Origin of the sequence: Anabaena sp. 54 (assembly GCF_017355725.1) — a bacterium.
GTDB classification, from domain to species: domain Bacteria; phylum Cyanobacteriota; class Cyanobacteriia; order Cyanobacteriales; family Nostocaceae; genus Dolichospermum; species Dolichospermum heterosporum.
This window is the reverse complement of record NZ_JAAVWA010000008.1, coordinates 56,335-114,005: the sequence shown is the minus strand read 5'-3', so window position 1 is coordinate 114,005 and position 57,671 is coordinate 56,335. Positions and strand designations below refer to the sequence as shown.

The following is a 57,671-nucleotide window of genomic DNA, read 5'->3' as shown; positions in this document are numbered from 1 at the left end:
TCCTTTGATGCAAAAAATATTAAAAATAAACTGATGAATTTGGATTCCCCTTGTTATATTCTGAATAAAGAAGGACAAATTGGTATTAGCAATGAAGGCAGTCTATCATATAGTGCTAACGGTAAAACTCAAAAGCTAGAAATGCTTTTAACTGTTCCTCCAATCGGATTTCATCAATTAGGTGATCCAGCTTTTCTAGAGTTCTACAGCGTCAAATATGCCTATATGACTGGAGCAATGGCTCAAGGTATTGCATCCGAAGAAATGGTAATTACCTTGGGAAAAGCCAACATTTTAAGCTCCTTTGGTGCAGGAGGTTTATCTCCTACCCGGATAGAAGCAGCAATTCACAAAATTCAACAAGCTTTGCATAACAAATCTTATGCTTTTAACTTACTTCATAGTCCTAGTGAACCTGCTATCGAAAGGCGTTTAATTGATTTGTATTTACAGCATCAAGTCAGAATAATTGAAGCCTCTGCATTCTTAGATTTAAGTGATAATATCGTCTACTATCGGGCGGCTGGACTGAGTTTAAATTCAGCCAATGAAATCGAAATCAAAAACAAAATTATTGCTAAAGTTTCTCGTCGGGAAGTTGCTACTAAATTCCTCCAACCTGCACCTACAAAAATTTTAACTCAATTAGTTGAACAAGGGTTAATTACTGAATTGCAAGCTAATCTTGCCGCAAAAATTCCTATGGCTGATGATATTACCGTAGAAGCAGATTCAGGAGGACATACAGATAATCGTCCACTGGTTTGTTTATTACCTTCTATTTTAGAATTAAGGGACGAAATTCAAGGTAAATATGATTATGAAAAACCTGTAAGAATTGGTGTAGCTGGGGGAATTTCTACACCGCAATCAGCCCTAGCAGCTTTAATGATGGGTGCGGCTTATATTGCTACTGGTTCTATTAATCAATCTTGCGTTGAAGCTGGGACTTCAGAATATACAAAAAAGCTCCTAGCTGAAGCAGAAATGACTGATGTAATGATGGCACCTGCGGCTGATATGTTTGAAATGGGAGTCAAATTACAAGTTCTTAAACGGGGAACTCTCTTCCCCCTTCGCGCTCAAAAATTATGGGAATTATACAGAAACTATAATTCATTTGCAGAAATTCCCCCAGATGAAATAGAAAAGTTAGAAAAACAAATTCTGCGAAAAACAATTTCTGAAATTTGGCAAGAAACATCTACTTATTTATCTCAACGTAACCCAGAAAAATTAAGTAAAGCTGCCAATAATCCTAAACTAAAAATGGCGTTAATATTTCGCTGGTATTTAGGATTATCTTCCCGGTGGTCTAATACTGGAGAAAAGGGTCGAGAAATTGATTATCAAATTTGGTGTGGACCAGCAATGGGAAGTTTTAATAATTGGGTACGTGGTTCTTATTTAGCTGATATAAATAATCGCCGAGTAGTTAATGTGGCAGATGAAATCATGACAGGTGCAGCGTATTTGTATCGGATTCAAAACTTGAAAATTCAAGGCTTACAAATGCCAGAAGAGTACAGCCAATATCATCCACAAAGTAGGTTGAGTTGAGGGACAGTGTTCGCGTAGCGTGCCGAAGGCATAACCCAACATTAGCGGTAGGATAGCAAGGGGTGTTGGGTTTCGTCCATTGGTGTCAACTTAAGCTCAAATCCCTACCACATCTCGTTCCTAGTCTCTGACTAGGAATGCAGTTGATGAGGCTCTGCCTCTAATATTATTGAAGGCAGAGCCTTCTAGAATTCATTCCCAGTCAGAGACTGGGAATGAGATGACTTGAGTTCTTTGCGGGATAGAGGTTTTACGTGAACGTACCTCAACCAAACCTAAGTAGGTGAACACAATAAAACCAAACTGTGTAAAGAAATGTAAAATCGCCCAAACCCTCTTCACTCTTGCCTCTTGCCTCTTGCCTTTTGCCTTGCCATAACGACAATTTTCAACGCTCACCTACTTACATTTTACCAAAGGTTGTGATAAATATGGCTATAAATAGAAAGTTAGGACAGCTAGAAGAAACAATGGAAATCCTGAATCAACGGGCTAAAACATGGAATGTAGTTACTATTAGCCGGATTCGAGGAAATATTCAAGAAACAGTTCTCAGACAGTCTTTAAATATTATTCAATATCGTCATCCTGCGCTTAATTCTCATATTATTAACTCTCGAAATTCTTACTATTATCAGTCTAAAGGTACAGGAAAACTTCCTTTGCAAGTTGTTAATATTAGAGAAAGTCAGGAATGGGAAGCGATCGTTAATGCAGAAATGAATCAGGTAATTGATAGTAGTAAATACCTGCTGCGAGTCGTACTTGTCAAGATATTAAATCAGCAAAATATTAATTATCTGATTACAACCACACATCATGCTATTACCGACGGTTTATCAAGTGTCCAACTTCACTCAGAAATTTTAACCTACTGTCAAAAGATTACCGAAGGTAAATCTCTTCCCATAGTTACTACTTTAGAACCACTTCCACCCATTGAAAAACTATTACCCACTTGGACAAATAGTTTCAAAAGCAAACTAGGTAGAGTTGCTTTATTATTAAATATCGCACTTCAAAAATATTGGAATCAACCAAAAGCATTAAGAGTAGAAAAATATGTTCCTATTTCTCAACGTCGTTGCGAAATCATTCATAGACAACTTAGTGAAGAATCAACACGGCAGTTTATTCAGCAATGCAGACAAGAAAATACTACAGTACAAAGTGCTTTATGTGCGGCACTAATGTTAACAGTCTCCAAACAACTGACTAAAAACCATGAAGATAATATTCCAGTTAGTTGTTTATCATATCTTGATTTAAGAAGACGGTTACAACCAGAAATTAGTACAGAGAATATGACGGTTTTAGCAGCGTCTTTGATGAAATTTTATAGAATTACCAATAATACATCTTTTTGGGAATTAGCGCGAAAAGTCAAACATAATCTCAATGAAAAAATTCACCAAGGAGAAATTTTTCAAATGATATATCTAGCTAAATATTTGATAAATTTTTCTTTACTATTCCCTAATCAAGTATCTCCTACAGTCTCAGTTTCCAATCTTGGTAAAGTCAATATTCCCCATAATTATGGAGAATTAGAACTAGAGGAAATCAGTTTTGTTGGTTCTCATGCTTTATATGCAGGAATGTTTATTGTTCACGCTGCTACTTTTCAGGAAAAAATGACCCTAAATTTTGTCTTTTCTCAACCTTCACTTAATCAGCAAACTATGGAAAGACTTGTTGATCATTGCATTGATTCTATCATGAAAGTCTCATCGCGTTACTTAATACCAGTAGGTACATAAATGAATAACAATATCTCTAATTCTCTCTCAGAAAACCAAGATAACGCTACTAAAATACAAGCTTGGTTAGTTTCGGAAATTTCCTCTTTACTGGGAGTTAATCCAGAAGAAATAAATATTCGTGAACCTTTAGATAGTTACGGTTTAGACTCAGCACAAACCATAGTTATCGCTAGTAAAGCCGAAAAGTTTTTGGGATTCAAATTATCACTTATCCACCTTTGGTATTATCCCACCATTGAAGAACTTTCTCTCAGATTATCTGAAGAATTAGAAAATTCTCAGTCAGAAATTATCCAGATATAACCTCTACAAATTCTGTTTAATTACTGACAAACCAGTTTTTCCTCCTTGATTATTGGGACACTTCGCTAGATTAGGGTAGCCTAATTGAGCCAGGTGTCCTCTTTTCTAAATTCCTATTTTTAAACACGGGAGATTTTGTGATGAACGCAGCGGAAATTTTAGCAAAACTCACTCAACAAGGTGTATTATTTTGGTCAGAAAATAGCAAACTGAATATTCGTTCTCCCAAGGGTGTAATTACTCCAGAAATACAAATAGAAATAGCTAAATATAAAGAAGATATTTTAGCATTAATTCAGGAAATGAATGTTACTAATGACTATGTTCATGAACCTTTAATGCAAGGTATTAGTTTACAAACTATTGGTAAATTAATTGGTGGGTTTTCTGGAGAGTCACCCACAGGATATCAAATTCCAGTTATTAATCCTCAGTTTATGGCTGAGAACTTAAAAGTGACTTTTAGACCTTTACCGGATTATTATGATAATCAAGTTATTGTCAGATTTCGCCAACAATTAATATTTTATCTCCAAAAGCATGGGGTGAAGGTAATTCCTTGGAAAGAAGCAACAACGGAATTGAAACATACCATTAAAATTCCCGTTATTAACTGGCATAAATCTTTGAAAATGCAGAGTGTTAGAGCGGATATTGATGCTGTAATAGATGTAGAAAGACCAAATTCATGGTTAAGAAAATTAGGAATATTTGTCGCTGAAACTTGGTATAAGTTATCTTATACATGGCTGAAAGAAAAACAAAAAATGTCTGTTGTGCAAATTGCTAAGTTAAGTAGTTGGGCTGAAGATCATGCTGCCAAATATGTTGAAGATCCAACAAATACACAAGTAATAATTTTAACCGATATAGATGATGAATTTGTTAATCCACTTACACCCTATCCAGAAAAAATTCGCATTGGCATAAATACATTGGTGAAAACTTTTTCAGAAATTGTGATTGGTGTATCTCATGAAAAGTTTTCAATTCTGAATATGAATCTTTCTGATTCTAATTTTGCCCCCAATGAAGTCGAGAACTTTGCCTTAAAATCACTGATTCCCAAAGTATTTGTGCCGATTACTCCATTATTAATTAGTCGTTTTGAACTAGGGGAATATAATCCTCATTTATCAACCTATGCTGGAAAATTAATTAAATTAGGGCAAGATTTAGCATCTACAGGGTTATTTCCGGCTGGGTTTAAATTAGATGAAGTTGTTAAAAGAAAATCCCATAGAGATATTGTGAATGTCATTGTGAATGGTAGAACAGGAGTATCTTATGGTTTTGTGGCTTATGCTGAACCTCCTCATTATGTAGGGAAGCCAGAAATCACTATTGATGAATGGGATAATTTATTACCTGTAGCGGGATTTAGTAGTTATGAACTTCGCCAAAATGAACAAGGTAGACGTTATATTAAACTAAATATCAACGCCGAAAATAGATTTAAGCAAATACCTGATATTTGGCTAGTTAGTTCTCGTTCTGGTGCGAATAAAACAGATTTAAGCATTGATACTGATATTCTACGGATTGGTTTACAAGATAAATTACATCTGCAATTACCATTAGGAAGTAATGCACAAAAAGCAGATATTAAACCATCCTATGATATCTATGTGATGTTAGCCATTAGTTTAGCTGCGGCTTTATATACACCAGAATTAATTGCTAATGGTGCGCCAATTGTTCACTTTCATGGTTATCCTGATGTTGATTGGTTTCAAGAAAAGGAATATTGTGTGGGGATGAATAATCCTTCTGTACCTTGTGGAACTTATGAATCAGGGGTTTTCAACTTTTTAGGAATTGCTGATTTAGGTGATCAAATAATCAATGATGTCAATTTAATTAGCTTAGTAGAACCAGATCATGGGACAAATTTTATTGCTAATGATTTGGAGTATTTAGTAAATAGGTTAAAAGCTGGGTGTGTGACTGGACAAATTGAATTAGGTGGGAAAAATTTCCCTTCTCTGAAAAATCGCTAACAAGATCCCCGTAACAAGATCCCCGACTTCTTTAAGAAGTCGGGGATCTGATTTAGCTACGGTGTACACACAAGTTATCGAATCACCATTATTCCTCAAATTACCCCTCCCTAACCCTCCCCTTGTAAAGGGGAGGGAACTGGATTTTTATTGTTTCCCCCCAAAGCATCGGCTAGGGTGTACACACAAGTTATCGAATCACCATTATTCCTCAAATTACCCCACCCTAACCCTCCCCTTGTAAAGGGGAGGGAACTGGATTTTTATTGTTTCCCCCCAAAGCATCGGCTAGGGTGTACACACAAGTTATCGAATCACCATTATTCCTCAAATTACCCCTCCCTAACCCTCCCCTTGTAAAGGGGAGGGAACTGGATTTTTATTGTTTCCCCCCAAAGCATCGGCTAGGGTGTACACACAAGTTATCGAATCACCATTATTCCTCAAATTACCCCACCCTAACCCTCCCCTTGTAAAGGGGAGGGAACTGGATTTTTATTGTTTCCCCCCAAAGCATCGGGGGGATTAAGGGGGGTAATTTAACTTGTGTGTACACGATAGCCTTTTAGGAGAGGGCTAGGGAGAGGTAGGGAAGGGGGGTTAGGTTTCTGGAGATTATCGGTTTCATCTAATACTTTTCAAACAACCTCTTAGATGTAACAAGATCCCCGACTTCTTAAAGAAGTCGGGGATCTGATTTAGATGATAGTAGAACCGGGAAGTTCTGTAACTGGTGGTTCTCCCCAAGTTTCAATTTGGTTGAATGTATGTTTACTTAATGGATAAAACCTGATACTATCTTCAGAAGATTTTATTTGTTTGCGGAGTCTTTTTTGCAATTCACTATATTTGGTTTGATTAAGAATACATTCAAAGACTGAATATTGAACTCTTTGACCATATCCTTCTAATAAATCAGAGACTTTTTTACGTCTTTTATCACAAGTAATGTCGTATACTATTACATACAATAACATTACCGGATTTGATAAGGTTTATATAGTTTACTTGGCTGGTAAACAAAATCTTTGAAAGCCTTGATTTGCTGTGTCATTAAATCCCAACGTGGTTGTTTCTCTCCTTCAGAATTTTGGACTTCTTCTTCTAGTCGTTGCAAGAAATACTTAATATATTTAGGTCTTCCCGAATTATTTAAGTAACAACCGCTATCATGATATTCAAAATCATTGTCAATGTTCATTATTTTGGTATTGACTAACCACAGTACCAAAGAATCAATAATTGGGGCGCGAAACTCTTCAATTAAATCAGAAGTTAATGCTGCATGGCGTTCTGTTCCTTGATGTAAACAAGCATAATAGGGGTCTAATCCTTGGAGTTCAATTAGTGTTAGTAGATGATTCCATAAAATTTGATAACCAAAACTAAGCATGGCATTTACTGGGTTTCCTGGGGGACGACGACTGCGAGCTAAAAAGACAAAATCAGGATTATTTAAACATTCCCCAAAAGCGTTAAAATATTGTGCAGCACCAGCGCCTTCTAAACCCATTAAACGCTCGATAGTTTCTGCTTCCCCGGCTTTTTGGGCTAACACTTCTAAACTTTTAATAGTAATTTCAGCGGTTTGAGAGGGATTACGGCGTTGCTGACGTTGTAAAAAGGTGCGACTATTTTTTAATTTGGCTTGAATAATTGTTCTAGCTGCTATCAATTTATCAATTGCTGTTAACTCTTGTTGATAACGAGATAGGCGACGATAACCACGCTCAATTGGCATTAATCTTCCATAACAGTATCCCATCCGAGATAAATAGGCAATGGGTATATCTCGCCAAAGACAGGTACGAATGGCTTGGGTGGTAATTTGTGATTTACCAAAGATTAATATTTGTTCTAGTAGTGGTAATTGAACTTCACCATGTACTATTTCTCCTTGTTTAATTATTAAGGTTTCACCTTTGAGGCTAATATAACAACCTTGGCGAGAAACATAAAGTGTTCGCATATATATAAACTAAAGATTATGTTATTCTGAGATTTATGATTAATCTTTTGTGATTTGTGACTGTTGGGACATGATTTCTGCTATCATGGTTTTGATTTGGGATGGTTGTAAAAAACGTACAACTCTATCTCCGGCTGTGGCATTTGCAAAGGTGGCGATGGTAACTAAGATAGTATTGATAATTACTGCTGCTAGTCCTAAAGGTGCTATTAGCAAAATAATCAGTGTAATTGTCCCATTAAGAAATGCAACGGCTAAGTTCCGCACTAAGGCAGCACGATTAGAAATATACATGGTTTAGTTGGAATTCGGTATTAATTGTACTTTTTTAAGTTAAATCACACAGAAAATTTATACAAGTGATTTTATGCGAATGACGAATTTATTTATTTGCGATGATTTGTTAGCGGCGGGGTCAGGTCAATGGCGGAAATGCTGATGTTTCCGTTAACCCCGTCGATGTCTTTCTGTATAAAGGTTTCAGGGTTTTTTATTGCCTGGTTATTTTCGGAAAGTAGCCGCCAATTGATACCCCGTCGCAAATGGCATCTAGACATTAGGCACTGTATGGGTTTAGAATGATGGGTATCGCTTCTTTTATAGGAAGTGGAATTAATGGAAACAAATTGGAGGGCGTAATGTCGAATATCGAATGGACTAGAGAATCGCTTCTTTTATAGGAAGTGGAATTAATGGAAACGAGTAATACCAATCTTCCCACTGCCTGCTGCTGCATTAATCGCTTCTTTTATAGGAAGTGGAATTAATGGAAACTCTTCCTTTTCCTGAGTCTCGCTAGACCACTCGCTGCATCGCTTCTTTTATAGGAAGTGGAATTAATGGAAACGTGGAATTGACGCACTAGGAGAATTAACTTTAAATAGATCGCTTCTTTTATAGGAAGTGGAATTAATGGAAACCCAGAACCTCAAGAGAACTAACAGAAGTCAGGCTATAAGATCGCTTCTTTTATAGGAAGTGGAATTAATGGAAACTCTAGCTACAGACTCAGGCATATTTGCATAGTTTGTAAATCGCTTCTTTTATAGGAAGTGGAATTAATGGAAACTTGACAAAGTGCCACTATCTGTGCTTTGGTTCTTCTTTATCGCTTCTTTTATAGGAAGTGGAATTAATGGAAACTTTACACCCAATCCCTTAATGTTAGCTAAACCTAAATCGCTTCTTTTATAGGAAGTGGAATTAATGGAAACAGAACTCTTTTAGCTAATGCGTGCTTACCAATACATCGCTTCTTTTATAGGAAGTGGAATTAATGGAAACCTAATTGAAGGGTACAAGGCTAACGCCTAAATAGATCGCTTCTTTTATAGGAAGTGGAATTAATGGAAACATATTGATGTTTGACCCAACATTTCCGTACTCTGCAATCGCTTCTTTTATAGGAAGTGGAATTAATGGAAACTTTTCTACATTGGTCAAGAGGCGTTCGATTTCTTCGGGAATCGCTTCTTTTATAGGAAGTGGAATTAATGGAAACTGTTGTCTAACCCAAATGACTTCTTAAACTCAAACTGCTCAAACTGTTCTATCGCTTATTTACTTAATTATTCCGGCTTTTTTTACTTTTGGTGTAGCAACCCCAGCATTAGCAAGTAAAGGAAAAGCTTTTGGTAAATGTATGTCAACAGCAACAAAAGCATCTATCAGACAAGACCAAAAAGACGGTAAATGTGGTAATGAGCCAGAGATTTATTATGGTTTATGTTGTTTGGGTATAATTGGTTTAGGTGTCGCAAATGAAGGCAAATAGAATATTAAAATTAATCATTTAATTAGATCCTAGATCCCAGATCCCCGACTTCTTTAAGAAGTCGGGGATCTTTTCTTTTCAATCATCGAGTAGTAGTTTTTTGAAGTCAGTAGAATTAGGTAAGTTATGATCTAGCAAAAATTGTTGATAAATTGATTCTGACTCGATTTGTATTTTGATATATTCTATGTTAGGAAGTGTTCCTGGTCGTAATCCTGCATATTCTAAATAGCTAGAAAATTCCCATTCTCCAGGATGGTTTACTATTCCGGCTTTTACTGGATTGAGGTGAATATAGCGAGAAAGATTGACAAGATATTCAGTTTCTTGGATGTGAATACTTTGAAACCGTCCCTGAAATAATACCCCCGAACGGTTAAACCTTTTATTAATTGCCTTTGTGTAAGCAAGAGAGAGAGATTTCATGGCATCAGATAGGGTTTCATCTCTCAGATATACCAATAAATGATAATGATTAGGCATTAAACAGTAAGCAACAATATCTACTACATTTTTAATAAGATGTTCCTTTAGTAACCGGAGAAAATAAATATAATTCTCGCGTTCAAAGAAAATATCTTGACGATTGTTACCACGATTATAAATATGATAAAAGTTACCACTTTGCCAGGGAGTTTTTCTTTGGGGCATAAATAAAAATATGGGATATTCAAATTTAATAAAATTTTACCAGATATCCGAGTTCCCAGATCCCTGAGTTCCCAGATCCCCGACTTCTTAAAGAAGTCGGGGATCTAATGTCGGGGATCTAATATCTATAAACATTCACAATGTCTTCACCGATTTGTTTTAATTTATTAACTAATGATTTTGGTTTTATTACCTTCACTCCTCCTTTAAAACCAAGAATCCAGCGCAAAAGTTCCACATCATCTAAAGACCATTGAGGTAATATGACTTGAAACCGATGAGGATAGTTTTTATTTTCTGTTTTATCAAGACAAAAAATAGATTTAGGCAAAGTTAATCTCTTACCTGTGATTGGTAGAGACATTTTCATCTGTTGTGGAGGAAACCGTTTAGTTCCTTCGGCAACAAATCTAAAAAGTTCATCATTAAACCATAGTTCAATAGTGATACACACTAGAGAACGTTCTTTTTTATTAACACTCAGAAATTGCTGTTGGTCTTGGGGATTGTAACCTAAAAAAATTCCTGCACTTCCTTGAGATAGTTTTTGTAATTTTTTTAAGGCACTTTCTTGTTCTTGTCGAGAACGCACCTTTGTTTGTATTTGACCAATGAATAATCTATCTAATCGTTCAAAACGAAACAAACCATTATATTTACCTGATACACATTCATAACCCAAATACCAAGCTGTGTTAGAAAAAACAATTTGTAATGGAAAACCTAAAAAGAATCCTTCCTCATCTAGGGTAAACTTGCCACCACCACTAAAACGATTTAATTCTAATAATTGTCCTTTAGCGATCGCTTCCTCAACTTGCTGTAAATTTCTGGCTAGAGATTCTGCTGGTAAATACTCTGGGTCAATCATACTGCGATTAGCGATCGCCCGTACTGGATAAATATCACTGACCCCTAAGCGACTTTGTGCCATGCGAGTAGCAAAGGTTTCATAAATTTCCAGTGCTATCGGGTCATTGAGACTTTGTGCTTGAGACTGGAGAACTTGAAACACCTGAGTTAATTCTAGTGCTGATAAAATTGCCGTTCCTGCAAAATAACCGTCTCGCATAGAAAAATTATGTAATATTTTATATGGTTTAAGGACTTTTTCAATATCTTTACGGACAGAATCTAAAGTATTACCCTCAATAATCTCATATTCTTGCAGTGCGGACAGTAAAGTTTTTAAACTTCCTTGTCCAGAATTGGATAAAAACGGATGATGTAAGATGAACCTAATAGTTTGCAATAATCTCTGAAACGCTGGTAAATCTGAGTAGGGATGAGTTACCACAGCAACGGAAACGGTCAGAGAAACAGCGCCAGGGGAGATAGGGAGATGGGAAGGTGAAGAGATAGAATTAACACCAATGAGGGAATTTTGCTGCAACCATAGTAAATTAGAGGCGATCGCACTTTGATCTCCATAGATATTGCCATACAATCGGCTGATACAAGCGGTGATTTCTGCCAAGGAACTTGTAAACTCAGGGACTTTACCCAAAATACTGGCTAATACCTGAGTTCGATGTAAGAAAACCAGCTAAAAATGAGTATTCAAAAGGGTTAGAGGCTTTTCTGGAAAGAGCCTATATTCTCAATAAGCCTTAATTATTGAGAATTAATAGGAAACCAGCCTAGATTTAAGTAAATTTTCATAACAAAATCTAAATTTATATTACGAATACTATTTGAATACAAACTCAAAGTACCTCAGATTAGGGACAATAGAAGAGGTTTAATTAAAGAAAATTAATGATTATAACTCATGGAATTAGAAACTATTTTCTGTGAAATTGATGATTTTTGTACCTATTTTGAGCCAATATTTCAAGCTCAACTTATCCCATCCCAAATAAAAAAAAGAATTAGACCCAGCCGATTATGTCTAAGTGAAATTATGACAATAATTGTGTATTTTCATCGCTCTAGTTACCGCAATTTTAAAGATTATTACCTGAAACATATCTTCAAATATTGCCAAGGTGAATTTCCCAATTTAGTGAGTTATCAAAGATTTGTTGAATTAATGCCAAATGCTTTAATTCCCTTGATGTATTATCTGAATACACGAAAAGGACTCAATACAGGTATAAGTTTTATTGATAGTACCTCTATTCCCATTTGTCATTCTAAAAGAGCCAAGACAAATAAGGTCTTTAAAGATTTAGCTGGCTGGGGGAAAAGTTCTATTTGTTGGTATTTTGGGTTTAAACTTCATTTGATTATTAATGATCAAGGAGAGTTACTTGCGTTTCAAATTACTCCTGGAAATACAGATGACCGAAAACCTGTTCCCACTTTGACTAAGAACTTATTTGGGAAAATATTTGGAGACAAAGGATATATTTCTCAAAAACTCTGGCTTGAACTTTGGTCTAATGGACTCAAATTAATCACTCCTTTCAAGAAAAATATGCGGAATAAGCTCTTGTCCCTGGAGGAGAAATTAATGCTCCGAAAACGCTCTTTAATTGAAACTGTTAATGACCAACTCAAAAATATTTCACAACTTGCTCATTCTCGACATCGAAGTGTTACTAATTTCATGGTTAATGTTGTTGCTGCAATAATAGCTTATACTTGGCAACCTAAAAAACCTTCTTTAAGATTTGATGAAAATGAAATTGAAACCTTACCAGTTTTATTAGCTTAATTACCAATTAAATATCAATATTACCTAATAGTAAATACATTTCAAAAAATTAATTTTTTGAGAACTTTTTGGCGTGGGCTTTAATTCTCAATAACCAATACTTATTGACAGAACTGTTGCTGTTACGTACTTTTAGACTTTTTATTTACATCGAACTCAGGTGGCTAATAAACTGGGGTGAGTTGCTTGCAGATTACCAATTCCCGGATAGTTAATGATCAAGGAAATTAGATACATTAATCGCTCAAAATCCAGCAATTTACTGTAAGCATGAAAAGTAATTTGACTATTACGGTTGTTACGGTTGATTAGAGTTCGAGAAAGCTGTTGAATTTGGGTAGAGATTTGGTGAAAGTTGAACTTTGGGGACGTGACATCAACTTCCTTAACTGCTGCAAACCCTTCAGCGGCCATTGGTGGAAAATCTTGCAGCCATTGGTGCATACTCTCAATTACCACATCTGGAACTTGACGGGTGCGTTGTTGATTCCATCCTTTACAAGTTACCAAAGGGGTTTTTAAGTACCACCCCATCCATAAAACCGGGGAAGCAACGACTAATTTTAACTTTTCTAATAAATCCAGTCGCCACGCACGTTTAGCATTGGTAGCATCATAAATTACAGCATTATTTTGAGCCAATGCTGCTGTGATTTGAGAAATTACTGCTGCTTCTATATCTATCCAATCACCCTGAATAGTGGTATCCCCATAGAGTTCTTGACGAATAACATCAGTAGAGACAATGCGATAATTCCCCAACTTGGCTAATTCAGTGGCGAAAGTGGACTTACCGCTACCAGGGACACCAATCAGGATGTGACAGATAGGAGGAGTAGACATTTTCTTCGATCCTCAATAAAACTTATTTTATATTGTCTGCATTTAACAAACCTCAAAGTCTAGTGTTTTCAAGCGAATCACGAATTTATTACCACATTGCCCCAGTAAATTTCGTCATTCGCATGAACAGTAGGTTACATCCAGTTTTTTGCTGCTAAGATAAAAACACAACGTAAATCTGCTCACCTTTACATAGTCACAAATATAGACAATTTTCTTAATATATTGTTGACTTTGTAAATAAATCAGCATTTCTGACTCTTTAATTTAGCGATTAACACGAAATCTACAGTTAGATAACAAGTAATTGTTACAAAGTATTTTCATGGTTAAAAAGTTAAATAAAAAGCGTGTATAGTTAAAATCAAGCGTATAAAGGAGATACAGCTACATGAATGAATACACGGCTGTTACTTTTGCCCCAGTTCAAGGGTTTATCGAGAAATCGCGTAAACTTAGAGACTTATATGGTGCATCTCTGATTCTCTCTTATCTGAGTCAGCAGCTAGTTTTTTATGTTAATAACAACGGATTAACAGTAATTTCTCCAGGAATACCTAAGTTACAAAAAGGAATGCCTAATCGTATTCTGATTAAAGGAGAAATAAGTAAAAAAGATGCAGAAACAGTTATTCTTTCTGCATGGAAGGATATTTTAAAAGTTTGTCGAGAATGGATAGAGAAGAAATTACCTGAATATCAATATCATTGGGAACGGGAATGGACGCTTTGGGGTGGTCATACTTGGGAAGTATTTCATGGAACTGGTTGCTGTATTGAAGCCGCAATGAATGATTTAGAAACTAATAAATTATCCCGTGATTGGAGTGCTGTTAATTGGATTGGTGAGAGTTCTAGTTTGACTGGTACTGATGGAATTGCGTTTCCGGGTTTGGGGGGAGAAAAGCGTAATCCTAAAAACATGAATTATGGTGATGAAAATAAAGAAATTGAAAAATTTTATGCAAGACTAGCAGCAGTAACACAAGAAGAATCAGAAACACCGGAAGGTAAATTTATAGCAGATAATGAAAAACTGAGTATTCCCGAATTAGTAAAGCGCCTAGTTACTCGACATGAAATAGCCACAGAATTAGGGATAGAAGAACTCGACAAAAGTTTTAAAGAAATTCAACGTAAACCACAACCAGCACAACCAGAAAATAATCAAGAAAGTATACCTGGACAATGGACAGGTTGGTTTATGGGAGATGGTGATAAAGTTGGAGATCATTTAAAAGAATTAGCTCAAAAAGAAAATGGTGATGGAGAAATAAAGAACTTTAGTGATGCAATGCGTAATTGGGGAAAACAATTTGATGATAGATTCAATTTACGCAAAAAATTAGGGAGAATTGTTTACGCTGGTGGTGATGATTTTTTAGGAATTATCTATAGTAAAAATCTTGCTGAACCAATTCCAGCATTTGAAGCATATCAATGGTTATTAACATTAAATGAGACATGGAAAGAACATAAACAACCTATTAATGTTAGTGTCGGTTTTGTATGGGTTGGTGGTAGTGTTCCCCAGCGAGATGTTTTACAACATTGTCGGGAAGCGGAGAAAGTAGCCAAATCTTTAGGGAGAGATAGGGTGACTATTCGCGTGGTTTTTAATAGTGGTCAATATGTCCAGTGGACTTGCCCTTGGTGTTATTTGGATATTTTGATGAAATATCGAGATAGGGATGGTAAAACATTTTATGAGTGGGAATGTAACGGAAGAGATGAAAAATATTTTCCTAATTGGAGTCATGTTTATAATGATTTAGCTACGTTAAAAGCTCGTCATGCTTTTGGGTTGTCGCCCAATAAACACTACACAGATGTTAATAAATTCAATACAGTATTGGTTAATCTTTCTAGTTTAATTGAGTTTATAGAAATGTATTTCCCATCTTATAAAGATGAATTAACGAAAAAAGAAAAGTATATTGTATGTGGTAACAAAGATCCTCAAAAAGTTGATAGAAAAAAAGAATCAGCACCATTAATGATTAATTGGATTGAAAATTTAATTAATATTGGCTGGTATTTATGCTCAAATCAAAATAATCAGGTGTGAATTATGTTTGAATATTTAATCATTATTAAACCATTAGGGTTTATGTATGGAAGTGCAGGAGCATTTCTATCACCTGAAAATTTAGTAGGTCGTTCTGGTGCTAAATTCCCACCTGATGCTGCTGCTTTATCAGGATTGTTTTTTAGTGCTAACTTTGGAAATGACAACATTAAAAAAGAACTGAAAGAAAATTTATATACTGCTGGACCATTTTGGGCAAAAGATACCGATGAACAAAATTTTTATGTCCCGATTCCTAAATCTAGAATAATTGGTAATGATGATACTAATGAGTGGATTATCAATGAAAAAGAATATTGGGATATTCAGAATAAACCCAAAGATAAATCAAGACCAAAAATGGAATCATCCTTTACATGGCAAACAATAAAATCTTGGGATTATTCTGATTTATCAATAATTCAAAAATATCATTCTGCTAATTCACCTTGGGAATATGTGAGTTTTCTACATCCTGAAATGGAAAAGGAAGAAAGGTGTTCACTACGTAAAGATGGATTATTTTTAGAAACTGCTGTACAAATACCAGATAATATCAGTTTAGTTTACTTATCTACTTATGAATTACCTGATGGCTGGTATCGTTTTGGTGGTGAAAATCATGTTGTAGAAATTGAATCAAAACCAATTAACGATGAAACTAAAAAACTCCTACAAGATTCAATAGAAGATGCTTGTGCTTTCATAACACCTGCTGTCTGGGGTTCAAGTCGTCTTTCCCATCGTTATCCAGAACATCCAAATTTTCCCAAACCAAAACACATATTAACAGAAAAACCAGTTCCTTACCGTTACCGATTATCTGGAAGACTTGGTAGAGGACGTTATGCTGTTCCTCCAGGAACTGTTTACATTTTTGATCAATCTCTAGGTAAATCTTGGTGGGAGTGGGGTGAGTGGGAAAATTTATTTCCTGTTGAGGGATTTAGTCTTCAACGAGTAGGTTGTGGATTATGTTTACCCATAAAAATTGACAATCAATCTTTGCAAAAAGGAGCAGCGTAATGTATAAGAAAGCCTATGGAATTATTGAGACATTAGCACCAGTTCATGTTGGCGCATCAGCCGGAGAAGAAGACGGAAACCTTAATCTTATTTTCCGTGACCAATTTACCCAAACTGGTGTTATTCCTGGTAGTTCAGTTCGCGGTCGTCTTCGTGCTGATATGCGAATGTATAAACGTCTCTTAGAAAAACAACAAGAAGAAGGTAAAATATCAGAAATATCACCAGATATTGATGAAGAAATTTGGTATGGTCAAAAATCAGACTCAGGAAGTGATAATCTAAAAAATGAGGCTTTAATTAAATTAGAATATGCTTCAATTGTTTGGCTACCTGTATTTTGTCCTGGTCAACCAATTGTTTGGGTTAGTTGTCCAAGTCTTTTAAATAGATATAAAAGAATTGTTGTTATTACAGATTCTCCCCCTAAAGAATACACGGCTTCTGAACAGTTAACTGCATTAGAATCTAAATCTCAAAATAGTAGACTCAAAGATAAAAAAGTTCTATTTTTTAATTTGGGATTTTTAACAATTGATGATATTCAAGACTTAAGTAAATGGTTTCCTTTAAATAAGAAGTATCCGGCTGTCATTGTGAATGATAACGATATGGCAATGATTCATGATATGGCTTTATATCGTCAAAGTCGTGTTGCCTTAGAAGATGATGTAAAAAAGGCTAAGAAAGGAGCTTTTTTCAATGTGGAAGCATTACCTGAAGGTACGATTTTAGCTTTTCCTATTGCCATGAAACCGAGTGATAAAATCTGGAAACCAATTAATGGTAATACCAGTGGTGAAATTTATTTAGGAGGACTAGAATCTATAGGTTTTGGTCATTGTTGTTTAACAATTAAGGAGATATAAAAATGGCTTGGTATTCTTATGAATTAGATAGAGTAGCACAAGAGCTTGTTATAAATTACAAGGATGAAGACGTATTAAATGAATCACATAAAATGCGTGTCACTGCTGCTTATGGTTTAGAACGATTTTGGGGTGAACACCTGCGTTTAATTAGCAAATCGAAAGATAAACAAAAAGGTGAATATTGGTGTCACACATGGTCAACGTTGGTAGAAGTAATGAAAAATGCTGGAATTGAAGTACTTCCTACTGAACAAGCACAAAAATCTACACTACCTCCTCCTGTGCTGAAAAAAAGAATATCTTCAACTGCACGTCCTACAAAAACAGCCATAACCACATCTACCCCAATAACTGAGTTAAATATCCCTAAGTTTGGGGATGGTATAGAAACAAAGGAATATACAATTAGATGGAGACTTGTTACTAATAGTGGACAGGATGAGGGAGTAATTCGCCCTATTATTGGTGCAAAAGGGTTTCCTTATTATTCAGGTGCAAGTATGAAAGGTGCTTTCTTGCGTGCTTGCAAACAAATGTCTCTTTCAACAGAAGAAATTAAAAATTATTGTGGTGCAAAACTAGATGATGGTAGTTATAAACCTGGAATATTGCGTTTTCATGGTGCTTATCCAGTAGATATGGATTGGACAAAGAATTTGGTAGATATTATCCACTGTCAAGATGAAAAACAAGTAATTAAAGATAATAAACCAAGTGCTAATACACAAATATCACTGTATCAAGTAAAACTAGAATTTGGTATTTCTACTCGTGAATCATTTAAATCTCCAGAATTAGTTTCAGAATGGAGTCGAATTTGGAAAATATGGGAATTTGCTCTTGCTAAAGGTATTGGTTCAAGAGTTAGTGCTGGTTATGGACGTTTTCAAGAGGTTAATAGTTATGATCAATTACTACAAATTGATCTGAAAGGACAAGGTGCTACATCTAAATTAGTTGATGGTACTAAAGAATTCCGCCCTAATATGTTTAAAGCTGCTTTACGGGGTCATACTCTTCGACTACTGGGAGGATTAACTGATATAACAACTGCAAAACAAAAAACTCGTGAACTTTGGGGTGGCTTTATTGATAGGGATAATAATAAGCAAACATTTGTTGGATTATTAGGTATAGACTTTAATTTTCATCAATCTGATATTAAATGTGAAAAAGAACAAGAATTTTATCAGCTAACCAAAGGTAAATTAAATATATTATGTATGGACCATGATTTGGCTAATGAAGAAAGGATTAAATTAATTAATTTATCAAACAGTTTGGTTCAATTTACACTTTTATTTAGTGGATTTGGTAAATCATGGCGACGAGTATGTCATCAAAAATTTTATTATGATTATTTTAAAAAACCTAATAAGCCAGTAATTGGCTGTCATTGGGAGTTTATGAATGATTCTCAATTACTTTATCTACCTGTCAACCAACTTTCAGATATTGCTGTTTTTATTGATAATGTACAAAATCTTATTAAGAACTGGATACCAAACAACAAACAACGTAAACAAGGAATAGAAAGTTGGCGTGAATCTTGGTACTCTCCAAAAGTTGAAGTATGGGGACGTTTAGCTGAAGATGGAAAAAGCAAAGCTATACATTGGTTTCATGGTGATTATAATAGTGGAAATTCAATCAAGAATCCTCATCCTTTAAGTGGCTCTATGGGTCATACAGGACATATTTGGCATAGAATGTACCCACGATATATCATCAATGCTAATAATCAGATAGTACCAGGAAAGGGTTATATAGAATTATTGATAATTTTTAAGAACGAATCATTAGATGAGAAATTTTTTAATTTCTTAGCAGATAAAAATCATAGTAGTTTTGAAAAAATTTGGTAATTAGGAGATTTAATCATGGCAATTTGGATTATTACTACAGGTAACAGTGACGTACAATTAAAAACTGATGATAATTGGTGTCAGTTTTATTATAAACAAGCCAAGAAACAAGAACCTCTGAAGTTCTGCAATGATGAAGATAATAAACTTTTAAACATTCAACAGGATAACTTAACACAATTCTATCCTGTACCTGCACGAGTTTTAGGTTTAGCATATAAAAATAAATTTCAAGACAATTTTGAAGACTTGGCTTTTCCACTTCTCGATACTTTTTTTGAATATTTTAATAAAGATGATATTCATGGGCAAATAGTCAAAATCCCAAATAAAATTATTGTTTTACTCACTGATCAATCTAGTATTTTTGATACTCAACAAAAATATTCATATCCAGAATCTCCCTATTGGCAAGATACAATAGAACTTGAACCAATTTTAAAAGAATATTTTGACAGAAACCTAAAAAAGATAAATATTCAATGTGAAAAATTCTTGTTTAAGACTTTAAAACCACAATCTGATAAAGAAGGTTTAGATAATTGGGAATATACTTTATCTTTGGTTGAAGAAACAATTCACAAAGCTGTGGAGGAAATAGATTATAACTCTACTCAAGAAGAAACTGTTTATATCAGTCATCAAGCAGGAACACCAGCAATATCTTCTGCTGTACAGTTTGTCAGTTTAGGTAAATTTAATAATGTTCAGTTTTTAGTTAGCAATCCTTCTTATCATGTAAGTAAACTAGAGTATAAGTCACAACCAATTGATAGTTCAAAATATGCAAGAGGTATTCAGATTCAAAAGGCTAAACAATTAATTGAAAGTGGTTTACCAGGTGCAGCTTTAAATATTTTGGATACGATTAACATTGATGAAAATGTGAAAGAAGAGTTAATAGAATTGGTGAGATTTTTCAATATCGAAACTGAACTAGTTAAAAGTGGAAAATTTGATCCAAAATCAGCTATAGAACGGGTAGTCAAGGCTTTAGAACTTGTTAGTTGTTACTTCCAAGAGCAAAGTTATATTCAAGGTATAACTTTATTAGCTGCTGCCCATGAAACTTTTCTTAAAGCAGCAATTATTAAAGAATTATCTAATCAATATTCTTACTTTTATTTATCTGTTAATGGAAATTCCAAGCGATTACAGGTAACAAAAGTAATTGAATGGACTAGAGGAGGTTTAGGTTTTGTGAAAGATCCTAAAGATACAGAGGTTTGGGATTTAGATAATCATTTAAAAAAATTACTGGGTATAACAAATATTGAAAATATTAAGTCCTATAAACTTGATATTTTAAAACAGTTATCTTTTCCAACTCATGATCATAACTTATCTAAAAAGTTTAATAAAAATAGAGGTAAAGATGATAAAAATGATCATGGCAATTTTAGTGTAATTGGCAGTAATACAGGTATGCTGGCATGGCTAAAACAATTATCATCAAACTCATCAAACTTTACATCTTGGGATCTAATGGAATTTATAGGTCAATATGATAGAGAATTTGAAGATGATAGACGTAACCAATTAATGCACAATTTAGTTGGAGCAAAGCCAAAAGAAGTAATTAAATATTTGCTAGGTAATCAAGATAATTCAAAATATACTGATTATCCAGGTGTAATTAATGCTTATGAAAAAGAAGTTAAAGCTCCATTTTTAGAGCAAATTAAGAAATTAGGATTACCTTATAAAGAAAGTGATTTACGGAAACAATTAGAAGAAATAGCTAGTAAACTACGTTGAATCAACAACAAGATCCCCGACTTCTTAAAGAAGTCGGGGATCTGACTCTAAACCGTATGTTTTTCTTGAATGATAATGATGTCATCTATTGTACTTGACTAAAAATTACCGTAAAAGTCATACAGTACAAGACTTTTACCCCTGAACTACTATATGCCGGCTAGATAAATGTCCATCTTTGCGCCGTTGGGGGAGAATTGTGGCAGGATGGAAAGAAGCCTGTGCAACATCACAGACTTGTAAGGGTGTTGTTTTGCAGAAGAACCCGTCAAGAAGATTGTTAGTTTCGCACTGTCAACGAAAAATTTGGCGGAAGGGATATACTATCCTCTGAATGTTAGTAAATTGCAGAACAAGCTATAGCGGTTGTCAGTTGCATGAAAACATCCAGTTATCATCACACTGATTTGCCTTCATGACTTTTGATGCCTGTTCCCCGTCCTCGGCTACATATACTCCCCACCTTGACTAGGAAATGAATCCAGAAAACTCAGAAACTTACATAAATCATCCAACTTGGGGTTTACTCTATAGGATCTGTATGGTTGATGAGAACCAGGATCTGTTTACCACACTCTACGCCCAACGTTTATTTTTTTTGGTAACAACTGAGCTTAAAGTCCTGAAATTTCAGCCAATTGGCCGGACTGAGGCTAGGATGATGCTGGAAAATCGCTTACGGACTTTGCGCCGCAGTGGTAATTCTCAAGAGTACGAGCAACTTCAAGGTGTATTTCAGCGCACATTCCAATGAGTAGTTTAATTAGCGATCGCTTCGCTCACATACACGCCTCACTCCCATCTACAGTGAGGTTGATTGCTGTTACGAAAAGAGTATCTACTGAATTAATGCGGGAAGCATACACCGCAGGAATTCGTGATTTTGCTGAAAGTCGCATCCAAGAAGCTGCCAGTAAACAAGCCGAATTGCAAGATCTAGCGGATATTACCTGGCACTTGATTGGACATCTCCAAACCAATAAGGCGAGAAAAGCCTTAGAACTATTTTCATGGATTCACTCCGTTGATAACTTGCCACTGGCACAACGCTTAAATATCCTAGCGGCAGAACTGGGAGTGAATCCAAAGGTATGCTTACAAGTCAAAATTCTCCCCGACGCAAATAAATCTGGTTGGATGGTTCCAGAATTATTGGCGGACTTAGCAGCGCTTAACCAATGTCAAAATCTACAAATTCAAGGTTTGATGACAATTCCGCCTCAAGGGTTGGCGGATGCAGAAATTTTAACAGTATTTAATACTACGTATGAATTAGCACAAACCATCCAATCACAAAATTGGCCAAATATTACCATGCAGCAATTATCAATGGGTATGTCTGGGGATTACCAGTTGGCAGTGCAAGCAGGAGCAACAATGGTACGATTAGGTACAATCTTGTTTGGTGAACGAGCTTAGACATAGCTGTAGTCATACTTCCAGACGGCATGATTAACAATCGTTTGCGAATTTACTACCAAGTATTGATAATTGTCAAAAAATATAATACTCTCATAAGTAATTCTTAATTGCAAAGGTGGTCATACCCCCCTTTATTTTTAATGATCGTTAGGCTACAATTTTAACTCAATGTTACAGATTCGTTAATGTGCAGGCGTTAACATCAATATCTGTTAATAATTGGGAATTTGTACTAAAGGGTAAAATCAGTAGTACGATTGCTACGTCAAACATCTACTATAGTTACGACTACTGCCTAGAAGGAACTTTAATGTAACTTATAGCCAGGAAAATTAGGGGAATTTTAATCTGGGAGCATACAACATGAGCAATATATTTTCTAAACTCAGGGATTTTGTAGGGTTGAATGAACAGGTAGAATACGAATACTACGAAGAAGAAGCTGATACAGCCAATAATTATCAGAATATCTATCAACAGGAAAATCCCCAACCAGCCCCACAGGAAACTACTCCTCCAAATCGGCGTTGGCGGGAAAATCAACCTAACAGTACAGAAGAAGTAGCTGCAACAGTATCTAAACCTATGAGTAACGTTATTGGTATGCCAGGCGCAATTAATGGAATCTCTGAAGTTCTAGTCCTCGAACCTCGCACGTTTGAAGAAATGCCCCAGGCGATTCAAGCCCTCCGGGAGCGCAAATCAGTAGTATTGAACTTGACCATTATGGACCCTGATCAAGCTCAACGTGCAGTTGACTTTGTTGCTGGTGGTACTTATGCGTTAGACGGACATCAAGAAAGAATTGGTGAAAGTATCTTCTTGTTTACCCCCAGTTGCGTGCAAGTTAGCACTCAAGGCGGTTTGATACATGAAGTACCTATCAACCAAGCCCGTCCCGCCCGTCCCGCAGCTACAGCAGCAACGACCGCTTGGGGAAATGAACCCACTCGGATGGCACAGTAAGGTAAATTAGTCATTAGTTCTGACAATTAATTGACCACTAGTGACTAATGAAATGAATATAAAATTTGGCTTAATTGGCGGTGGGGTAATGGGAGAAGCTCTATTATCCCGCCTTATTACAAGTAGCATTTATCAAGGCTCAGAAATCATCGTCAGTGAACCCCAAGCTGAACGCCGCAGCTATTTAGAACAGAAATATGGGGTAGTTGTGACAACGGATAATAGTCTAGTGTTAGGGGCAGCGAAAACAGCGGTGATGTTGGCAATCAAACCCCAGATATTTACGGCTGTAGCCCAAGAATTAGCAGATATCCTACCAACAGAACATTCACCCCTGATCATTTCCATACTAGCGGGGGTAACTTTAAAACAATTAGAAGCAGCTTTTCCTCAAGTTCCCATAATTCGCGCTATGCCGAATACCCCCGCCACAGTGGGTGCAGGAATAACAGCAATTTCTTTAGGTGCTTATACTCATCCTCATCACCAACAAACAGCACAGCAGATTTTTACCGCTGTGGGGGAAGTAGTGGAAGTACCGGAAAGCCTGATGGATGCGGTGACAGGATTATCCGGTAGTGGACCGGCTTATGTGGCATTGATGATTGAAGCCTTAGCTGATGGGGGTGTGGCTGTGGGTTTACCAAGGGCGATCGCTAAACAACTAGCTGTACAAACGGTCTTAGGAACAGCAAAACTGGTACAAGAAACCAAAATTCACCCCGCCGAACTCAAAGATCAAGTTACCAGTCCCGGTGGTACAACTATTGCCGGTGTCAGCACCTTAGAAAAAGCTGGTTTTCGTTCCGCTGTTATCGAAGCTGTTAAAGCCTCGAAAGAACGCGCTCAGGAATTGGGGAAGGGATAACAGGGGATGGGGGCGTTGCTGATTAAGGGTATGAATTTTAGTCTCACGCAAAGGCGCAAAGACGCAAAGGTAAGAGTTTTAAGTACTTATCAATTTTGCTATACAGAGACTATTCTTGCCTCTCCTAACCTCTGGATGGGCGCAGGCCCTGCGCCCCTACCTCCTGCTATCCGCAAGCCCTAATTAGGGATTGTTAAAGGCTGAGTTTTTTGAACTGCTGGTGTTTCCTCTGGTGTAGATTCTACAGAAGGACTGGGCGCTGATTTGGGAATCATAAATTGTTGCCAAGTTCTAATTTGTTCTTGAGCATCAGTATAAGCACTACTACCACGAGGAATTAAATTAGCTGTATCAATGGCTTTGGCAACATCAACCTCACTTTGAGAACGTGCCATTTGCAACAATTGTTGACTCCATTGGTCAATGGCAATATTGACATCTAAACGCAAAGTGTTACGACTAGATACCCGATTTGCCAACTGAATAGCTTGAACTAAAGCTTCTGGTGTGCCAGTAACTGCAACTTGCTTGGCTTTTTGCCAACTTTCTTTGGCGCGAATTTGGTCTTGCCAAGTATCTATAGAGGATTGAGCTTCACTAGATAAAGCGCGTCCTGAAGAGGCGATTTTTTGAGCTTCACTAATAGCCGTTGTCAAATTACCACTGTCGGCTAATGCCCTGGCTTGATCTAAGTACGGTTGATCTTGAATGCGCTCAATTTTGGCTGTCCATAGCCTAATCTTTTTTTTGGCTTCTGGATATAATGCCCGTCCAGAGCGAATTTGATTAAGTTCAGCGATCGCTGTTTGTAATGAGATAACATCCTCGTTAATAGCTATTTGTTCCGCCCGATCTAAATATGGTCTATCTTCAATAGACTCCACCTGGCCACGCCAACGACCAATTTCTTGACGGGCTTCTGTAGCCCGGGGATTATTCCCAGGAATTAATTGTACTTCCGAAATCGCTGCTGTTAAATCATTAACAGTGCCTTGACTAGCGAGATTCCGAGCTTTTTCTAACCGAGAAACATCTTGAATTTCTAATTGCCAACGGGCAATTAATTGTTGTGCTTCATTATAAATATCCCTAGAAGCATCTATTTGTTGAGCTTGAGAAATAGCCGTTTCTAACCCAGCCGTAGTCCCAATAAAAGCACTTCTTTGGGCTTCACCCAAAACCATAAAATCATCAACTTCAGCTTGCAATTCAGGAATAGGGGGAATTTGTCGGGCAATTTCCAAGGCTTGATCAGCATTTCGCTCTTTCATTTTAGCCTGTGCTAATTTGAGCATTTTTCTAGCAAACCCAGATATTAACTCTTGGGCTTTTTGATACAGATAACTATCTGGTTTAATCGTTTCAGCCAGTTTAATAGCTTTAAGTAAACTATCTAAATTGCGATTATTTGCTAAATTTTCTGCTTTGTAAAGTTTATCCCCATCTTCTCGCGCCGTAACAATAATGTTATTTAATTGATCATATTTAGTGCTTGCCCAATATTTATTATTGACCCGTAGCAATCTAGCCGTGAGCATAAAAGCTGATTGCCAATGTCGTTGGCGCAATTCTTTTTCTGCTTCTTGGTAAATTCCTTCCGCCTTTGACCAAATCGTTTGCCACTTTTGAATTTGCTCTTCTACTAGTTCACTAACCTTCACGTCAGTAGGAATTTTTCGGGCTGTAGCGATCGCTTCCTCCAAATTCCCCGCTTGGAAACTCTCATCCGCCAACCTGAGAACATCCCGTGACCATTCCTCTAAAAGACGATTAATTTCGCCCCGCAAAGGATGATTTTCTGGTAATTGTTTAACCAGAGTAATTGCTTGGAGCAAATCATTAATAGTTTGCTTAGAAGCCGCCAACTGAGCGCAGTGTAGCCTTACTGACGCACTAGCTAAAGGCCAAAAAATTTGTGGACAATTAGGAGCAGTAGGTAACTTAAACAGGATGGATAAAGCTAGAAAACCCATGCTTCCAGGAATTAAAGTTAATACTGCTGCCCAAACTACCCAATTTTTAGTCCAGCGCGGCATTTTCTCAATTAAAACATTGAGATTAAAAGTAGGTTCTGAATTATCATTTATAGCCAAAACATCGCCATCTTGCTTTTTTTTTTGCTTCATAGACTGAGAATGAGAACCAATAGCAGCGGTATCAGCAGTTTGATTATTTTGTATGTAGTTAGGCTGAACCCCAATTGGTTCTCCCGCTTGGTCTGAAGACCAATTATCTGGAATATCCCGCTCTGTCATTGCTCACACCACACTAATTGAATAGCGATATGAAAGTAGATAGATCAATATAGATAATTTTATGTTTGCTATCCTCACTTTCCTATCTAAAAAACCGTTTAAAACCCATCCCTAACATTACTGTTTTTTGGGTTGAGTATGACTGGTGACATTAATCAGAAATTAAAGATTCTCTTTGTAGATCTCCAATTAACTGAGTTAAATCATCACTACTTGCTTGATAGATATTACCGCAAAAGTCACAAGTAGCTTCTGCACCATCATCTTTCACAATCATGTCTTGTAGTTCCGCTTCTCCCAATATTTTCAGCGCCCCTAGCACCCGATCAAAAGAGCAGCCACAATGAAAGCGTAACATCTGACTTTCAGGAAATATGTTCAATCCCATATCTCCTAACAAATCGTTAAAAATTTCCGTCAGTGTTTTACCTGCTTGCAGTAATGGCGTAAACCCAGATAAAGCCTCAATCCGCGATTCTAATGTAGCCACTAGCTCCTCATCCCTAGCAGCTTTGGGTAACACCTGGATCAAAATTCCTCCCGCTGCCGTTACGCCCTGTTCTCCCACAAATACACCCAAAACTAAAGCCGAAGGAGTTTGTTCAGAACTTGCCAAGTAGTGAGCAACATCATCACCTATTTCCCCCGAAACAAGTTCTACTGTACTAGAGTAAGGATAACCATGACCGAGATCGCGGACTACATATAGAAAGCCTGCACCTACTGCCCCACCAACATCTAGTTTACCCTTATGATTAGGTGGCAACTCCACGGACGGATTACCGACATAACCCCTAACCGTACCATCTAATCCTGCATCTGCCAATACACCACCTAAAGGACCATCGCCCTTAACGCGAACATTCACCCTAGAACCTGACCGTTTCATACTGGCAGCCATCAACAAACCAGCAGCCATAGTTCTTCCCAATGCTGCTGTTGCCACATAGGATAGTTTATGGCGTTGTCGAGCCTCTTCTGTTAACCGGGTACTAATCACACCTACAGCTTTAATCCCACCATCCGCCGCAGTCGCACGAATTAATTGATCTGCCATGAAAAACCTGACAATTCTTTACAAGATGACTTTTTTATTTTAGATTGTTTCGAGTCAGGAGGTAGGGGCGCAAGGCCTGCGCCCATTCAGGAGTATGGCTAAAGCCACGCTATGCTTGATGCCTCCGGCTCCAGCAGGGATACGGCACACTACGTGAACGCTATCAGGAGTGAGAAAGAAGAAAGAATTAAGTAGAGGCGCAAGGAAGGGAAATATTCCTTTGTAACTGACCAATTACCAATTACCAATCACCAATTACCATGCTAGGTACATTTCAACAAAGCCAAATTCGTATCGAAGTTACAGCATCAGCCGATGCCATTCATGACAGTATTTTGCATCCTGCCGAACTAAAAAAATGGCTATTGGGGCAAAGTTTTCCCCCAGAAATGCCCACAGAATTACCACCAGGATTTGAGTTCACCACCTGGGCAGGACCAGTCTCCATTCATCACCAAGTAGACGTAGTAAAACCCAATTGTTTGCGCTTAATACTCAGTGGAGGCATTGACGGCTTTCACGAATGGTACTGGGGTGAAGGCTGGGTACAATCCCGCATAGAAGGCATATCCATGTTACCCCTAAACTTAGGACAAACCCTGAGTTTAGTCAGCTTACGCCAATTCTTAACCACAACCAAGTAATTTTTCTATTCTTTGCGCCTTTGCGCCTTTGCGTGAGAAAAGTATCACTTAACAATCAAATACATCCATAAAAGCACTCCTCCCGTCGCCAAAAGGCAGATAATTCCTGTCAACCCCGCGAGGGGTTTTTTATTGATCCCTGTCACCCATGTAGGAACTTGATCTGTGTAGGTAATTAATCCCGCTGTATCTATGGTAGCGATCGCCCATACCCAACCAGCATGAAGTCCCCAAGCAATCCCTAAACTATTGCCATCAGCTAATCTAGCTAATACTAAGACCATACCCATTAGCCATAATCCAGGCAGTTGAGGAAGAGTTTCTTTTTGTTCCCATACCAAATGTAAGACAGCAAAAACCAAGCTAGAAATAATTGCAGCTAACCAAATTGGATAATTTTGTTGTAACTGAGTGAATAAAAAGCCCCGAAATACAAGTTCCTCTATTCCCCCCACAAACAAAGCCACTAGGGAAATCGTCAATAAACTAGATGGGATTAACTTGATCTGAGATTTTTCTAAATAGCACCAACCGGCGAGAATTTGCCCAAAAAACACTATAGCTAGACCCAAAACACCCAAGCTAAAACCCAGTAATAGAGAACCAAAAATAGAAACCTTCCCCACTAATCCATAATCAGGGAAAGAAGCCAATTTCAACCCTTGAAATCCCCAGAGAATTAGAGGAACTAATAAATAAAGAGATACTAATAAAGGAATTTTTTGCTCTGGTTGTAAAGATTTGTGTATTTGCCAATTCAAAGTAATGGCTAAAACTGCTACCAATGGCAACCAGCAACCTATCCAAACAATAAAAAAAGCCATGACCAAAAATACTGGCGTATCTTTGAGAAACTCCAGCAAAGTATGGACTGATGAATCTAAAAATGACAGTGGAATAGACATAAAAAACATGACTAACTTCCTGCAACAACAGATTTCTTGACGAATAATCAAGACTCTACTAGAATTTGTGACTCATGGAAGAGGTCAAAACGTTTTTTATGTCTTATCCCACTGCAATTATTTAACCACAGCTACTAATTAGCGGTAGCTCTAGGGATAAATTCATGAGAATTTACCTTAAACTTATCCCTGATAGGTGAAAAAATTTATTCTTCTGCATCTGATTCATCAGCATCATCAGACTGGATTAATTGTTTATCACTTTCACCAAGCTGAATCAAGTGAATATGTTTGTAACCGAGTCTAATTTCAAATTCGTCACCGGGCTTTAGGTTCATTGCTTTGGTGTAGGTTGCACCAATCACAATTTGACCATTTTGATGAACACTGACCCGGTATGTCGGTTCGCGTCCACGTCCATCTTTTGGTGCTTCTGGGCTGAGGGGAATGCCTCTAGCTGACAATAAAGCATCATAAAAGTCTGTTAAGTTAACTCGAACTTGACTATTTTTAGTAACGGTGTAATAACCACATTGCTTTGCTCTTTCTCGACGTGGCAAGGTGGAAAGTTCTTTAACTTTCGCCAGCAATGTTTTTCCGGTTAATGGGGCAGTTGCAGTTTCGGTCATTATGCTCTTAATTTTCCTTAATCTCTTCAAATTGATAGCGTAGCATGGACTTAGCCATTTCAGAATTTTCTTGTGTGTCTAGTATTGAGCAATCAGCGCAACTGGACTTCAGAAGTCAACAAAACATGAGGGTGATGGGTGAATTCCTGCTGATATGTCAGCAACAGAAGACTCTATTACAGTTGTCCATAATAGGTTTGTAAGTCATAGTTGCCACAGACATTTATTTCAGTAATTTTACGGCTTTTTTAACCATCATTGGCCATCGGAAATTAAATTATTTTCTCTTTGGTCACTGTTGTAACGGTGTAACTTCAAGCCACCTTTACAAGTCAGGTTAGTTCTACTCCAAAAAAGATAAAGCAGTCCGGTCTTGGGGTTTCCCCAAATGGAGGAACTGCCGCGTAGAGCCAATAAATTACAGGTTTTTCACATTCAGCGCTGCTTTTCTCTTGCCTTTGAGTTATAGGAATAAAGACAGCATAGGATTTATGTGTGGTCTGATGGACATACACCCTTTTATTTTGCCAGTAGAGACGTGAATTTTCTAGTCTCTACATTACGAAGAAACAAAAGAAGTGTTAGCCGTGCTTATGCGGCTATTCTGATTTTGTTAGTTCGTAATTTTCTATTAAATACTAGCATGAAATAATAATAGCAAAATATTTTTTGAATTTAAAATTCATATTACAACTAAATTTTGATCTAGATCCCTGGAGTTGAGCCGCTAAAATCCAGGCGAGATTTTCCTCAAGCTTGATACTGTCGGGAGGATGATACCAGGACTTTTATAAAAGTTAATCTAATTTAGACGTGCTTTCTATGAGTGAGTCAGTTAAATTCTAGAGTTTCTATGGCTTCACTCCAGGAGCTATCTGGGACTATAAACAAAAGGCGGGGTGAAAAATCCCTGCTGTTAATCATTATCAGATTCAAAGCTGCGATTAGATTATCTACGTCTGTCTATGGGAAGAATAAATTTACCATATCTCCGGGATATTTGATAGCCACTCTTCTGAGATTTTCCCTGGCTTTAACATTTATATATATGTAAGGATGTAGAATTTTTATAGCTAGGGCTTGACGAAAGAAGTATTAAGTGTAAAGGATCAAGGGTGAAGGCTGCCGTCAACTCAAGCGGAAGAGAAAATCTATTTTTATACTTTACGCCTCATACTTCATCCTTCCCTAGTTTCATGATTTTTGAGGTAGGTAAGGTAAGACAGAAGATTTGCACCCAAGATTTGGATTGATCATCATGGAAGTTATTTTTAAGATTACTCGACAAGAAGAAAATTCTCACCCTGTTTTCAAGTCTTACGTTTTGGAGGTAGAACCAGGTAATACTATCCTGGATTGTCTCAATCAGATTAAGTGGGAACAAGATGGAAGTTTAGCATTTCGCAAAAATTGCCGCAATACAATTTGTGGTAGTTGTGCTGTGCGGATTAATGGGCGTTCTGCTTTGGCTTGTAAGGAGAATGTGGGGAGTGAACTGGCTAGACTGGAGAAAATATCATCATCTGCAAATCAGCCTCAAACTACTCCAGAAATTACAGTTGCACCTTTGGGGAATATGCCTGTAATTAAAGATTTGGTTGTGGATATGAATGGTTTTTGGCATAATTTGGAGACGGTTGCTCCCTATGTGAGTACCGCAGCTAGACAAGTTCCTGAAAGAGAGTTCTTGCAAACGCCTCAAGAGCGATCGCTTCTTGATCAAACGGGCAATTGTATTATGTGTGGAGCTTGTTATTCTGAATGTAATGCTCTGGAAGTTAATCCTGATTTTGTTGGTCCCCATGCTTTGGCTAAGGCATATCGCATGGTGGCAGATTCCCGCGATAGTAATACAGAACAAAGATTAGAAACCTATAGCACAGGAACTCAAGGGGTTTGGGGTTGTACTCGTTGTCTTTATTGTGATTCGGTTTGTCCGATGGAAGTTGCCCCATTAGAACAAATTACGAAAATTAAACAGGAAATTCTGGAGCGTAAACAAGCTGATGACAGTCGGGCAATTCGTCATCGTAAGGTTTTAGTGGATTTAGTTAAACAAGGTGGTTGGATTGATGAACGCCAATTTGGGGTTCAAGTGGTTGGTAATTATTTCCGCGATTTGCAAGGTTTACTCAGTCTTGCACCTTTGGGCTTGAGAATGCTAGTTAAGGGTAAATTTCCTCTTTCTTTTGAACCGTCCCCAGGAACTCAGGAAGTGCGATCGCTCATCGAATCTGTACAAAATAGTGATTAGTCAGTTGCAAAAGAATGTTTCCCTTTCTTGCGCTACTTATTTCTTAATTCTTCTTTCTGACTCCTGACTTCTGAATGGGCGCAGGCCCTGCGCCCCTACTTCCTGGATTAACTTGGCTCTTGGGGAATGTTCAATTTTCGCCCAAATCGGTCGTAAACCAAAATATCCCATTGTCCATTATTACTATACTCAAAGGCGATTCTACTACCATCAGCACTAATTGTTGGATTGCGGACTTCTCCTTGCACATCACCTGCTAAATTCCGTGATTGACGCACATCTCGATCATAAAAAACAATTTGTGTTCGTCCTTGACGACTAGCAGCAAAGACAATAAATTTGCCATTGTCAGAAGCCGCAGGATGGGAAGCAATTGTATCAAAGGAATTTAAGCCGGGTAGGTCTACTAAATTACGAGTCAATGTATCAAACATATATACATCTTGACTGCCTCGGCGATCGCTTGTGAATACAATATATCTTCCAGAAATTTGCGGATTTAATTCGGACGAGAAGCTATTTAAACTCCTTCCCCCGGAATCAAATGGGTAAGTGAGTAAACGCGGGTAGCCAAAACACCCAGTTAACAGAGTTGAGCATAAAACTAAAATTATTGATAATTTATAATTCATAGAATGTTAAGTAGGTTGGCGTTGAAAATTGTCGTTATGGCAAGGCAAAAGGCAAGAGGCAAAAGGCAAGAGGCAAGAGTGAAGAGGCAAGAGGCAAGAGGCAAGAGGCAAGAGGCAAGAGTGAAGAGGCAAGAGGCAAGAGGCAAGAGGCAAGAGTGAAGAGGCAAGAGTGAAGAGGGTTTAGGCGATTTTACATTTCTTTACACAGTTTGGTTTTATTGTGTTCACCTACTTAAATATTTTTGTCCAATTACTTAACCTTGCACTTTTTTGTTCTCAAAATCAGCGAGACCCTTACTGAGAGGCGGTTCTAGCTTTACTCAGCAAGCCCTACTTATCTTTGCCCATTTCTAAAATTCTACTGGCGACTGGTTCTATTACCGGAGTTACTGATAGACGATTGCCTTTTTTCACTACTAATAATTCATCATCATTAAACTCAGCTTTGAGTGTTGATAGTGAAAGAGGATGATTAAAAATTTCGACAAATTCCACTTTTACAGTTTGCCAACGGGGGGATTCAAGACTTGATTTAGCATCATAATATTTACTATTTATATCAAATTGTGTTGGGTCTGCAATACCTGTTTCAACTATCCGCATTAAACCAAAGATACCGGGTGGTTCAGTGTTGGAGTGATAGAAAAATGCTAAATCTCCTATTTGCATTTGCTTCAAGAAATTCCGGGCTTGATAATTACGTATACCGTCCCAAATCGTCTCACCTTGCTGTTGTAAGTTTGTAATACTATAAACTGTTGGTTCTGACTTCATTAACCAATAATTAATTGTATTCATTTAAGTAGGTTGGCGTTGAAAATTGTCGTTATGGCAAGGCAAAAGGCAAGAGGCAAGAGGCAAGAGTGAAGATGAGATAGATGTGTGGGAATTATGGATATCTAACAAGGCAAAAGGCAAGAGGCAAGAGGCAAGAGTGAAGAGGGTTTGGGCGATTTTACGTTTCTTTACACAGTTTGGTTTTATTGTGTTCTCCTACTTAATAATTAATTCCATAATTGTAGAGACGTTACAGAGAACGCCTCTATATATACTAACTTGCTGCTAAATTACCCCAAGCAATATAAGGTAGTTTTGCTGCTGTTGCTTTTACCTGTTGGGCATTTGCTACTAACTGTCCGCAAGCGTCCCAAGTTCCGCTAATAAAAGTGCTTCTTGTGCCTTCACTAATCATAACTGAGGCAGTAAAATCACCAAGTTGCACTTGCAATTTTTCCAAATCTATGGTTTTAACTGCTTGAGGATTGGTAGTAACTAATTCTTGCAGATGTTTGACTACTTTCTCATCAGCAGTTACGCATGGTATCCCCATTGCTACGCAGTTACCAAAGAAGATTTCGGCGAAGCTTTCACCAATTAGGGCTTTAATTCCCCATTTTGCTAGAGCTTGGGGTGCGTGTTCTCGTGATGAACCACAGCCAAAGTTGCGGTTAACTATGAGAATTTTTGCGCCTTGATATTGGATTTGATCAAATGGGTGTTCACCATTTAAGGCTTTTCTGTCGTCAACAAATACGCCTTCTCCTAAGTCGTCAAAGGTGATGGCTTTTAAGTAGCGGGCGGGGATAATTCGGTCGGTGTCTATGTCGTTACCAATGAGGGGAACGGCGTTACCGGATATTTGTTTTACTTCACTGACCATTGGTAATTGGTAATTGGTAATTGGTAATTGGTAATTGGTAATTGGTAATTGAAAAAACTCTTTTCTGTCACCTGTCACCTGTTCACTGTCACCTACAGTAGTTCACGCACGTCGGCGATTTCGCCTTTGATGGCGGCTGTGGCTACCATTGCAGGACTCATTAATAAGGTGCGACCGGAGGATGATCCTTGTCTGCCTTTGAAATTGCGGTTGGAGGAGGAGGCGCTGATTTGTCTGCCTTGGAGTTTGTCGGGGTTCATAGCTAAACACATGGAACATCCTGGTTCTCTCCATTCAAAACCGGCTGCTTGGAAGATTTTATCTAGTCCTTCGGCTTCGGCTTCTTTTTTGACTCTTTCTGAACCAGGAACTACGAAGGCTTTTATACCTTTTGCAACTTGGCGACCTTGGGCAATTTTGGCGGCTTCTCTCAGGTCGCTGATGCGTCCGTTGGTGCAGCTACCAATGAAGCAGACATCTATTTTTGTGCCTTGGATGGGTTGACCGGGATATAAGTCCATGTAGCGATATGCTTCTTCGGCGATGAAGCGGTCTTCTTCTAGGAGTTCTGCGGCTGTGGGGACTTTTTCATCTACGCCAATTCCCTGACCGGGTGTAATTCCCCATGTGACTGTGGGGGGAATATCTTCGGCATTAAATACTACGATATCATCGTATTCTGCATCAGCATGACTACTGAGGGATTCCCACCAAGCAATAGCTTTTTCCCAGTCTGCACCTTGGGGAGCAAAGTCTCTATTTTGTAGATAATCGTAGGTGATTTGATCGGGGTTGACGTATCCGCATCGCGCCCCACCTTCTATGGCCATGTTACAAACGGTCATCCGTTCTTCCATGTTCATCTGGGTAAAGGTTGTACCAGCAAATTCGTAAGCGTAGCCTACGCCACCTTTTACGCCTAGTGTGCGGATGATGTGCAATATTACGTCTTTGGCGTAAACTCCGGGTTTGAGGTTGCCGTTAACTTCGATTTTGCGGACTTTGAGTTTTGATAATGATAGGGTTTGAGAGGCGAGAACGTCTCTAACTTGGCTTGTACCGATACCAAAGGCGATCGCACCAAATGCACCATGACTTGATGTATGGCTATCTCCACAAGCGATGGTCATTCCTGGTTGTGTTAGTCCCAATTCAGGGGCAATGACGTGAACTATTCCTTGATTTCCTGAACCAATATTGTAAAAAGTTATGCCATTTTCTTGACAACTCTTTTCTAATGCCTGAATCATTTCTTCGGCCATGCTATCCATAAAGGGACGAGCTTGGTTTTCTGTGGGAACGATATGATCAACTGTGGCTATTGTCCGTTGTGGAAATAATACTTTTAAATCCCGCTCCTTGAGCATTGCAAAGGCTTGGGGACTGGTAACTTCATGAATAAGATGTAGTCCAATAAATAGTTGTGTTAATCCTGATGGTAATGTACCAACGGTGTGTAAGTCCCAAACTTTGTCAAATAGTGTACCCTTGCTCATACATCAATCTACATTAAAGGAGTCGGACTTTCGATTGTATCAGAAATTTGGTGGCAATGGAATTTTAGAAATCTAGCTGCTGATAGTGGTTAACAAAAAAAATATATGACGGGTTGTCATATTTGGCATTGATTGTATTTAAAATGAAATGAGAACAATAAACATACTTCCACAGGACAGAACCATGAAATCTATCGCAGCAACTTTGCGACGCTTGAGCCTAGCTGTATTAACAGTTATTGTAATTTTTGGTAGCTTTGCGGTATTCACTCCTACTGCATCTGCGGAAACATATACAGTTAAACTGGGCAGTGATAAAGGTCTGTTAGCCTTTGAACCCAAGAAATTGACTGTTAAAGCCGGTGACACAATTGTTTGGAAGAACAACAAAGTTCCCCCCCACAACGTTGTCTTTGATCCTAAGAAGAATCCTACCGCAGATGCTGAGTTAGCAAAGTCTTTGTCCCACAAGAAGTTATTAATGAGTCCTGGACAAACCGAAACCACAGTTATTCCTGTTGATGCTGCTCCTGGTACATACACATTCTACTGTGAACCTCACCGTGGTGCTGGCATGGTTGGTCAAGTCACTGTTGAAGGTTAATATATAGCCACGAACCATCCTTGTTAATGTACAGGGATGGTACAGTAGCTATCAGTAAATCAAAAAGCTTACTTAGGGTTTGCTGAATAAGTTGTCTGTGAGGGTAGGGAACAGGGAACTCTTAACTGGGAACAGTTTCAACTATCTGGATATCCTCAATTTTCCAAATCCGACCCAGGAAAATGCACCGATTTTGAGACACCATCAGCCAAAACCTTGCACTTTTTTGTGATAACAATCCGCGAAACCCTTATTAATAAATGGTTTTAGCTTTATTTAGCAAGCCCTACTTAATATACTAAACACGGGTGAGATTTAAACTTTTGCCAAATGACAAAGAACCCAGACGTGTAGTAGGGGTAAAGCAAAAGCTGATATGTGTCAACTTAAGCTCAAATCCCTACCACATCTAGTTCCTAGTCTCTGACTAGGAATGCAATTGATGAGGCTCTGCCTCTAATATCATTGAAGGCAGAGCCTTCTAGAATTCATTCCCAGTCAGAGACTAGGAATGAGACGACTTGAGGTTTTTCGTAATTTTGTAAAAGTCCATGTCTGAACCGTGTTGAGTATATTACAAAAAACAGATAAGAAAGTCTAAAGTTTCAGAGTTTAGAGCTTCAGTCAAAAAAAGATGCTTTGCGTGAAACAAAAATCAGAAATCCCGATAAAAATCGGGAGAATTATGTAGGTGAACACAATAAAACCAAACTGTGTAAAGAAACGTAAAATCGTCTAAACCCTCTTCACTCTTGCCTCTTGCCTCTTGCCTTTTGCCTTGCCATAACGACAATTTTCAACACCCACCTACTTATCACTAAGGAACATCAATAGGAATCAGACCATTTTCTGGAACATAACCAGAAAAACAACCATCATCAGAAGACACCAAAATCAACCGCAGAGGATAATCTGGAGGGACTCGCAAATCAGCCCAAGGTACTGCTATTTCTAAACAAGAATCTAACGCAACTTGGGCGCGAGAGGCACGGGGATACCATAAATGATTATCTCCTGCGGCTCGAAACTGCACCGATTGACTGAGTAAATTAACTTCCAAATGATGGTGAAATAGATAATTCAAAGGTGCGCTGTCTGGTACTTCCGCTAGAGGTATGGAACTATTCACCATTGTTCTATCTGGATAATACCAGAATAGGTGCAAATCTGGAGGTATATCTTTGCCAGGAACAGCACCTGTTTTAAAATCTACTCGCACATAAAAGTTTAAATGGTCTACCCCATACCATAAACGTTGGATAGTGCTGCTGTTGTGCATTGTTCCTCTAGCACCACCAACTTCGATGCGCCCAGCTTTGTCCCAATCTTGTTCATCACCTTTACCATCTATGATAGGATGAATAAAGCCTTGTGGTTTATGGTCAGAACGGGCTTGATGGATTTCTAGGGGGGTGTGCAGATATGGAGGTATGGGTTCATTTAAGGCTTTGTAAATGCCATAGAGATGTTCCCGAAATAATTGGTCAAAAATGGCATCTTGATTGGAAGAATGTCCCTCTCCAAACCACCAAAACCAGTCTGAACCTTCAGCCGCATATAGGGCTTCCCAGGCGGCTGGGTTGTTTTGTTCTGTGGCTTCGGGATGATTTGCTAAGACTTGTCTAGCTGCGGTGAGATAGTCCCAGGCGCGGTTTTTGACGGGATCTCCTATCCATGTGGTAAAATTGCCGTCTACCCAAGAACCACTATGGAGTTGTGCAGCGGGAATAGTGGCGGTGGGTGGGTGTTTTTCAATGAATTCGGAAACGGTGACAAGTTTGATATGGGGTTCATTGCTCAAACTTTCATACAATGTTTCCAAGAAGTCTTTTCCGTCGTGGGGATAAAATTCCCAACAATTTTCCCCGTCTAGGGCAATTGTCACTAACCAAGGTTGATCATCGTTACTTTCTTTTTGTTGTTTAGCGATCGCTTGCAAATGTCCAACTAAATCCGCTGCTGCTTTCTTTGCCGGCATTGCACTGTATGTAAAGCCAATTAAATCTGATAATCTGTGATCACGGAAAACAATCGCCACTTCACCTGCTGGAGTTTGCAGACGATAGGGACGATAGAGCAATTCTGGTTCTTGGACATTTCCCGCAGCGTCTCGATGAAAAAAGTGTTTTAATGACCAACCTAAAACCGCTTCATCTGAGCAAATCCATTTAAACCCTTGTTTAATAATATACGGTAAAATTTCTGGACTAACGGACTGTTCAGAAGGCCATAAACCTCTAGGATCTTGCCCAAACCTATCTATATATAAATCCCAGGATTTTTGTAAATGCCGGGGGATATCTTCTACCCACTGAAACCGCTGCTTGGGTAATGTCATCTGCGGCACAGCCACCCGTCCTGAATTAGTATCAGCTAATAAGGGTAAAATCGGGTGAGTATAGGGAGTAGTGGTAACTTCCAGTTGTCCACTGTCCTGCATTTTCCGATGTTGGGGAATAATCTGACTGAGAATTTGCCGCTGTTTGGAATAAATGCGTTGGCGATCGCCTAAACTAAAATTACGACCTTGTGCTAACCAAGCCGCAATTTCTGGATCATGCCAAAATAAAGGATCAATCCAAGCTAAATTATGCCAAGCTAGTAAATCACCATAATCTGACAACTGCCAATTTGCTAAACACCAACTTTGTCCCTGTTCCTGCCTTTGGTAATATAACTCGGCATAACGAGGATGAGGATCAATCAAAGTATGATGGTTAGCATCAAAGAAATGTTGAACAATAAACTCTTTTTGTTCACGAGTCAACTTTTCTACAGGAGTCAAACTAGCAGTTAAATAAGGGTCAAAAGCCGTACCTGCAACATAATCTTCTATTTGCAATATTAACGAGGGAACTAAATTCACCGTTTGGTGCAGTTTAGGATACTTCTCTAACAATAATACTAAATCCAAATAATCCTTAGTCCCATGTAAACGTACCCAAGGCAAGCGGTACTGCTGGCTAGTCACTAGAGAACTACCATTTTCAGGAGACTTGTACAACGGTTGATGTTGATGCCAGATAAACGCAACGTGCAAAGGATGAGACATATAATATATAAAAGAGTAGGTGATGGAAAATAGGGAACGGGGAACAGGTGACAAGTATATCTTACCAATTACCTCTTCCCCATTCCCCATTACCAGCGATTTAGATAACTTTTTTTACTTCAGAAACTTATCCTACAACTTGTTCTACTTCAGAGATTTCAGGAATCATTTCCTTAAGACGGCGTTCAATACCCATTTTCAGAGTCATAGTGGAACTGGGACAAGAACCACAAGCACCCTGTAACTCGACTTTAACAATCGGTCCATCCAATTCTACGAGTTTTACGTTACCACCATCAGACATGAGATAAGGGCGCATCTCGTCTAATACAGTTTCTACATTTTCTATCGTTAGTTCCATAGGTTTAGACCTGTTTAGTAAATAAATTGGTAATTATCCGAGTTGCTAATTATCTAGTGTAGGCTGGAAATGGATAATTGGTCATTAGTCAGTGGTCAGTGGTCAGTGGGAAGAAAAATATTCTCCCCTGCCTCCTCCCTATTCCAGTAGCTGAATATTGGAATAAACAAACTCGGTAATTGATTGAGGAGTTGCAGTTTTCCCATCTTCATATTCTGCCACTACCTGCTTCGTTAAAATGTAGTAATTACCAAATTTTTGATATGTGTCCGTAAACTTGAGGATGCTATTAACATCACCTGTTTGCGAATTGCGAAAAACCACATCATAAGCAGAAGGGATATAACCGGAGTCTGTATCTAGGAATTGCTCAGAATTAATCTCCAAAGACATCCGACCCATAACCCGAATTTCTTGACAGATTTTTTGGTTACGGATTTGATATTGAGAATCAGTATTTTCGCCTTTGACAAAAACCGTTTCTGCTGCGTTACCCAAACTAAACTCATTTTCACTAGAAGAAGTTTGAAAATTGCTTCCTTGACAGCGAGTAATTATTTCCTGTAAATGAATATCAATTCCTGCTTCTATTTGTTTATCTGCAACTCCCGTAATTTCCACATTCAAATTACGGTCAATCTGAATTTTACCTGTATAAACTTCTCCTTCCTGTAGCAGTTGCACATCGGCAGCATAACCAGGAAAGTTTTCATCCCAAGTGTAACGACCTTCATAAGCAGTTTGAAATAAAATTTCTGCTGTTGACTGAATTGCCATATCACCACTTTGACTGTGCTTTCTTAACAGTTTAATTCAAAGTTGATAATTCCTATACAAAATATATTTGGCGAATTTAAACTTTGCGTCTTTGCGCGTTTGCGTGAGACATATTCTTGAAGAAGAATTCATGAGTCAGAAATAAAGTTTAAATCACAATTTTCGACTTAGCACACAAAAACTCTCAGATTATATCACCAATATAGCAGAAACTGTAACTATGTCAATAATCAATTGCTAGAAAGTTGAAACTTCGTGAAATTATTGACAACATTCTCAATAACTCTGAGAATTACCCCCCGCTTATTGAGAATGGACTAATTTGCCGAAAATCCTATTTAAAAAACTTATCTATCGAGAATCCTTTAAGGTTTGCGAATATATCCCCATTTACCAGCGATAAAAGATGATTTTCCTGATTCTTGATTTGGTTTAAATTCTCCACCAACATTAACTAATGCCAGACCTTCAGAAAAAGGTTTAGCAAAATCAAAAGTCGCTGGAATGATCAACTCACCATAGCGATTGATATATCCCCATTTTCCTGCCATTTTTACAGGGGCTAATTCTTCGGAGAAAATATCAGCTTCATCAAATTGGGGATTGATAATAAATTGACCAATTCTATCTATATAACCCCATTTATTCCCAACTTTAACTAATCCTAAACCTGCGTAAAAACTTTTAGCATCATCAAATTCAGGGACAATAATCATGCCACCTGCTTTATTAATAAATCCCCATTGATTTGCTACTTTTACAGCGGCAATATCCTCATGAAATGATTTAACCTCATCAAATTGAGGAGAAATAAAAATTTCACCAAAGGCATTAATAAATCCCCATTTACTAGCTATTTTTACAGCAGCGACACCTTCAGAAAAAGATACAGCATCATCAAATTGCAGCGGGATAATCTCCTTACCTGTTTTATTAATATAGCCATATTTATTCTTGATGCTGACTACAGCCATTTCTTCTATAAAGGGTGCAGCAGTATCATACTGAAGAGGGGTAATAAATTTACCAATTTGCTCAATGTAAGCAGATTTATAACCTATTTTGATGACTGATATTCCCTCGGACAATGGCTCAACCCAATCGAATTTTACTTTCAGTCGAATTTGCTGTGATGTGGGATTTATATAATAATAATCATCGTTATTGCTACGCCGATGGGTAAAACTATACTTTTTGATTTCTTTCGCGTCAAATATTCCTGGTGGTTGCGAATAAATCCCAGATTTGAGAACTTTGGCTAAAGCATCATTATCTTCTCGCAACCCTTCATAAAACCAACAAGCTTCTCCTTGAATACCAACAACTTTGCGGTTGTAATTTAGGACATTAACTAAATGTTCTGGAGTAATTCGATATGTACCAGTTTTAATTTTAATGCCCGGAATCAATTGCAGTAATTGTTGTTGGGTAAATTGATCTTTTTTGATTCTATCTATCTCACTTTGATAATTTTCAAATGTATCTCTATATATTTGGGGATGAATTAAATCAACTAATCCCAAATCAATCCAAGTTTGAGAATCTTGCAGGTAGTTAACATAACCCCAAGGATACACGCTGGGAGATATGGAAATAATTAATTCAGGATTAACGTTAATGATTTCTCGATAAACACGGCTGAGAAAAACGGAAAGAATATCAGCCCTCCACCGTACCCATTGTTTCCATTTTCTAGTCCATTCTGGATCTTGTAATTTTGGATCTTGGGGATTTTGTTTTTCTGGGGGTTTTGGTGGTTGTTCTTTAAACTCTTGTTCATAAAGTGCAATTGTTTCTAGATTGTAACCACCTTCTATTGGAAAAGCCGGAAAATGATCATCTCCTTGAATGCCAGCAATATCATATTTATATTTTGTGGCAACTTCTAGGAATAAACTTAATAAAAAGTCTTGCACTTCGCTATCAAAAGCATTTAGCCAATAAAAATTATTGATAATTAGGTCTTTACCAGTAGAATCTATAGCTGTCCATTCGGGTTTTTTCTCGATTATTGATCCCTTTTTGATTTGATAAGAACTCATAAAGCCATATTCAAACCAGGGGATAACTGCAATATTCCATTTTTTAGCTTCTGTTATGATTTCGCTTAAAGGATCTCTATGTTTACCAGTATTTTTGTCTATAAAACGCGGGTTTATTTCTCTATCTTTACCAAATGTCGCTTTCATGAATTCACTGGGATAGTTGGTAAATCCCTGATTCCAAACAACAGGAAAGACAACGTTAAATCCAGTTTCGGCGAGAAATTTCATTGCCTCAGCAATGTTTTCTTGCTTATCAAATACTTTACTATCTGTGGTTGTTATCCAAACGCCGCGAATTTCCATGATTCGATTTTAGATTTTAGATTGTAATAGATTTTTGTAAGGGCAAGAAATCAGAATTATTTCCTTATTCTTCCTTCTTTCTTCTTTCTTCTTTCTTCTGACTCCTGACTCCTGACTCCTATTTTATATTTTCTCTAACTAACGCCCATCCTTGGGAAAAAGAACTGGCTTCATCAAATTTGGGAGGAATTACAAATTTTCCGGTTTTGTCAATATAGCCCCATTTATTATCTTTTTGAACTCGTGCTAATCCTTCAGAAAAATCATCAGCTTGATCAAATTGTGGGGAAATGACAAATAATTCTCTGCCAGGAATATATTGAGCAGGTACAGTGGGAATTTCTAGAATTCGACAAATAAAAGGAGCTATTTCACCTCTAGTCAGGTTTTTATTGGGCTGCAAAAGTTTGATGTCTGGGTAATTAACAACTATGCCTTTTTCGGTGGCGGCTGCGATCGCTCCCATTGCATAAACGGGAATTTGGGCAAAGTCGGTATAATTCTTTTTTAAAGTAATAATAGGTTCAATTGTCACCCCATATTTTAACCCGGAAACTAAAGCTGTTAAAGCTTGGACACGGGAAATAATTTGATTAGGTTGAAAAGTCAAATTGGCATATCCAGAGAGGTAATTTGTTTGATATGCTTGAGCGATCGCCTTAGCTGCCCAATGATGAGTGGGAACATCTTTAAAAGTTACCGCTGGACGAGATAATGGTTGTTTGAATGATAATGGTGTATAAATAATCGCCGCAAATTCTGCGCGAGTCACAGGAGCATCAGGGCGAAAAGTCCCGTCTGGATATCCTTTTAAGATATTTTGCCAAGCAGCAGCCAGAACAGATGCTTTTGTCCAATGGGTTTCAATATCGGAAAACATAGACTAGTTGAAGATAAATATGCTTAGTTAGCCAGTATTGGGCAATAATACTACATTTTAAAGACGTGAAGACCGATCTAGCTATTCCGCCAAATATTTTTACAATGATCTTATTAAACGGTAGTTTGTTATTCTAAAAGCTTATGCAGCCGACTAACCCCAATCAATTTACAGAGAAAGCCTGGGAAGCGATCGCTCATACCCCCGATGTCGCTAAACAGTATCAGCAACAGCAGCTAGAAAGTGAACACCTGATGAAAGGGTTGCTGGAACAGGAAGGACTGGCCAGCGCGATTTTCACCAAGGCTGGGACAAGTTTGCAAAAAGTTCGAGATCGCACTGAGCAGTTTATCCAACGTCAACCCAAGGTATCCGGTGCTAGTGCTTCTGTTTATTTAGGACGCAGCTTAGATACATTATTAGATCGGGCAGAAAAATATCGTCAAGAATTTAAAGACGAATTTATTTCTATTGAACATTTACTGTTAGGTTACGCCAAAGATGATCGGTTTGGCAAAAGTTTACTGCAAGAATTCGGTTTAGATGAAAACAAACTCAAAAATATTATTAAAGAAATTCGGGGGAAACAAAAAGTGACTGACCAAAATCCAGAAGGTAAATATCAATCACTGGAAAAGTACGGACGTGATCTCACAGAAGCCGCCCGCAAAGGTCAACTAGACCCCGTAATCGGTCGTGATGATGAAATTAGACGGACAGTACAAATTCTCTCCCGCAGAACCAAAAATAACCCGGTTTTAATTGGTGAACCTGGTGTGGGGAAAACTGCGATCGCCGAAGGTTTGGCACAGCGCATTGTAGCGGGTGATGTTCCCCAATCTCTCAAAGATCGTAAACTCATCAGTTTAGATATGGGGGCTTTAATTGCGGGAGCAAAATTCCGAGGTGAATTTGAAGAACGTCTCAAAGCCGTATTAAAAGAAGTCACCGAATCTGGTGGGAATATTGTCTTATTTATTGATGAAATTCATACCGTTGTCGGTGCAGGTGCAAGTCAAGGGGCGATGGATGCGGGAAATCTATTAAAACCCATGTTAGCACGGGGTGAATTACGCTGCATTGGGGCGACAACTTTAGATGAATACCGCAAATATTTGGAAAAAGATGCCGCTTTAGAAAGACGTTTTCAACAAGTTTATGTAGATCAGCCCAACGTTCAAGATACAATTTCCATTTTACGCGGTTTGAAAGAACGTTATGAAGTCCATCATGGGGTGAGAATTTCTGATAGTTCTCTTGTGGCTGCGGCCACTCTCTCTAATCGTTATATTAGCGATCGCTTTCTCCCTGACAAAGCTATTGATTTAGTAGATGAAGCCGCTGCTAGACTGAAGATGGAGATTACCTCCAAACCCGAAGAACTAGACGAAATAGACAGAAAAATTCTCCAATTGGAAATGGAAAAACTTTCCTTACAAAAAGAAAGTGATCTCGCTTCCCGTGAACGTTTAGAAAGATTAGAAAAAGAACTCGCTGACCTCAAAGAAGATCAAAGAACCCTTAGCACACAATGGCAATCCGAAAAAGGGATTATCACCAAAATTCAATCAATTAAAGAAGAAATTGACCGAGTTAATCTAGAAATTCAACAAACCGAAAGAGACTACGATCTTAACCGGGCTGCGGAATTAAAATATGGCAAATTAACCGACTTACATCGCCAATTACAAGCCGTAGAAACTGAACTTTCCCAAACTCAAAAAACCGGAAAATCACTATTACGCGAAGAAGTTACAGAAGCCGATATTGCCGAAATTATTTCTAAATGGACAGGCATTCCCCTGAATAAATTAGTCGAATCAGAAAAAGAAAAACTCCTGCATTTAGAAGATGAATTACATCACCGGGTTATCGGTCAACATGAAGCCGTTACCGCTGTCGCAGATGCCATTCAACGTTCTCGCGCTGGACTTTCTGACCCCAACCGTCCCATAGCTAGTTTTGTCTTCCTTGGTCCAACCGGTGTCGGTAAAACTGAACTAGCGAAAGCCTTAGCTGCCTATATGTTTGACACCGAGGAGGCTTTAGTGCGGATTGATATGTCCGAATATATGGACAAGCATAACGTTTCCCGACTAATCGGTGCGCCTCCCGGATATGTGGGTTATGAAGAAGGAGGACAATTAACCGAAGCCATTCGTCGTCGTCCCTACGCGGTGATTTTATTCGACGAAATCGAAAAAGCCCACCCCGACGTATTTAATATTTTCTTACAAATCCTCGATGATGGTCGGGTGACAGATGCCCAAGGTCGCACAGTAGACTTTAAAAATAGTATCATCATCATGACCAGTAACATTGGTTCTCAATATATCCTAGATATATCTGGAGATGATAGCCGTTACGATGAAATGCGTAATCGCGTGATGGAAGCAATGCGAAATAGTTTCCGTCCAGAGTTCTTAAACCGTCTAGATGAATTAATTATTTTCCACAGTTTACAAAAATCCGAATTGCGGAATATTGTTCAATTACAAGTAGATAGACTCAGACAAAGATTAACTGATAGGAAAATGGCTTTGAAATTATCCAGTGCTGCTCTTGACTTTTTGGCAGAAGTAGGGTATGATCCCGTTTTTGGGGCAAGACCATTAAAACGAGCAATTCAAAGAGAATTAGAAACCCAAATAGCCAAAGCCATTTTACGCGGTGATTTTAGCGACGGTGACACGATTTTTGTAGATGTCCAAAATGAGCGTCTTGCCTTTAATCGCCTACCCGCAGAAGTGTTTACAGGTTAGATTTGAGAGTCCCTTCAAGCCAGGGAATAAATTCCCTGTCTAAAAGCTAAAGTCGGTTAAAACCGACTACTTTGGCATAAAATAAATAGGATGATTTTTGATTTTGAGTTAGAGGTTGTTTGAAAAGTATTATATCAAACCCGTAATCTCCAAAAACCTAACCCCCCTACCCCCCTTCCCTGCAAGGGAATGGGAGTTTTAAAGCCTCTCCCCTTGCAGGGGAGAGGTTTGGAGAGGGGTCAGTCTATACATTCGAAACTTTTCAAACATCCTCTTAACCAGAGTGGATTTTAACGCACTTTAGCTAAATTGGTAAAGACTTGACAATAATTTGAGAATTATTAAAAAAGGAAAAATTATGCAATCTCCTCTTTACTTTTTCACTGTCGAAGAATATCTAGAATTAGAACAATCTAGCGATATTCGTCATGAATATTTTGCAGGTGAAGTCTTTGCTATGGCTGGAGGTAGTAAAGAACATAATATAATTACTCTCAATATTGCTAGTAGACTACGTTCTCAGTTACGGGGTAGTTCCTGTAATGTTTTCATGTCTGACATGAAAGTGAAAATAAATTTAGCCAATGATAATAAAACTATCTTTTACTATCTGATGTGATTGTTAGTTGCGACACTGAAGATCAAGACCGTTATTTTTTAAATTATCCTTGTTTAATTATCGAAGTGCTATCACCAAGTACAGAAACTATAGATAGACGGGAAAAACTGGTTAATTACCGCAGTTTAGCAAGTTTAAAAGAATATGTTTTAATTTCTCAAAATGAAATCAAGGTAGAAGTTTATCGTCAAGATGAAAAAGGAAATTGGACTATACAAATTTTGATTAATCGTGATGATAAATTACATTTAGATTCCGTTGGTTTGATTCTAGAAATGGCAGAAATATATGAAGATATTATCAATATTTAATTGTTTAATTTAGTTAGAGAAAAAAATAGCAGATAGATTAAATAGACCACAATTCAGACAGAAACTTCTAATGAAGAAAATATCCCAACCTGTAGTACAAGCGTAGGGGTTTAGCACTGCTAAACCCCTACCCGCTAAACGACAGTCAAATTTACTTTGACAATAATATCATTGTAATCGTTATCTCCCCCACCTACTAAATCTTCAAAACCAAAGACGTTATTTCCTAACAAACGAATGTGATCTAAGTAGGTTGGCGTTGAAAATTGTCGTTATGGCAAGGCAAAAGGCAAGAGGCAATAGGCAAGAGTGAAGAGGGTTTGGGCGATTTTACGTTTCTTTACACAGTTTGGTTTTATTGTGTTCACCTACTTACCTTATCACTATTAGCTCCTAAATAAGCAAAGTAAGCTTGGTTAACTTGTCCATTCAGAACTTGATCTACAGTGCGACCATCAGTAAGAATAAACGGCGCAAAAATACTTCCTCCTGTCAATGTTTTATCTGTGAAAGAGGCAGTTCCTTGGTTATCAACTCCGAGATCAATTCCCGCAACACGATTTTTGATAGCCGCTTGAGCATAACCTGAGTCACCAGGACGGAAATCAACTGTACCATCACCATCAATATCAATACCACCATTTTCATCTGCTACTTTATAAAAGCCGACGAAGTTATTAAAAGCTGCTTCTCTATTAACAGTAAAATCAGCTTTTACATTGTTGGTTATCCCCCTTAAATCAAGGACTTCTCCTTGTTGTTTGCCTTGGAGATTTGTACCCAAGGGTAATGGGTCATTTGTGGATTTAATGTTGACTACCAAATCTTTGAAGTCAGTATCTGGATCTCCATCAACAACTAAAGGACTGCCACTGCTACCATGGAAACCAAGATAAGCTAGTCGCTGTTGTTGAGTATAAACATTCAGTTTCCCTTTTTCCACCTTGACAGTGTTACTGCCGGTAGTAGAGAATCCATCAGTGACACTTACTTTGACGGTTAGAGACTTTTGATCCTGATCTTCAACATCAAAAGTTACTTGACCTAAACCAAGGTCGCCAGTCCGATCTTTCCCATAGGTTTGGATAGCTCCAGTTACTTTAGGAACATAGTATAAAACCTTATATGTAGTCCCTGTAGTTGCATTTTCTCCTTTCTCATCAATCAATTTTCCCTTTGAAGCATCTGGCAATGATTTCAAGGCAAGGTTTCCCTTCTGTTTGCCGAGATCAATCTTAATAACATCCCCTACCTTCCCATCCACATTAATCTCCGCAGCGTCAGTAGAAACAGAAAATTGCCAAGCTGTCCCAGACTGTGGTGCTGTTACTTTAATAGTAAGTTGATCGTTACCTGAAACTTGTTTAAATGACTTACTGCCACTCTTTCCATTGGAGACAAGTCCTCCCGTAGAGAAAATAGGAGTTGCCCCGTACCTTATTTCAAACTGATCGGGAATCGAAAAATGCTCGTATGAATAATTGACAGTGATGCTTTTTTCTGTTTGTCCTTGTGGTAAAGGATCGAGTTGAAATGGTAAAGTTAATCCTCCTACACCACCACTTTTTGAGATAGGCTGTGCTTGCTCAATTTGAATTAATTGTCCATCCAAAAAGATGATTGCAGTATCATCCTCAGCCTTCAATTGCTGTATCTGCTCAGGCTCAAATGTCTTTCCTTGAACAACACCTGAAAAAATTGCTCCCTCTTCTCCAGGAGTATCAAATATATTTATTTTAGCATCTACAGCATGACCAATTTCTTCCAATAATACTGAAGTTATAGATTCAATATCGGCTGCATTTTGGTTGAGATAATCTTGAGATAAATAGATCGTATTAGTGGCTTGAGCATAAGCTCCAATTGCTCCACCAAGTTCAGATCCGGTACGAACTTCAATATTGGGAATTACACTGAAATCTTGATTTTTCCAAGCAATTTGAAAACTATTTGAATCAACTGCAACACCAAAAGCCAACTGCATTTTAGTTTGAAAATCTGAACTATTTGCAAAACTATATAATTGATTTTTTGCTAGTTCTAATGCTGATGTTATAATTGATTGATTGATTGATCTTTGTCATCGTTTAATAACAAACCGTAATTTTCAAACATTGTATGATCTCACTGGTTTTAGATATTTATAGTGAAATTACCCTAAAAATAGGGCTATTTGTCGAATTTTGATACAAAAACACGAAAAATGGTTGCTAGAATAACTAGACTACAATTCAGTGTATTCAATAACACAAGACCCAAGTGATCTTAAAAGTTTATCAAAACCATGTCATCTATCTAAAGACATAGATTGAAATTGTTTTAGTAAAATTAAGCACAATCTAGAGAAAGCATCACCCTGAAAAAGGGAGTTGTGGAAATAACCCCCTTTAAGTAGTGAGACAGAATTAATTACACAATGTCATTGGGAATGGAACGAAGTGAAATGAAGTAATTCCAAGGGTTGTGATTGCTTCTCTTCGCTCGCAATGACTGTAAATATTTTTGTCTAATTACTTACCTAATATTCTTTTGTGCTTGAAATTTTTACACCCATAAGTTAACATGAAATATAATGAGAATTTCATGGAGAGGTAACAATGATGCTTGATGCACGGGAAATTTACCCCCTTTCAGACTTTCAGCGCAATGCTAGACAGTTCATTGAACAAATACAGTCGAGTCATAAACCAATCATTCTCACTGTTAATGGTAAAGCATCCGTGATCATGCAGGATGCAGCATCTTATCAAGAATTACTGGATGAGTTAGAACTAGTAAGGTCAGCCGCAAAAATTCGTCAAGGCATAGCTGAAGCTGCTGCTGGAAAGACAAAAGACGCGGTAGAGGCATTAGAAGAATTACGGTTAAAGCATGAAATACCTCGTTAGAATTACTCCAATAGCACTAGACGATGCGGAGGAATTTTATTTGTGGATTTCTCAAGATTCTCCTGTAAATGGGGCTAATTGGTTTAATGGATTACTTGCTGCAATTGATACTCTTGCTTCCATGCCTCACCGTTGTGCGATCGCACCAGAAAAGGAAATAGTAGGACAAGAAATCCGATATCTTCTCTATTCCAAACGCTATCGGATTCTTTTTGGCATTGAAGGTAATGCTGTGATAATTTACCATATTCGGCATACCTCCCAAGAATGGATGACAAGAGAAGAATTTTTGAGACAACCTTATGGAAATATCGAAAATATCGAACCAGAAAAGTGACCATTAGTATCAAATTAAGCTACAAATCGGTTATCAGTGAAAGCAAATAAAAAATTTACTTACAGCAAATTGTCATCAAACCTGGAACAAGAACCCCACCCCCAGCCCCCTCCAGTATCAAAAGCTTATCCTTTTCTTCCCCCCGCTGCGGGGGGATTTAGGGGGGTGCGATGAGGGGGCTAGGATGTACCTTATATGACCGGAAATCGCTGTAAATGAGAGAATTAAAAGTTTTAAACTCACATAGGGTGCGGGGGGGTAGAAACAGCTTGATAATTTCTACCCATAACTATCCATATATTACTGTTTGTCCAAGTCTTCAATAAGTTGATCAACAAAATCCCTCAACCGTTGCTGCTGTGTCAGGGACGGTTTTAATTTTTTCCCTGACTCCAGGTAAAACCTTAAATTGCAAGGGTGATTTATCGTAGGCTACTTGATTTTGTGGTTTAAATTTAATCCGAGGCATTGCTAAATCTTAATATGTCTGATATACTAGATATCATAGCACAACATTGAAGGTCGAATCAATGCTTTTATCATTCAAAACTGCACTAATTCCAAATAACCGACAGATTACAGCTTTTCGCAAGGCTTCTGGAGTCGCTAGACACGGAAAATAACCCAATTCCCAACTTAAAAGGAAGAACCTGGTTCTTCCAAAAATTCCTCTTCCTCTGGGGTAGAAATCCGTCCTAAAATGGCATTACGATGGGGAAAGCGACCAAATCGAGCAATTATTTCCTTGTGTCGAAAAGCCGATTCAATCGCTTTTGCACTGTAGGGATCATGACTAAGTTGTTGAAATAGCTTAATGCACTTCCGTTGATCAATTGGGTCTTCACTGTGTTCAAAGGGTAAGTATATAAACCAGCGTTGCACAGCCAATAGTTTTCTATCATAGCCTTTGTTTGTGGCGTGTTGCGCTAATGATAGTGCTTCCCAGTCCGTTGCAAAGGCTTGTGGGGTATCACGAAACATATTTCGGGGAAATTGATCTAGCAACAGAATTAAAGCTAGACAGGTTTCTGGTGAATTCATCCAATCATGTAAATATCCGGCTACCGCTTGTTGGTAATCTTCCAGAAAAAGGTCGCGGACTTTAGCATCGAAATCTGGTTGTTTTTCAAACCAAAATGGTTGAATTTTCCCGTAATTTGGGTCATTTAGATGACCAAACCAAAAATCCAAAATAGTTGTTGCCTGTGACATTGCTATTATTGATGATTACAAAGCACCTGTCGCATTTTACATAGATTTGCTGGTAACTCCAAATTCATTGCTTGTTCAATAAAAATTGAGGGGATGGGAATGTTGGGGGTGGCTTGTACCGTATAAGCTAATAAAGTGCCATTACCCATATCTTTGAGTTCTAAACTGGCATGAAAATCTGCAAATGAGCCTCTTTCCATGCGAAACTGGACTTGCTGCCCTAACACCTCCACCACGCTCAAATAAATTTCTACTTGAGCCGTGAAAAATAAAAAGGCTTTTTGTGCGGCTTGATAGAGACGTTTGACATCACCTTTAGATATGACTTCACTTTTGGTGATATCGGGAAAATATTGCACCCAACGGGGGTAATCTGTAATTTGTTGCCAGACATGGGATCTCATCAGGGGTACATACATACAAGCGGTAACAGCACCACCCCAGTTAGTATGGGATCTCGTTTGTACTAATACTTCCCCCTGAATCAGCAGTCTTTGCTGATCTTGATTCCAGAGGCTATCTGGTAATGGTAACATGGCGTAAGCGATATTTTTAAGATTTGAGTTTGACATAATATAATGCAGATATAGTGATTTTGGTAACGTTTTAACTGATTAACCTTGATAATTTAATTGAGTTTAACTCACTCAATTCTAATTACAGTCGAATTCATACAGTTTTCGCACATAATGAGTCTAAAGTTCATATTCACTTATAAGAAAATAGGCTAAAAACCTTTGAGGGCAGGTTTTGGAGCGTGGCGGAAAAACTTAACTGTCCTTTCTTTAGGCAAGGGATGAAAGCCAACTAGAGGCTGTCTTCCTCCAGTGACTTGTGTTATCCTAATTATCACAGGAAAGGTAATCAACCTGTCTAAAAACCTAACTGCCTAACGGTAATCTGTACCTTGACAATTAAATCTATGCGGTTCTACTGCATTGTTCTAGTTCCCTCCTAGCAGTAGGTAAAAGATTTATAGGAGCTAGACGAATCAGAATTTTTGAAACAGAAAAGTTTCATCCTCAACAGGACTTGCAGTCATGCAACTACGGTCGGGCAGACCGAAAGTTAACGCTTGGGGAGAGTCCCACCTCTGAGCTAGATAACACAAGGAGTCTAGTTTAAGTGGTCTCGTTGAACCAAGAATCCCAGTGTCTTTAGACCGGGGAGTGTCAAATCCAACGCAAATTGGAGTTAACAGGAAAACACCGTGAGTCAATCTTCTTTAAATGGCAAATTAATCCAAGGTTTTGGGATTCTCTTGGGGATGAGCGTATCCTTGTTCGTACTGAGAGGATTGGGTATTATCACTTTCCTTCCTGGTGGTGTAATTACTCTACTGTTCTTTGGGGCTATAGCTTTGGCAATCTTCAGTTATTGCTCAAGGAGATGGTGGCGTTTTTAGATTTACCACCAATAATTATTACATCAAAAAAACTGACAAGTCATTGATCATAGGTAAAAAAGATGCAAAAGTATATATGTACGGTTTGTGGCTATATCTATGACCCAGAAATAGGTGATTCAGATAGCAGCATAGAACCAGGAACGGCTTTTGAAAATATTCCCGATGATTGGGGGTGTCCAGTTTGTGGTGCAGCAAAATCAGACTTTGAGTTATATGAAGAGTAATATGGAGATAGGATAGATCCCCGACTTCTTTGAGAAGTCGGGGATCTGAAATCTGAAATCTGAAATATTAAAAAATTTTTGAAGTTGTTACCTTTGCAAATTGTAGTTATTGGTGGTGGGGCTGCGGGATTCTTTGGTGCGATCGCTTGTGCTGAGGCTAATCCCCAAGCCCAGGTTACTTTAATTGAAGCGAGTCGTCAACCTTTGGCGAAAGTGCTGATTTCCGGTGGAGGGCGTTGTAACGTTACTCATGCTTGTTTTGAACCAAAAATTTTAGTCCAGAATTACCCTAGAGGTGGTAAGGCTTTATTAGGTGCTTTTACCCGGTTTCAACCTTTAGATACCATAGCTTGGTTTACGGAACATGGGGTGAATATAAAAACGGAAGCTGACGGCCGGATGTTCCCAATTACAGATCGGGCAGAAACCATTGCTGAATGTTTAATTAAGGCGACTTTTGATGCCAAAATAGAACTTTGTATTGGCACACCTGTTACCGCTGTCACTCGCAAAAATGCCGGGTTTGAAATTCTGCTCAAATCGGGAGAAACGAAAGAATGCGATTGCTTACTTTTGGCTACAGGTAGCAGTTTAGCAGGTTATAAAATCGCTAGAGAATTAGGTCATGACATCCAACCCCCTGTACCTTCTTTGTTCACCTTTAATATTGCAGATCCTCAACTGCGGGAATTAGCAGGAATTAGTGTTAATTCTGTAAATCTGCGCTTACCTGGGACTGGAAAAACCCCCTTCCAACAAACAGGCCCTTTGTTAATTACCCATTGGGGTGTGAGTGGTCCAGCAGTATTGAAACTTTCGGCTTGGGGGGCGAGAATTCTCAATGAAAACCGCTATCAACATAAATTATTGATTAATTGGTTGCCAGATTTATCCCAAGAGGAAGTGAGACAAAAACTTTTAACCGTCAAAGCTGAATGGGGACAAAAAGCGATCGCTTTACATCGTGGTGTAGACTTACCACATCGGCTTTGGCAATATATTATCAATCGTACCCATATTCCCACAGAAGAACGTTGGGCAACCATATCCAACAAAACCTTAAATCAACTAGTCCAAGAAATCTCCCAAGGAGAATACCTAATCACAGGTAAAGGTGCATTTAAAGAAGAATTTGTCACCTGTGGAGGAGTCAACCTCAAAGAAGTCAACTTCAAAACAATGGAAAGTAAAATAGTCCCCGGCTTGCATTTTGCCGGTGAGATATTAGATATTGATGGTGTTACAGGTGGCTTTAACTTCCAAAGTGCTTGGACAACAGCCTACTTAGCCGGTCAGTCCATGACAAAATCAACAGGAAATTAATTTCTTCCTTTGCGCCTTTGCGCCTTTGCGCCTTTGCGTAGCGTGATATAGGCATAACAAAAATCTATAAATCGTTTTAGTGAAGTTAGAAAATAAACCATCAAACTCTTCTTAAGTTCCCTCTTGCCTATTGCCTATTGCCTATTGCCTCTTGCCTATTGCCTCTTGCCTATTGCCTATTGCCTATTGCCTATTGCCTCTTGCCTATTGCCTCTTGCCTATTGCCTATTGCCTATTGCCTATTGCCTCTTGCCTCTTGCCTATTGCCTATTGCCTCTTGCCTCTTGCCTATTGCCTATTGCCTCTTGCCTATTGCCTATTGCCTATTGCCTCTTGCCTCTTGCCTCTTGCCTCTTGCCTCTTGCCTATTGCCTCTTGCCTCTTGCCTCTTGCCTCTTGCCTCTTGCCTATTCCCTTCTTTTGTAAATCAGTATGAAATTTAGTGAAATTCTCAATCAACTTGGTGATTATATTACCGAAAGTAGCCCTAACATTGATTTAGAAATTACTGGAGTTGCAGCCATAGATGAAGCAATATCTGGGACTCTCAGCTATGTAGAAGGAGCTAAATTTTCCGCATTGCTCAATTCTACTGGTGCGAGCGCTGTAATTTTGCCCCCCGATGAAAAATTGCAGAATCAAGCCGGAGAAAAGGGTCTAGCTTGGTTATCAACAACTCAACCCAGACTGGTATTTGCGAAAGCGATCGCCCTATTTTATCAACCTTACCGTCCTACTCCCGAAATTCATCCTAGTGCCGTGATTCACCCCAGTGCCAAAATTGGTGATGATGTGTATATTGGCGCTCATGTTGTTATTTCTCATGATGTAGAAATTGGCAATCATGCCATTATTCATCCTAACGTCGTTATTTATCCAGAAGTAAAAATAGGCGATCGCATCACCCTACACGCTAACTGTACCATCCACGAACGCACCCAAATCGGTGCAGATTGCGTTATTCATAGCGGTGCTGTGATTGGTGCAGAAGGCTTTGGCTTTGTCCCTATTCGGACAGGTTGGTTGAAAATGGAACAATCGGGTTACACCGTTTTAGAAGATGGAGTAGAAGTAGGTTGTAACACAGCCATAGACCGTCCCGCAGTCGGAGAAACAAGAATTGGTAAAAACACCAAAATTGATAACTTAGTGCAGATAGGGCATGGCAGTCAAATAGGCTCTGGTTGCGCCATAGCAGGTCAAACAGGCATGGCTGGAGGCGTAAAGATTGGAAATCGAGTAATTTTAGCTGGACAAGTGGGAATTGCCAATCAGGCTAAAATTGGAGATGGGGCAATGGCTTCCGCTCAAACTGGTATTCTCAAGGATGTTGCACCGGGAGAAATTGTCTCAGGTAGTCCAGCCATACCGCACAAACTCTACCTCAGAGCATCAGCAATTTATAGCCGCTTGCCAGAAATTTATCAAAATCTCAAAAAATTACAAAAGAGGGGGTAGGGGGCAGGGGGCAGGGGAGTTGGGGAAGTAGGGGAAGTAGGGGAAGTTGGGGGAGTTGGGGAGAAATTTCATTCTTCATTCTTCATTCTTCTGAACTTCTAGCCCTCACAGATAACTTTTTGGTGCAAACCCTAATTAATCCTGCTAATCTTGATTCTTTGCGCCTTTGCGCCTTTGCGTGAGACATATTAAGGTGTTTGGGTGGCGATCGCTAATTTTGCCCCTTTTACCTGCCGCACCCGATCCATAACCATCACCACCTGACCGTGAGTAGCACTTTTATCAGCATTGATAATAACTACCACTTCCGTATTTTTGCCCATCAACTCCTGTACTTTTACTGGTAAAGTCTCAAGAGTGACTGGCTGGCGATTTAAACTCAGATCCCCTGCTGAATCTATGGTAACCGTAATTGGTGCGGCTGATGATTGGGTTTTGGCTGTGGCTGCTTTAGGTAAATTAACTGGCAAACCTTCAGAACGATGTAAAAATAAAGTGGACATAATGAAAAATGTCAAAATAGCAAAAATGACATCAATCATCGGCACAATATTAATCTGGGCTGGTAAATCAGGTTCATCTGGTAGACGCATAGGATTTATCCCCTCTTTCATAATGACGACGATACAGCAATTCTAGCTGACCACCATATTCTTGAATCCAAGCAATTTGCCGCAAATACATACCGCGAAAACTATTCGCAAAAAATAAAGTAATAATAGCTACAACTAATCCTGATGCTGTGGATACCAAAGCTTCACTAATCCCAGAGGTAACACCGGCGGTTTTTGTCCCACCCACATCACCAATATTTAAGGATGCAAAGGAAGTAATTAACCCCAAAACTGTCCCTAGCAATCCTAGTAAGGGCGCTAAACCAATAATTGTATCAAAAATGTTTTGAAACCTTTTTAATAAGGGGATTTCTGCCTGGGCTTCACTTTCCAAAGCCAAACGAAATTCTTCTGGGTTGGCTTCTTCCAATTCTAAAGCCGCTAAGAAAATTCGGGCGATCGGTAAATCAGCATTTTTATGTAAGATATTTAAAGATGTAACTACATCACCTTGACGATAAACACTTAACACCTGCTTGACTATGCGATTCTGACGACCACTAATTCCTATCCAAAAGGTAATCCGTTCCAGAATCAGAGTGATTCCTAAAACCGAAAAAAATAGCAGTGGCCACATCACTACGCCACCAGCTT

General features: G+C 38.3%; 52 protein-coding genes, 1 pseudogene and 1 CRISPR repeat array (2 of these 54 only partly in view). Of the genes and pseudogenes, 27 read left to right on the top strand and 26 right to left on the bottom strand.

Going from position 1 to position 57,671, the window contains the following annotated elements:
• The 4 genes from HEQ36_RS11190 to HEQ36_RS11175 all read left to right on the top strand — a co-directional run.
• Positions 1 to 1,560: the 3' portion of a PfaD family polyunsaturated fatty acid/polyketide biosynthesis protein gene (locus HEQ36_RS11190; RefSeq protein WP_168636395.1), read on the top strand. The gene continues 84 nt to the left of window position 1, outside the view; 1,560 of the gene's 1,644 nt are visible here — the last part of the coding sequence; the start codon falls outside the window, past its left edge; the stop codon is at positions 1,558 to 1,560.
• Between the two features lie 431 nt (positions 1,561 to 1,991).
• Positions 1,992 to 3,320 carry a condensation domain-containing protein gene (locus HEQ36_RS11185; RefSeq protein ID WP_168636396.1) on the top strand — a complete coding sequence of 443 codons (1,329 nt, stop codon included), beginning with the start codon at positions 1,992 to 1,994 and terminating at the stop codon, positions 3,318 to 3,320.
• Complete coding sequence (locus tag HEQ36_RS11180; protein ID WP_027402681.1) at positions 3,321 to 3,626, top strand: acyl carrier protein; 306 nt, start codon at positions 3,321 to 3,323, stop codon at positions 3,624 to 3,626.
• A gap of 140 nt (positions 3,627 to 3,766) precedes the next feature.
• A complete protein-coding gene (locus HEQ36_RS11175) occupies positions 3,767 to 5,626 on the top strand; it encodes a hypothetical protein (protein WP_168636397.1) in 1,860 nt (619 codons plus the stop codon).
• Between the two features lie 698 nt (positions 5,627 to 6,324).
• Here HEQ36_RS11175 and cas2 read toward each other — a convergent pair.
• The 3 genes from cas2 to csx18 are packed head-to-tail and all read right to left on the bottom strand — an operon-like array spanning position 6,325 to position 7,889.
• A complete protein-coding gene (cas2, locus tag HEQ36_RS11170) occupies positions 6,325 to 6,603 on the bottom strand; it encodes a CRISPR-associated endonuclease Cas2 (RefSeq protein WP_039203185.1) in 279 nt (92 codons plus the stop codon).
• The gene (cas1, locus tag HEQ36_RS11165) at positions 6,603 to 7,595 is read right to left on the bottom strand and encodes a CRISPR-associated endonuclease Cas1 (protein WP_053537995.1); all 993 of its coding nucleotides are present in this window, start codon (positions 7,593 to 7,595) and stop codon (positions 6,603 to 6,605) included. Before cas1 ends, cas2 begins: the two co-directional genes overlap by 1 nt.
• A 39-nt stretch (positions 7,596 to 7,634) precedes the next feature.
• Positions 7,635 to 7,889 carry a CRISPR-associated protein Csx18 gene (csx18, locus tag HEQ36_RS11160; RefSeq protein WP_039203187.1) on the bottom strand — a complete coding sequence of 85 codons (255 nt, stop codon included), beginning with the start codon at positions 7,887 to 7,889 and terminating at the stop codon, positions 7,635 to 7,637.
• Positions 7,890 to 8,182: 293 nt separating this feature from the next.
• Positions 8,183 to 9,096: direct repeats of the CRISPR family, unit length 36 nt; unit sequence ATCGCTTCTTTTATAGGAAGTGGAATTAATGGAAAC.
• A 141-nt stretch (positions 9,097 to 9,237) separates the two neighbouring features.
• Between csx18 and HEQ36_RS11155 the strand changes: the two genes are divergently transcribed.
• Entirely contained in the window at positions 9,238 to 9,369 is a 132-nt protein-coding gene (locus HEQ36_RS11155) for a hypothetical protein (RefSeq protein ID WP_257720892.1), read from the top strand.
• A gap of 78 nt (positions 9,370 to 9,447) precedes the next feature.
• On the opposite strand, the gene HEQ36_RS11150 is transcribed toward HEQ36_RS11155, so the two are convergent.
• Together HEQ36_RS11150 and HEQ36_RS11145 are read right to left on the bottom strand one after the other, a co-directional pair.
• Positions 9,448 to 10,020: a transposase gene (locus HEQ36_RS11150; RefSeq protein ID WP_168636398.1), complete on the bottom strand. Its 573-nt coding sequence runs from the start codon at positions 10,018 to 10,020 to the stop codon at positions 9,448 to 9,450.
• Positions 10,021 to 10,138: 118 nt separating this feature from the next.
• Positions 10,139 to 11,527, bottom strand: coding sequence for a WYL domain-containing protein (locus HEQ36_RS11145; protein ID WP_233455510.1), 1,389 nt, complete (start codon positions 11,525 to 11,527; stop codon positions 10,139 to 10,141).
• Between the two features lie 264 nt (positions 11,528 to 11,791).
• Here HEQ36_RS11145 and HEQ36_RS11140 point away from each other — a divergent pair, with 264 nt between their 5' ends.
• Positions 11,792 to 12,679: an IS982 family transposase gene (locus HEQ36_RS11140; protein WP_168634808.1), complete on the top strand. Its 888-nt coding sequence runs from the start codon at positions 11,792 to 11,794 to the stop codon at positions 12,677 to 12,679.
• A 156-nt stretch (positions 12,680 to 12,835) separates the two neighbouring features.
• On the opposite strand, the gene HEQ36_RS11135 is transcribed toward HEQ36_RS11140, so the two are convergent.
• Positions 12,836 to 13,522, bottom strand: a complete 687-nt coding sequence (locus HEQ36_RS11135; protein ID WP_168636399.1) for an ATP-binding protein — start codon at positions 13,520 to 13,522, stop codon at positions 12,836 to 12,838.
• 391 nt (positions 13,523 to 13,913) lie between these two features.
• On the opposite strand from HEQ36_RS11135, the gene HEQ36_RS11130 reads away from it, so the two are divergent.
• The 9 genes from HEQ36_RS11130 to proC all read left to right on the top strand — a co-directional run bounded on the left by HEQ36_RS11130 (position 13,914) and on the right by proC (position 24,367).
• Positions 13,914 to 15,590, top strand: coding sequence for a type III-B CRISPR-associated protein Cas10/Cmr2 (locus HEQ36_RS11130; protein ID WP_168636400.1), 1,677 nt, complete (start codon positions 13,914 to 13,916; stop codon positions 15,588 to 15,590).
• A gap of 3 nt (positions 15,591 to 15,593) precedes the next feature.
• On the top strand, positions 15,594 to 16,616 hold the full coding sequence (locus HEQ36_RS11125; RefSeq protein WP_168636401.1) for a CRISPR-associated protein: 1,023 nt from the start codon (positions 15,594 to 15,596) through the stop codon (positions 16,614 to 16,616).
• Positions 16,616 to 17,485, top strand: a complete 870-nt coding sequence (locus tag HEQ36_RS11120) for an RAMP superfamily CRISPR-associated protein (RefSeq protein ID WP_168636402.1) — start codon at positions 16,616 to 16,618, stop codon at positions 17,483 to 17,485. Before HEQ36_RS11125 ends, HEQ36_RS11120 begins: the two co-directional genes overlap by 1 nt.
• 2 nt (positions 17,486 to 17,487) lie before the next feature.
• Positions 17,488 to 19,353: a hypothetical protein gene (locus HEQ36_RS11115; protein WP_205748560.1), complete on the top strand. Its 1,866-nt coding sequence runs from the start codon at positions 17,488 to 17,490 to the stop codon at positions 19,351 to 19,353.
• Between the two features lie 15 nt (positions 19,354 to 19,368).
• On the top strand, positions 19,369 to 21,111 hold the full coding sequence (locus tag HEQ36_RS11110; protein ID WP_168636403.1) for a hypothetical protein: 1,743 nt from the start codon (positions 19,369 to 19,371) through the stop codon (positions 21,109 to 21,111).
• Positions 21,112 to 21,586: 475 nt separating this feature from the next.
• Complete coding sequence (gene pipX, locus HEQ36_RS11105; protein WP_027402694.1) at positions 21,587 to 21,865, top strand: transcriptional coactivator PipX; 279 nt, start codon at positions 21,587 to 21,589, stop codon at positions 21,863 to 21,865.
• On the top strand, positions 21,862 to 22,530 hold the full coding sequence (locus HEQ36_RS11100; RefSeq protein ID WP_168636404.1) for a YggS family pyridoxal phosphate-dependent enzyme: 669 nt from the start codon (positions 21,862 to 21,864) through the stop codon (positions 22,528 to 22,530). The genes pipX and HEQ36_RS11100 overlap by 4 nt, the downstream gene beginning before the upstream one ends.
• A 366-nt stretch (positions 22,531 to 22,896) precedes the next feature.
• Positions 22,897 to 23,499 (top strand): cell division protein SepF, encoded by a 603-nt coding sequence (locus tag HEQ36_RS11095; protein WP_168636405.1) that lies wholly within the window; start codon positions 22,897 to 22,899, stop codon positions 23,497 to 23,499.
• Positions 23,500 to 23,551: 52 nt separating this feature from the next.
• Entirely contained in the window at positions 23,552 to 24,367 is an 816-nt protein-coding gene (proC, locus tag HEQ36_RS11090) for a pyrroline-5-carboxylate reductase (RefSeq protein WP_168467171.1), read from the top strand.
• A 179-nt stretch (positions 24,368 to 24,546) separates the two neighbouring features.
• Here proC and HEQ36_RS11085 read toward each other — a convergent pair whose 3' ends face one another.
• Positions 24,547 to 26,622 carry a hypothetical protein gene (locus HEQ36_RS11085; protein ID WP_053537985.1) on the bottom strand — a complete coding sequence of 692 codons (2,076 nt, stop codon included), beginning with the start codon at positions 26,620 to 26,622 and terminating at the stop codon, positions 24,547 to 24,549.
• Positions 26,623 to 26,773: 151 nt separating this feature from the next.
• Positions 26,774 to 27,679 carry an Hsp33 family molecular chaperone HslO gene (gene hslO / locus HEQ36_RS11080; protein WP_168636406.1) on the bottom strand — a complete coding sequence of 302 codons (906 nt, stop codon included), beginning with the start codon at positions 27,677 to 27,679 and terminating at the stop codon, positions 26,774 to 26,776.
• Between the two features lie 260 nt (positions 27,680 to 27,939).
• Between hslO and HEQ36_RS11075 the strand changes: the two genes are divergently transcribed.
• Entirely contained in the window at positions 27,940 to 28,323 is a 384-nt protein-coding gene (locus tag HEQ36_RS11075; protein ID WP_053537983.1) for a hypothetical protein, read from the top strand.
• A 44-nt stretch (positions 28,324 to 28,367) separates the two neighbouring features.
• On the opposite strand, the gene HEQ36_RS11070 is transcribed toward HEQ36_RS11075, so the two are convergent.
• Together HEQ36_RS11070 and HEQ36_RS11065 are read right to left on the bottom strand one after the other, a co-directional pair.
• Complete coding sequence (locus HEQ36_RS11070) at positions 28,368 to 29,237, bottom strand: CPBP family intramembrane glutamic endopeptidase (RefSeq protein WP_205748561.1); 870 nt, start codon at positions 29,235 to 29,237, stop codon at positions 28,368 to 28,370.
• 197 nt (positions 29,238 to 29,434) lie between these two features.
• Positions 29,435 to 29,857, bottom strand: coding sequence for an AbrB family transcriptional regulator (locus HEQ36_RS11065; protein WP_027402704.1), 423 nt, complete (start codon positions 29,855 to 29,857; stop codon positions 29,435 to 29,437).
• Between the two features lie 1,258 nt (positions 29,858 to 31,115).
• Between HEQ36_RS11065 and HEQ36_RS11060 the strand changes: the two genes are divergently transcribed.
• Complete coding sequence (locus tag HEQ36_RS11060; protein WP_168467167.1) at positions 31,116 to 32,111, top strand: succinate dehydrogenase/fumarate reductase iron-sulfur subunit; 996 nt, start codon at positions 31,116 to 31,118, stop codon at positions 32,109 to 32,111.
• Between the two features lie 107 nt (positions 32,112 to 32,218).
• Here the strand turns inward: HEQ36_RS11060 and HEQ36_RS11055 are convergent, their stop codons facing one another.
• The 4 genes from HEQ36_RS11055 to leuC form a co-directional block, all read right to left on the bottom strand.
• Positions 32,219 to 32,743, bottom strand: a complete 525-nt coding sequence (locus HEQ36_RS11055; protein ID WP_053537981.1) for a TolB family protein — start codon at positions 32,741 to 32,743, stop codon at positions 32,219 to 32,221.
• 330 nt (positions 32,744 to 33,073) lie between these two features.
• A complete protein-coding gene (locus HEQ36_RS11050; RefSeq protein ID WP_233455511.1) occupies positions 33,074 to 33,541 on the bottom strand; it encodes an EVE domain-containing protein in 468 nt (155 codons plus the stop codon).
• Positions 33,542 to 33,794: 253 nt separating this feature from the next.
• A complete protein-coding gene (leuD, locus tag HEQ36_RS11045) occupies positions 33,795 to 34,403 on the bottom strand; it encodes a 3-isopropylmalate dehydratase small subunit (protein WP_027402708.1) in 609 nt (202 codons plus the stop codon).
• A 92-nt stretch (positions 34,404 to 34,495) separates the two neighbouring features.
• Positions 34,496 to 35,899 (bottom strand): 3-isopropylmalate dehydratase large subunit, encoded by a 1,404-nt coding sequence (leuC, locus tag HEQ36_RS11040; RefSeq protein ID WP_053537980.1) that lies wholly within the window; start codon positions 35,897 to 35,899, stop codon positions 34,496 to 34,498.
• A gap of 184 nt (positions 35,900 to 36,083) precedes the next feature.
• Between leuC and petE the strand changes: the two genes are divergently transcribed.
• A complete protein-coding gene (gene petE, locus HEQ36_RS11035; RefSeq protein WP_168636407.1) occupies positions 36,084 to 36,503 on the top strand; it encodes a plastocyanin in 420 nt (139 codons plus the stop codon).
• Between the two features lie 817 nt (positions 36,504 to 37,320).
• On the opposite strand, the gene HEQ36_RS11030 is transcribed toward petE, so the two are convergent.
• From HEQ36_RS11030 to HEQ36_RS11010, 5 genes are all read right to left on the bottom strand, one after another.
• A complete protein-coding gene (locus tag HEQ36_RS11030) occupies positions 37,321 to 39,555 on the bottom strand; it encodes a glycoside hydrolase (protein ID WP_053541173.1) in 2,235 nt (744 codons plus the stop codon).
• 127 nt (positions 39,556 to 39,682) lie between these two features.
• A complete protein-coding gene (locus tag HEQ36_RS11025; RefSeq protein ID WP_053537978.1) occupies positions 39,683 to 39,916 on the bottom strand; it encodes a NifU family protein in 234 nt (77 codons plus the stop codon).
• Positions 39,917 to 40,054: 138 nt separating this feature from the next.
• The gene (locus HEQ36_RS11020) at positions 40,055 to 40,693 is read right to left on the bottom strand and encodes a DUF3386 domain-containing protein (RefSeq protein WP_053537977.1); all 639 of its coding nucleotides are present in this window, start codon (positions 40,691 to 40,693) and stop codon (positions 40,055 to 40,057) included.
• A 365-nt stretch (positions 40,694 to 41,058) separates the two neighbouring features.
• On the bottom strand, positions 41,059 to 43,041 hold the full coding sequence (locus tag HEQ36_RS11015; RefSeq protein WP_168636408.1) for a WG repeat-containing protein: 1,983 nt from the start codon (positions 43,039 to 43,041) through the stop codon (positions 41,059 to 41,061).
• Between the two features lie 118 nt (positions 43,042 to 43,159).
• Complete coding sequence (locus tag HEQ36_RS11010; RefSeq protein WP_081424128.1) at positions 43,160 to 43,921, bottom strand: S-layer homology domain-containing protein; 762 nt, start codon at positions 43,919 to 43,921, stop codon at positions 43,160 to 43,162.
• Positions 43,922 to 44,064: 143 nt separating this feature from the next.
• Between HEQ36_RS11010 and clpB the strand changes: the two genes are divergently transcribed.
• Together clpB and HEQ36_RS11000 are read left to right on the top strand one after the other, a co-directional pair.
• The gene (gene clpB / locus HEQ36_RS11005) at positions 44,065 to 46,683 is read left to right on the top strand and encodes an ATP-dependent chaperone ClpB (protein WP_168636409.1); all 2,619 of its coding nucleotides are present in this window, start codon (positions 44,065 to 44,067) and stop codon (positions 46,681 to 46,683) included.
• Positions 46,684 to 47,041: 358 nt separating this feature from the next.
• Positions 47,042 to 47,613: pseudogene (locus HEQ36_RS11000) on the top strand (Uma2 family endonuclease).
• A 134-nt stretch (positions 47,614 to 47,747) separates the two neighbouring features.
• Here the strand turns inward: HEQ36_RS11000 and HEQ36_RS26010 are convergent.
• Positions 47,748 to 47,846 carry a DUF4114 domain-containing protein gene (locus HEQ36_RS26010; RefSeq protein WP_168636410.1) on the bottom strand — a complete coding sequence of 33 codons (99 nt, stop codon included), beginning with the start codon at positions 47,844 to 47,846 and terminating at the stop codon, positions 47,748 to 47,750.
• Positions 47,847 to 47,977: 131 nt separating this feature from the next.
• Complete coding sequence (locus HEQ36_RS10995; protein WP_168636411.1) at positions 47,978 to 49,597, bottom strand: hypothetical protein; 1,620 nt, start codon at positions 49,595 to 49,597, stop codon at positions 47,978 to 47,980.
• Between the two features lie 613 nt (positions 49,598 to 50,210).
• Between HEQ36_RS10995 and HEQ36_RS10990 the strand changes: the two genes are divergently transcribed.
• Complete coding sequence (locus tag HEQ36_RS10990) at positions 50,211 to 50,501, top strand: type II toxin-antitoxin system Phd/YefM family antitoxin (protein WP_233455512.1); 291 nt, start codon at positions 50,211 to 50,213, stop codon at positions 50,499 to 50,501.
• Complete coding sequence (locus HEQ36_RS10985; RefSeq protein ID WP_053537971.1) at positions 50,485 to 50,838, top strand: type II toxin-antitoxin system RelE/ParE family toxin; 354 nt, start codon at positions 50,485 to 50,487, stop codon at positions 50,836 to 50,838. The genes HEQ36_RS10990 and HEQ36_RS10985 overlap by 17 nt, the downstream gene beginning before the upstream one ends.
• Positions 50,839 to 51,169: 331 nt before the next feature.
• Here the strand turns inward: HEQ36_RS10985 and HEQ36_RS10980 are convergent, their stop codons facing one another.
• Complete coding sequence (locus tag HEQ36_RS10980) at positions 51,170 to 51,307, bottom strand: hypothetical protein (protein ID WP_168636213.1); 138 nt, start codon at positions 51,305 to 51,307, stop codon at positions 51,170 to 51,172.
• Between the two features lie 61 nt (positions 51,308 to 51,368).
• On the opposite strand from HEQ36_RS10980, the gene HEQ36_RS10975 reads away from it, so the two are divergent.
• On the top strand, positions 51,369 to 51,461 hold the full coding sequence (locus HEQ36_RS10975) for a helix-turn-helix domain-containing protein (RefSeq protein ID WP_233455513.1): 93 nt from the start codon (positions 51,369 to 51,371) through the stop codon (positions 51,459 to 51,461).
• Between the two features lie 13 nt (positions 51,462 to 51,474).
• Here HEQ36_RS10975 and HEQ36_RS10970 read toward each other — a convergent pair whose 3' ends face one another.
• Positions 51,475 to 52,050, bottom strand: coding sequence for a DUF924 family protein (locus HEQ36_RS10970; protein WP_053537970.1), 576 nt, complete (start codon positions 52,048 to 52,050; stop codon positions 51,475 to 51,477).
• Positions 52,051 to 52,055: 5 nt separating this feature from the next.
• A complete protein-coding gene (locus HEQ36_RS10965; protein WP_035082469.1) occupies positions 52,056 to 52,622 on the bottom strand; it encodes an SRPBCC family protein in 567 nt (188 codons plus the stop codon).
• A gap of 638 nt (positions 52,623 to 53,260) precedes the next feature.
• Here HEQ36_RS10965 and HEQ36_RS10960 point away from each other — a divergent pair.
• The 4 genes from HEQ36_RS10960 (at position 53,261) to lpxD (ending at position 56,463) form a co-directional block, all read left to right on the top strand.
• Positions 53,261 to 53,455, top strand: a complete 195-nt coding sequence (locus HEQ36_RS10960) for a hypothetical protein (protein WP_071992800.1) — start codon at positions 53,261 to 53,263, stop codon at positions 53,453 to 53,455.
• 62 nt (positions 53,456 to 53,517) lie between these two features.
• Entirely contained in the window at positions 53,518 to 53,682 is a 165-nt protein-coding gene (rd, locus tag HEQ36_RS10955) for a rubredoxin (RefSeq protein ID WP_081424126.1), read from the top strand.
• Positions 53,683 to 53,766: 84 nt separating this feature from the next.
• The gene (locus HEQ36_RS10950) at positions 53,767 to 55,005 is read left to right on the top strand and encodes an NAD(P)/FAD-dependent oxidoreductase (RefSeq protein ID WP_053537969.1); all 1,239 of its coding nucleotides are present in this window, start codon (positions 53,767 to 53,769) and stop codon (positions 55,003 to 55,005) included.
• A gap of 432 nt (positions 55,006 to 55,437) precedes the next feature.
• A complete protein-coding gene (gene lpxD / locus HEQ36_RS10945; RefSeq protein WP_027402721.1) occupies positions 55,438 to 56,463 on the top strand; it encodes a UDP-3-O-(3-hydroxymyristoyl)glucosamine N-acyltransferase in 1,026 nt (341 codons plus the stop codon).
• Between the two features lie 188 nt (positions 56,464 to 56,651).
• Here the strand turns inward: lpxD and HEQ36_RS10940 are convergent, their stop codons facing one another.
• On the bottom strand, positions 56,652 to 57,056 hold the full coding sequence (locus tag HEQ36_RS10940) for a biopolymer transporter ExbD (RefSeq protein ID WP_168636412.1): 405 nt from the start codon (positions 57,054 to 57,056) through the stop codon (positions 56,652 to 56,654).
• Positions 57,040 to 57,671, bottom strand: the 3' portion of a protein-coding gene (locus HEQ36_RS10935; RefSeq protein WP_168636413.1) for a MotA/TolQ/ExbB proton channel family protein. 22 nt of this gene lie beyond the right edge of the window; 632 of the gene's 654 nt are visible here — the last part of the coding sequence; its start codon lies beyond the right edge, outside the window — the gene reads right to left on this strand; it ends in the stop codon at positions 57,040 to 57,042. The genes HEQ36_RS10940 and HEQ36_RS10935 overlap by 17 nt, the downstream gene beginning before the upstream one ends.

Bases quoted from the DNA above. Each gene is read 5' to 3' on its own strand.
- HEQ36_RS11185 (WP_168636396.1), top strand. From the start codon at position 1,992: ATGGCTATAAATAGAAAGTTAGGACAGCTAGAAGAAACAATGGAAATC.
- HEQ36_RS11180 (WP_027402681.1), top strand. From the start codon at position 3,321: ATGAATAACAATATCTCTAATTCTCTCTCAGAAAACCAAGATAACGCT.
- HEQ36_RS11175 (WP_168636397.1), top strand. From the start codon at position 3,767: ATGAACGCAGCGGAAATTTTAGCAAAACTCACTCAACAAGGTGTATTA.
- cas2 (WP_039203185.1), bottom strand. From the start codon at position 6,603: ATGTTATTGTATGTAATAGTATACGACATTACTTGTGATAAAAGACGT.
- cas1 (WP_053537995.1), bottom strand. From the start codon at position 7,595: ATGCGAACACTTTATGTTTCTCGCCAAGGTTGTTATATTAGCCTCAAA.
- csx18 (WP_039203187.1), bottom strand. From the start codon at position 7,889: ATGTATATTTCTAATCGTGCTGCCTTAGTGCGGAACTTAGCCGTTGCA.
- HEQ36_RS11155 (WP_257720892.1), top strand. From the start codon at position 9,238: ATGTCAACAGCAACAAAAGCATCTATCAGACAAGACCAAAAAGACGGT.
- HEQ36_RS11150 (WP_168636398.1), bottom strand. From the start codon at position 10,020: ATGCCCCAAAGAAAAACTCCCTGGCAAAGTGGTAACTTTTATCATATT.
- HEQ36_RS11140 (WP_168634808.1), top strand. From the start codon at position 11,792: ATGGAATTAGAAACTATTTTCTGTGAAATTGATGATTTTTGTACCTAT.
- HEQ36_RS11135 (WP_168636399.1), bottom strand. From the start codon at position 13,522: ATGTCTACTCCTCCTATCTGTCACATCCTGATTGGTGTCCCTGGTAGC.
- HEQ36_RS11130 (WP_168636400.1), top strand. From the start codon at position 13,914: ATGAATGAATACACGGCTGTTACTTTTGCCCCAGTTCAAGGGTTTATC.
- HEQ36_RS11125 (WP_168636401.1), top strand. From the start codon at position 15,594: ATGTTTGAATATTTAATCATTATTAAACCATTAGGGTTTATGTATGGA.
- HEQ36_RS11120 (WP_168636402.1), top strand. From the start codon at position 16,616: ATGTATAAGAAAGCCTATGGAATTATTGAGACATTAGCACCAGTTCAT.
- HEQ36_RS11115 (WP_205748560.1), top strand. From the start codon at position 17,488: ATGGCTTGGTATTCTTATGAATTAGATAGAGTAGCACAAGAGCTTGTT.
- HEQ36_RS11110 (WP_168636403.1), top strand. From the start codon at position 19,369: ATGGCAATTTGGATTATTACTACAGGTAACAGTGACGTACAATTAAAA.
- pipX (WP_027402694.1), top strand. From the start codon at position 21,587: ATGAATCCAGAAAACTCAGAAACTTACATAAATCATCCAACTTGGGGT.
- HEQ36_RS11100 (WP_168636404.1), top strand. From the start codon at position 21,862: ATGAGTAGTTTAATTAGCGATCGCTTCGCTCACATACACGCCTCACTC.
- HEQ36_RS11095 (WP_168636405.1), top strand. From the start codon at position 22,897: ATGAGCAATATATTTTCTAAACTCAGGGATTTTGTAGGGTTGAATGAA.
- proC (WP_168467171.1), top strand. From the start codon at position 23,552: ATGAATATAAAATTTGGCTTAATTGGCGGTGGGGTAATGGGAGAAGCT.
- HEQ36_RS11085 (WP_053537985.1), bottom strand. From the start codon at position 26,622: ATGACAGAGCGGGATATTCCAGATAATTGGTCTTCAGACCAAGCGGGA.
- hslO (WP_168636406.1), bottom strand. From the start codon at position 27,679: ATGGCAGATCAATTAATTCGTGCGACTGCGGCGGATGGTGGGATTAAA.
- HEQ36_RS11075 (WP_053537983.1), top strand. From the start codon at position 27,940: ATGCTAGGTACATTTCAACAAAGCCAAATTCGTATCGAAGTTACAGCA.
- HEQ36_RS11070 (WP_205748561.1), bottom strand. From the start codon at position 29,237: ATGTTTTTTATGTCTATTCCACTGTCATTTTTAGATTCATCAGTCCAT.
- HEQ36_RS11065 (WP_027402704.1), bottom strand. From the start codon at position 29,857: ATGACCGAAACTGCAACTGCCCCATTAACCGGAAAAACATTGCTGGCG.
- HEQ36_RS11060 (WP_168467167.1), top strand. From the start codon at position 31,116: ATGGAAGTTATTTTTAAGATTACTCGACAAGAAGAAAATTCTCACCCT.
- HEQ36_RS11055 (WP_053537981.1), bottom strand. From the start codon at position 32,743: ATGAATTATAAATTATCAATAATTTTAGTTTTATGCTCAACTCTGTTA.
- HEQ36_RS11050 (WP_233455511.1), bottom strand. From the start codon at position 33,541: ATGAATACAATTAATTATTGGTTAATGAAGTCAGAACCAACAGTTTAT.
- leuD (WP_027402708.1), bottom strand. From the start codon at position 34,403: ATGGTCAGTGAAGTAAAACAAATATCCGGTAACGCCGTTCCCCTCATT.
- leuC (WP_053537980.1), bottom strand. From the start codon at position 35,899: ATGAGCAAGGGTACACTATTTGACAAAGTTTGGGACTTACACACCGTT.
- petE (WP_168636407.1), top strand. From the start codon at position 36,084: ATGAAATCTATCGCAGCAACTTTGCGACGCTTGAGCCTAGCTGTATTA.
- HEQ36_RS11030 (WP_053541173.1), bottom strand. From the start codon at position 39,555: ATGTCTCATCCTTTGCACGTTGCGTTTATCTGGCATCAACATCAACCG.
- HEQ36_RS11025 (WP_053537978.1), bottom strand. From the start codon at position 39,916: ATGGAACTAACGATAGAAAATGTAGAAACTGTATTAGACGAGATGCGC.
- HEQ36_RS11020 (WP_053537977.1), bottom strand. From the start codon at position 40,693: ATGGCAATTCAGTCAACAGCAGAAATTTTATTTCAAACTGCTTATGAA.
- HEQ36_RS11015 (WP_168636408.1), bottom strand. From the start codon at position 43,041: ATGGAAATTCGCGGCGTTTGGATAACAACCACAGATAGTAAAGTATTT.
- HEQ36_RS11010 (WP_081424128.1), bottom strand. From the start codon at position 43,921: ATGTTTTCCGATATTGAAACCCATTGGACAAAAGCATCTGTTCTGGCT.
- clpB (WP_168636409.1), top strand. From the start codon at position 44,065: ATGCAGCCGACTAACCCCAATCAATTTACAGAGAAAGCCTGGGAAGCG.
- HEQ36_RS10995 (WP_168636411.1), bottom strand. From the start codon at position 49,597: ATGCAGTTGGCTTTTGGTGTTGCAGTTGATTCAAATAGTTTTCAAATT.
- HEQ36_RS10990 (WP_233455512.1), top strand. From the start codon at position 50,211: ATGATGCTTGATGCACGGGAAATTTACCCCCTTTCAGACTTTCAGCGC.
- HEQ36_RS10985 (WP_053537971.1), top strand. From the start codon at position 50,485: ATGAAATACCTCGTTAGAATTACTCCAATAGCACTAGACGATGCGGAG.
- HEQ36_RS10980 (WP_168636213.1), bottom strand. From the start codon at position 51,307: ATGCCTCGGATTAAATTTAAACCACAAAATCAAGTAGCCTACGATAAA.
- HEQ36_RS10975 (WP_233455513.1), top strand. From the start codon at position 51,369: ATGCTTTTATCATTCAAAACTGCACTAATTCCAAATAACCGACAGATT.
- HEQ36_RS10970 (WP_053537970.1), bottom strand. From the start codon at position 52,050: ATGTCACAGGCAACAACTATTTTGGATTTTTGGTTTGGTCATCTAAAT.
- HEQ36_RS10965 (WP_035082469.1), bottom strand. From the start codon at position 52,622: ATGTCAAACTCAAATCTTAAAAATATCGCTTACGCCATGTTACCATTA.
- rd (WP_081424126.1), top strand. From the start codon at position 53,518: ATGCAAAAGTATATATGTACGGTTTGTGGCTATATCTATGACCCAGAA.
- lpxD (WP_027402721.1), top strand. From the start codon at position 55,438: ATGAAATTTAGTGAAATTCTCAATCAACTTGGTGATTATATTACCGAA.
- HEQ36_RS10940 (WP_168636412.1), bottom strand. From the start codon at position 57,056: ATGCGTCTACCAGATGAACCTGATTTACCAGCCCAGATTAATATTGTG.